Below are 57,671 nucleotides of genomic sequence, written 5' to 3' on the forward strand. Positions count from 1 at the left end.
ACCCGCCCAACCCGCTGGGGCTTTACGATATGGCAGGGAATGGCTATGAGTGGATGCAGGACTGGTATGACCCGGACTATTACCAGCACTCCCCGGCAGTTAACCCCCGGGGGCCGGAAAAACCGATCTATAAGCGTTTAGTAGAAATTGATGATACGGAGCCTCAGTATACCAAAGTACTCCGCGGGGCGGGTTTCTCTGGTCCATTTGAAGGGTTAACCATTGTCCGGTCTAATCAAAGTCCGGGAACAAAACTGATAGATGATAAAACCGTTCGTTGTGTGGTCAACAGCCCGAATCCCGTAAAACCGTAACGGAGTCAATAATGAACAAAAGGACTTTTCTGCTGCTATTGGTATGCAATAACTAATTGGTGGCTTTTGTAGGCTATTTATATTGGTGTGCGCTGTGTTTTAAATAAGTGTGGTTGCACGCTTATTATTTTCTGTTTGATATTTTATTTAACCAGGTAGCCAGATGGTATTTGTTTTTCGCTATTTGGCTGGTTTTTTTAACAGTATTGCATCCGAATATTCAACAAAGCTAAGAGGGCTTTATTATGCCTGGTGTTATTCGCATTGGTGACACGACATCCAGTGGTGGGAAGGTTTTGCAAGGCAGTACAGGTGTTATATTTCAGGGGAGGGCTATTTCCTGTAAAGGAGACAAAGTGTTATGCCCTGTACACGGAGAAACCGCTATTGCAGAAGGTGATGAAGGTTCCAAAATTAAAGGAAAACCCATAGCGCTTCATGGGCACCGTTGTGGCTGTGGTTGTACGTTAATTACCTCATTGCCTGTTGCTGGTCGGCGGTAGCTTATGCCTATTGATCTTAATAGCATTCCTGACAAACAAGCCGCACCTGAGCACCCGAAAATATTGCGATGGACGCTGGTTATTATTCTGTTTACCTGCGTGGGTGCGATGTTTTCGCTTTATTTATGGCCTGGCGGTATGGCAACTCACTCAGCATGGTTCTGGTTTTGTACCCTTGTCATACCTTTTACTACCGGTTTTGCCTGTTATGGTATTCGGCTACGAATTTATGAAAATTCGCGTGACAGTATTGCTTATTGGAATAATCTCCACCAGGAGCAATATGACAGACTGGTGAATACGGGGCAACGTTTCGCAGGGTTGGTGGGAAAAGCTTATATTACCCCAATAGCATGTAACAAGCTGGCCTCTGCTCTTGTGAAATTTGGTAGCCAGTTACAGGCACACTACTTTGTGGACCTTCAACGCGTTCAGACGGTTGCCTGCCTGGATAAGCCTTCAAATACAAGTTACAAGTCGAGGCTGTCAGGATACCTGTCTCAGTTACTCCGTATGCTGGAGCCAGATTTGTTAATGATCCCTGGTGGTGATTTTTCTGTGCGTATTCACCATGACGGAGCGCTGGATAATAAAGTGATTGAAGATATTTGGCAGGGTATGTTTCCAGACAAGTATCACACAAACTCGCTTATTGTTGAGACAGAGTGCGATGGTTTAATCTGGCTTGATCCCTGGCTGGATCATGGTGAAGCCTGGGTGACACTCTCTGTTGAAATCAACCTGTTCAGTATGCCTCTGGATTATCAGGCGGAATCTGTATCTGCTCTGTTACTGGCTTCACCTGAATGGCTTGCTCAATATGATATTAAACCTGAAGTAGCAATCCACCGCCCGGTTGTGTCAACGGAAGATATTTCTACCACCAGAGATATGCTGCTTTGGGGGGGGGTGTCTGCAAAAGAGCCCTATGGAATTTGGCGGGTTCAGGTGAACCAGAACACACTCAGCCGGGTTATCAAACAGGTTGAAAGTATGGGGTACTCACCAGGGAAACGTGAGGAATATAGTTTGGATGATTTATTCGGCAACCCCGGAGCAGCAACAGGGAATATTAGCTTAATTTGCGCCAGTGAACATGCTGTTACATCCGCCATGCCCCAGTGGATAATGGCAGAAAATAAAACAATGCATCAGCTAATTGTACGCAAAGTCGATTATTGAAGGAAAATGGCGTGGCAAAGAATAAACGCATTAGCACATGGATTATTATTGCGATAATTTTATTGATAAGTGCCGGGCTGATTTGGCTGAATAATCCATTTTTAAAAATTATTCATCAGGAAAAGAAACTGTTTGTATCACTTATTGTGGTTGTGGTTTGCCTGGTGATTCTGCTGTTTGATGAAATATTTGTACGGCTACTGGAATGGCTGGTTTCCTCTCATTTTATTCAGAAGTATATATTGCTTACAGGCAAAAGACCGCAGGCAGATCTGGGCGAGCAGAAAAACGACAGAAGCTGCGTTAAAGCAAAACAAATCCGTGAGTATCTTCACCACCTCCACGGCCGTTTCTGGCAGCATAAAATCCGTATCCTGCTGGTAACCGGGACGGTTTCTGATGTGGAGCAACTGGCACCGGGCCTCACCCGTGAATTCTGGCTGGAAGATGGCGGTACCCTGCTGTTGTGGGGCGGTGACCCGTCTGAGCCTGCCGACAACACCTGGCTGGCGGCGCTGGGGAAGCTGCGTTACCGCCCGGCAGATGGCCTGGTGTGGGTGACTTCCGCTTTCGACCAGCTTGCCACGATCAACCCGGCGCCCCCGCACCCGCTACCTTCTGGCAGTGACATGAACGCGCTGGTGCATGCCCTGCGTGAACGCATGGCAGTGGCGGGCTGGAAACTGCCGGTGTATGCCTGGTCCCTGCACCCGCGGGCCGGGAAACCGGCGGGCCGCACCGTGCAGGCCACGGGTTGCCTGCTGCCTGCCAGGTGTGATGCGGACACACTGGCGCAGACACTGGCGTCAATGGTGCCGGAACTGGTTTCCCGGGGCGTGCAGCAGGTATGTTGCCGGGAGCCGCACCCCTTTCTGCTGGCGCTGGCCGACCAGCTGACACGCCAGCCTGCCAGTATCACCGGGCCGCTGTCAGCCATGACAGGCCCTCACCGCCCGTTCCCCCTGGCCGGAGTGGTCTTCAGCCAGCCCTTCGCCACAACGCAGCCATCCGGACAACACCGCTGGGTTATGGACAACTGCTGGGAAGTGTTACCGGTACATGTCCGGGCATTACCGCCACCGTTGCGCCCCCGGAAATCAGGGGTACCCTGGCAAAAAGTGTTATCCCCCATGGCATTCGTACTGCTGCTGGCATCAGTGGCATGGATATGTGTGGCGTATACCAGTAACCGCAGCCATATTACCGGTGCCCGTGAACGGGTGGTTGCGGGCGCACAACAAAACCAGCCGCTGGCTGCCCGCCTGCAGGCCCTTGCTGAATTGCAGAAAACACTGGCCCGTTTACAGTACCGGGCTGCACAGGGTGCCCCCTGGTATACACGCGCCGGCCTCAGCCAGAATGAGGCGCTGCTGGCCGCGCTGATGCCCCATTACCAGGCCAGTGCACATGCCCTGTTGCGTGATGCCGCGGCGGACCACCTGCACTCGCAGCTTCAGGCGTTTACCGCGCTGCCGCCAGGCAGCCCACTGCGTGAACAGCAGGCAAAAACCATCTATGACCAGTTAAAACTCTACCTGATGCTGGCACGCCCGCAGCATATGGATGCAGACTGGTTTGCACGCACTTTGTTGCAGGGCTGGCCAGCGCGTGATGGCGTTAACGACACGGTCTGGCAGGGCCTGGCACCGTCACTGTTATCGTTTTATGGCGCACAACTCCCCACTCACCCGGAAGGGGCTTTACCAGAGGATAAACAACGGGTCAGGCAGGTGCGCGCCCTGCTTATTCGCCTGATGGGGCAGCGCAACAGCGAAGCCACCCTGTACCAGAATATGCTGGCGCAGGTGGCGCACCTGTACGCTGATATGCACCTGGAAGACATGACCGGCGATACGGATGTGTCCCGGCTGTTCACGACCGGCGAAACCGTACCGGGCGTGTTCACCCGCCAGGCCTGGGAGCAGGCAGTACAGCCCGCGATTGAGCGTGTGGTGGCAGCACGCCGTGATGAACTCGACTGGGTGCTGACAGACAGCCAGCAGTCCGCGTCGTTGCAGGAGACCATTACGCCTGAAGCGCTGAAACAACAGCTCACGGAGCGCTATTTTGCGGATTTCAGCGGTGCATGGCTGGCATTTCTTAACAGCCTGCGGCTTCAGCGTGCAGCCACGCTTTCAGATACCATTGACCAGTTAACGCTGATGGCGGATGTGCGCCAGTCGCCGCTGGTCGCCCTGATGAACACTCTGAATGTGCAGGGCCGCACCGGGCAGGCCCGGGAAGCCATCTCTGATTCGCTGGTGAAATCGGCGCGAAACCTGCTGGGCAGTGGCAGCCAGGGGGTTATTGACCAGAGCACAGGGGTTACCGGTCCGCTGGACAACACCTTCGGCCCGTTACTGGCGCTGACGGATACCACCCGCACCGGGCAGCAGGAACACAGCCTGCAGGCGTATCTGACCCGGGCAACCCAGGTGCGCCTGCGCCTGCAACAGGTGACCCATGCGGCCGACCCGCAGGCAATGGCGCAGAGCCTTGCGCAGACTGTTTTTCAGGGCAAAACCGTGGACCTCACCCAAACCCGCGACTACGGCAGCCTGCTGGCCGCAGGCCTGGGGCAGGAGTGGCGTGGGTTTGGGGAAACCCTGTTTGTCAGCCCGATGGAGCAGGCCTGGCAGCAGGTACTGGCACCTGCTGCAGACAGCCTCAATGCACAGTGGCAGCAGGCGGTAGTCAGTGAATGGAACCGTGCGTTTGGCGGCCGCTATCCGTTTAACAATACCGGCAGCGATGTGTCATTGCCATTGCTGGCAAAATACCTGAACAGCGATACCGGGCGCATCACTCAGTTTCTGCAAACCCGCCTGCAGGGTGTCCTGAACCGCGAGGGCAACCAGTGGGTGGCGGACAGCACCCATTCACAGGGTCTGGTTTTCAACCCGGCTTTCCTCCGGGCTGTTAATACCCTGAGCCATATCGCCGATGTGGCCTTTACTGAAGGGGAGGCAGGCATGCATTTTGAGCTGCGCCCGGGCACAGCAGGGGGCGTGATGCAAACCGACATGGTTATCGACAACCAGGCGCTGGTGTATATGAACCAGATGCCGGCCTGGAAACGTTTCACCTGGCCTGCGGATACAGAAGCCGCCGGTGCCCGTTTAAGCTGGATGAGCACCACAGCCGGAACCCGCCAGTATGCGGATATCCCCGGGGCCTGGGGCTGGATACGCCTGCTGGATAAAGCAACGGTGAGTGCGTACCCGGGAGTAGGCAGCAGCTACAGCCTGAGCTGGCAGGCTCAGGACGGGCGGGCGCTGAACTACACCCTGCGAACCGAAGCCGGAGAGGGCCCGCTGGCGCTGCTGAAACTGCGTGGCTTCCGGTTGCCGGAGACAATTTTTATTACAGGTGCGGAAACATCGGGGCGGGCTGTAGAGCACGGCAGTGAAACTGCCCTGGAGTTTTGATGAGCAAACATTCCTGGAAATCGGGTGGTGAGAAGAGCCTGGCTGTTCAGGGAACTTAAGGTACGGCTGAAATATTCTAGCGATATTTTTTTAATATATTGAAATTAAATGTTTTTTATTAGGTGTGGTGGCGTTTTTCCTCCACAGTAAATGAACTTTCAGGATTCAGTTTGTTATGGATGATTTAACCCTGCGGTATTACGAAGCCGAAATGCGCTACCTGCGTGAAGCCGCAAAAGAATTTGCACAAGCGCATCCCGACAGAGCTGCCATGCTTGATTTAGATAAAGCAGGTACGCCCGACCCTTATGTTGAACGCCTGTTTGAAGGGTTCGCTTTTTCAATGGGGCGTTTGCGTGAAAAGATTGATGATGACTTACCAGAGCTGACTGAAGGGCTGGTCAGTATGCTCTGGCCCCACTATTTGCGTACCATTCCCTCTCTCGCCATTGTGGCATTCACACCAGATGTGCATACCGTGAAAATGGCTGAGAATGTACCGGCGGGGCTGGCAATTTATTCCCGCCCGGTGGGGCCGAAGAATACAGTCTGCCGCTATCGCACCACCCGGGATATGATGCTCAACCCACTGAGTATATCTGCGGTGACTATGGCAACTGAGGCTGATGGCCGCTCTGTACTACGCATGCGTTTTACCTGCAGCCAGCAGGCAGACTGGTCAAATGCCGATCTCAGCCAGCTAAGCCTTTACCTGGGGGCAGATGCGCCTGTGAGCAGCCATTTGCACCTGATGCTCACAAAACGCCAGGCTGTTATGTATATGCGCCTGTCTGGCCAACAAGAACGTAAAGAACTGGATGGCTATTTTTCGCCAGGTGGTTTTCGCGCAGAAGACAGCCTGCTGCCGAAAACAGATACCGCATTCAGCGGCTACCAGTTACTGCTGGAGTATTTCGCTTTTCGTGACAAGTTTATGTTTGTCCATCTCCATGGCCTTGACTCTCAGCCTCTCCCGGAGGGAACTGAATATATTGATATCGAGGTGGTATTCAGTAGCCTCTGGCCAGCAGATCTGCCCGTCACCCATGAGGCGGTTCGCCTCCATTGTGTACCGGTGGTTAATTTGTTCACACTGGAAGCTGACCCGCTCACTGTCTCCGGGCTGGAGCAAGAATACCTGCTGCGCCCCAAACGCCTGCAGGATGGGCATACAGAGATCTATTCTGTTGACCAGGTAACCGGCTCAAGCCGAACCAACCAGGCAGAGTATGTGCCATTCTCTAGTTTTCGCCATAAAGGCGGCATGATGCGGCGTCACGCCCCACCACGTTATTACCACACTCGTGTGAAACGCAGCGTGACGGGGCTGTATGATACCTGGCTGATCCTTGGCGGGCATCAGTTGCAGGGCGAACAGCGCATAGAGTATGAGACAATATCACTGCAAATCACCGGCACTAACGGCCAGCTACCGCGCCGGGCGCTGCAAAGCACGCTGCTTGAGCGTTGTGAGCAGGTGGTTCAAACACCATTGCCGGTAATCAACCTGTGCAAACCTACACTACCCGTTTATCCCCCTGTTGAAGACCGGTTTCACTGGCGAGTAATGAGCCATCTGGGAACCGGTTTTCTCAATATGATGAATAGCGCAGAGGTGCTGCGTGGCGCTCTGGCGCTCTATAACTGGCAGGAAGATGAATGCAATACTCGCCGCCTGGAGGCTATTCAGCATGTGGCGTATCACCGCCTGCAGCGTTTTGAGCAGGGCTATCTGCTGCGCGGAGTGGATATCGAAGTGACCCTCGACAGCAACGGTTTTACCGGGGAAGGAGACATCCATTTGTTTGGGGAATTACTTAACCGTTTCTTCGCGCTCTATGCCGATATGAATCAGTTTAACCAGCTTACCCTCATTGTTCAGCCAGAAGGAAAGTGCATCCGGTGGAAAGAGAATCACAATCCGCGCCTGCCAGGTTGATAAACAGCCTCGGTGACAGGTTACCTTTAGTTAATTTTTATCGCCTTTGCCAGTTACTGGAACAAAGCCAGCCAGATAACCCGGTGATGGGTAGTACCTGGCAGGTTCGCCAGGAGCCAGTGCGTTTTCGCCCTCACCCGGGAATGGGGTTTCCTGCCTCAGAGATAAAAGCTTATGAACCGGCGGAGCTGCCGCATTTACCTGTAACAGTTCGCATCACTTTTATGGGGTTGTACGGGGTGACTTCTCCGTTGCCAACACACTATGTCAACGACATCGCCCAGCAGCGGGAAGGGTATGAAGTAACCGCTGACTTTCTTGATATATTCAACCACCGGCTGATTACGCAGTACTACCGGATATGGCGTAAATACAGCTATCCGGCCACCTTTGAAGCGGGCGGGAAAGACAAAACATCGCAGTACCTTCTAGGCCTTATTGGGCTGGGAGGTGATGGCTGCATGGCAAGTGCAACTGCGCCGTTATCGCGCTTTTTGGCGCTGTTACCGGTGATGTTGCTGCCGGGAAGAACTGCCGAAGGTATGGCTTCTCTGGTGAACCTGCTGGCACCGGGTACACAGGCAAAGATTTGGCACCATGACAAAAAACGTGTGCGTCTCAGTTCGCCTCTGGCCCTGAGTACCCGCCACCCCGTTACACTGGTAAACCGCCCGGTGATGGGAAACTATGCCACGGATGTGAACAGCCAGGTGCTGATGCAGCTCAGCACGTCGGGTTTTGATGAAGTGCAGGGCTGGCTTCCGGGCGGTGAGCTTTACGCGGATTTAATGGCGTTGCTGCACGTTTATTTAGGCTCACGCCTTGATGTGCGGTTGCAACTGTGTGTGAACAGTAATCTTCTTCCACAGGCGGTGATGAGCTGTAAACCCACCCCCGGGGCAGGGCAACTCGGACGTACTGCTGTGATGCGCTTTCGTAACCCGCTACCAGGGCAACAGCCAAAAAAAATGACCATCAATCTGGGGCGTTATGCGGGCCTTCAGGAGAATATGCAGCGTAAGGAGAGCGGCGAATATGGCGGTTATCGTGAGTAAGATTCCCCAGTTTGTACTGGTAGCCGGTATGTCGATATTACTGGCCGGTTGTGGTGTGACACAGAAAGTGGCCGAGAGCTCGGCCGCTGTGACCAAATCTGTTTTTTATAAGCAGGTTAAAACTCTGCACCTTGATCTTCGTGCCCGTGAAGCAGTGAACACTAATGACAGTGGCGTGGCATTGTCCACTGTGGTGCGCGTCTACCAACTTAAGGACCGCAAAGCGTTTGACCGCACAGACTATGCGTTATTGTTCACCGGTGGCGCTCAGGTACTTAAAGCTGATTTGTTGGCAGAGAAGGAAGTGCGCCTGCAACCGGGAAGCACCCTAATGGTTGATATGCCAATGAATGAAAGCACCCGGTATGTGGCTGTCGCCGGGATGTTTATCTCGCCCGATCAGGGGAATAATACCTGGCGAGTTGTGCTAAGCCGTGATGAACTCCATCCTGATAAACCCCGGGTTATTGAAGCAGGTAATAACCAGTTGGTCCTGAAGGGCCTGTGCGGTGAGTGATAAGTAGCGTCAGTGTGGAATAAATGAGTCCCGGGCTGTTTGGCTTGTGGCCCGGGAATGTGTATTGCCTGGTGCTATAAATCGCTGCCAAAGGAGCCTGGTACCCGGCGGCAGGCGTATTCTAACGGTTTGAAATTATTACGATGATGTGTAAATAAACAGGTTAAAACTAACCTTTTCCCCATTTTGATGAAGACTGCAACTATGCTGTTTTCTCCCGCCTTGTCTTATTCCCTTTTGCGCTTGAAAATCACGAAACGGTATATAAAACCGTTATAACTTTTGACTCGCTTCTCAATACACTGGAGTTCTATTTCATAAGGTCTGAGTGAAGGTGCAAAATGGCGGGTAAGTCAGTAAAACGTGTCTTGAGTGCAATGGCGCTGTCTCTGGTCCTGGCGGGCAGTGCGCATGCGACGGAGCTGCTGAACAGCTCCTATGATGTCGCGCGCGAGTTGTTCGCGTCATTGAACCCGCCATTTGAGAAACAATGGGCTCAGGATAACAACGGCGACAAACTGACTATCAAGCAATCCCATGCCGGTTCATCACGCCAGGCGCTGGCTATTTTGCAAGGCCTGAAAGCCGACGTTGTCACCTACAACCAGGTAACCGATGTTCAGATCCTGCATGACAAAGGCAATCTGATCCCGGCAGACTGGCAAAGCCGCCTGCCAAACCACAGCTCACCGTTTTACTCCACCATGGCCTTCCTGGTGCGTAAAGGTAACCCGAAAAACATTCACAACTGGAGCGACCTGGCCCGTAGTGATGTAAAACTGGTGTTCCCGAACCCGAAAACCTCAGGCAATGGCCGTTACACCTATCTTGCCGCCTGGGGCGCAGCCGACCAGGCTGACGGTGGCGATGAAGCCAAAACCAAAGCTTTCATGACCCAGTTTCTGAAAAACGTCCAGGTATTTGATACCGGAGGCCGTGGGGCGACCACTTCATTTGCTGAACGTGGCCTTGGCGACGTGCTGATTAGCTTTGAATCTGAAGTGAACAATATCCGTAAACAGTACCCGAACGAGCAGTTCGAAGTTGTGGTACCCAAAGTGGATATTCTTGCTGAATTCCCGGTGACCTGGGTTGATCGTAACGTGAAAGCCAATGGCACCGAAAAAGCCGCCAAAGCGTACCTGAATTACCTCTATAGCCCACAAGCACAGGAAATTATTACCAGCTATTACTACCGGGTAAATAACCCTGAGCTAATGGGCAAAATGAAAGACAAATTCCCGGAAACCAAACTGTTTCGCGTAGAAGACAAATTTGGTTCGTGGAAAGACGCCATGAGCAAGCATTTTGCCAGTGGCGGTGAACTGGATCAGTTGTTAGCAGCAGGGCGTAGCTAATGTTTGCCATCTCTTCCCGGCGTGTTTTGCCGGGTTTTACACTCAGTATGGGCACCAGCCTGCTTTTTATCTGCCTGGTGTTGTTATTACCGCTGAGTGCACTTGTGATGCAGTTAAGCCAGATGACACTGGCGCAGTACTGGCAGGTTATTTCAAACCCGCAGATGGTTGCCGCATATAAAGTGACAGTGCTGTCTGCTGGTGTGGCCGCCCTGTTTAACGGTGTGTTTGGCTTGTTGATGGCCTGGGTGTTAACCCGCTACCAGTTTCCCGGGCGCAGCCTGCTGGATGCCTTAATGGATTTACCTTTTGCATTACCCACGGCGGTTGCGGGGTTAACGCTGGCATCGTTGTTTTCGGTCAATGGTCTTTATGGCGAATGGCTGGGCCATTTTGGCATCAAAGTTACCTATACCTGGTTGGGTATTGCGGTTGCCATGGCTTTTACCAGTATTCCTTTTGTAGTGCGAACTGTGCAGCCAGTGCTGGAAGAGTTAGGGCCGGAATATGAAGAAGCGGCAGAAACCCTGGGTGCCACCCGCTGGCAGACTTTCCGCCGCGTAGTGATGCCTGAATTATCACCGGCGTTAATTGCGGGTATCGCATTATCATTCACTCGCAGTCTGGGTGAATTTGGCGCAGTCATTTTTATTGCTGGCAACATTGCCTGGAAAACAGAAGTGACATCATTAATGATTTTTGTGCGCTTACAAGAGTTCGATTACCCGGCAGCCAGTGCAATTGCCTCAGTTATTCTGGCGGCATCACTGATTTTGCTGTTTGGGATTAATACGTTACAGAGTCGCTTTGGTCGGCGTGTGGTAGGGCATTAATGGCAAATATTTCACAATTGCGCCCCCGGCGTGAACCCATCAACTGGGGTAAATGGTCGCTGATTGGCCTGGGTGTGGTGATCTCAGCCTTTATTCTTGTTGTGCCAATGGCATCGATTTTCGCCATCGCCTTTTCTAAAGGCATTATGCCGGTGCTGCAAAACCTGGTTGACCCTGATATGCGTACTGCTATCTGGTTAACGTTGCTGATTGCTGTTATCACAGTTCCGGTCAATCTGGTGTTCGGTACATTGCTTGCCTGGCTGGTCACCCGTTTTACCTTCCCTGGCCGCCAGTTAATGCTGACACTGCTGGATATCCCCTTTGCGGTATCACCAGTCGTTGCGGGCCTGGTTTACTTGCTGTTCTACGGCGCTAACGGTATTGCAGGCAGCTGGCTTGAGGCACATAACCTGCAACTGATGTTCGCCTGGCCGGGTATGATTATGGTGACCGTGTTTGTTACCTGCCCGTTCGTGGTGCGTGAGCTGGTGCCCGTGATGATGAGCCAGGGCAGCCAGGAAGATGAAGCCGCAATTCTGTTAGGTGCATCCGGCTGGCAAATGTTCCGCCGGGTAACATTGCCAAACATCCGCTGGGCCTTGCTGTACGGCGTGGTATTGACCAATGCGCGTGCGATTGGCGAGTTTGGCGCGGTATCGGTGGTTTCCGGGTCTATTCGTGGTGAAACGCTGTCTTTGCCACTGCAAATAGAGATGCTGGAACAGGATTACAATACGGTGGGGGCATTTACTGCCGCCGCATTACTGACATTAATTGCAATTTTGACTCTGTTTTTGAAAAGTGCAGTGCAGTGGCGCCTGAACAGCCAGGAAAAACACCTGCAACAGGAAGGTAATAGTGAGCATTGAGATAAACAACATCAAAAAATCTTTTGGCCGGACTCAGGTGCTGAATGATATCTCGCTGGATATTCCCGGCGGGCAAATGGTGGCGCTGCTTGGCCCTTCTGGTTCCGGGAAAACCACACTGTTGCGGATAATTGCAGGCCTTGAACACCAGTCCAGTGGTCGTATCAGCTTTCATGGTAATGATGTCAGTAAGCTGCATGCGCGTGACCGGCGGGTTGGTTTTGTGTTCCAGCACTATGCGCTGTTTCGCCATATGACCGTGTTCGACAACATCGCTTTCGGCTTATCGGTGTTGCCACGCCGTGAGCGCCCGTCTGCAGCGGTTATCAAACAGAAAGTGGCTAATTTACTGGAAATGGTCCAGCTTTCTCACCTGGCTGACCGTTTCCCTGCTCAGCTTTCCGGTGGGCAAAAACAACGTGTTGCTCTGGCTCGCGCACTGGCGGTAGAGCCACAAATTCTGCTGCTCGATGAACCTTTCGGTGCACTGGATGCCCAGGTGCGTATGGAATTGCGCCGCTGGTTGCGTCAGTTACATGAAGAGCTGCAATTTACCAGTGTCTTTGTTACTCACGACCAGGAAGAAGCGATGGAAATTGCAGACCGGGTTGTCGTGATGAGCCAGGGGAATATTGAACAAGCTGACGCACCTCAGCAAGTCTGGCGTGAACCTGCAACTCGCTTTGTTCTTGAGTTCCTTGGCGAAGTGAATCGGTTAAAAGGATCTGTGCAGGGTAGCCAGTTCCACGTTGGCGCTCACCGCTGGCCTCTCGGTTTTACCCCAGGTTACCAGGGCCCGGTAGACTTGTTCCTGCGCCCCTGGGAAGTGGATGTAAGCCGCCGAACCAGCCTGGATTCTCCGTTACCTGTTCAGGTACTGGAAGTCAGTCCGAAAGGGCACTATATGCAGCTGGTTGTGCAGCCGGTTGGCTGGTACACAGACCCTCTGACCGTTGTCATGCGTGATGACGTGGTGCCGCAACGCGGTGAACGCTTATTCGTGGGCCTGCAACATGCGCGCATCTATCACGGCGATTTGCGCATTGAGAGCCTTGCTCTGGCGCAGTCAGCCTGATAATTTTATAAGCATACCTTTAAGCGGCCGCAAGGCCGTTTTTTTATTGGGAAAAATCGCGCAATGATACTTGAACAGACCATTGGCCATACGCCGTTGGTGCGTTTGCAGCACACCGGGCTGAATAACGGCAGTGAAATTTGGGTAAAACTGGAAGGCAATAACCCGGCTGGCTCAGTAAAAGACCGTGCCGCGTTATTTATGATCACTCAGGCTGAAAAACGCGGTGATATCGCACCTGGCGATACACTAATTGAAGCAACCAGTGGCAATACGGGTATTGCACTGGCGATGATTGCAGCCATGAAAGGCTACAAAATGAAGCTGCTGATGCCGGCCAATATGAGCCAGGAACGCAAAGCAGCTATGCAGGCCTATGGCGCAGAGCTGATTCTGGTGAGCCGGGAGCAGGGCATGGAAGGTGCGCGGGAGCTGGCTCAGAACATGGCAGACAATGGCGAGGGTAAGATTCTCGACCAGTTTAATAACCCGGATAACCCGCTGGCACATTTCACCACTACCGGGCCGGAGATCTGGCAACAGACAGAAGGGAAAATTACCCACTTTGTTTCCAGCATGGGTACCACCGGTACTATTACAGGCACGGCCCGTTATTTAAAAAGCCAGTCTGGTACTGTGCGTATTGTTGGCCTGCAACCGGAAGAAGGGAGCAGCATTCCCGGTATTCGCCGCTGGCCAGCAGAGTGGATGCCAGGTATTTTTGATGCGTCTTTGGTTGACCAGGTGCTGGATATAAACCAGATTGACGCGGAAAACACCATGCGCAAACTTGCTGCAACAGAAGGGCTGTTCTGTGGGGTAAGTTCTGGCGGGGCGGTGACAGGGGCATTGCGGGTTGCCAGTGAGAACCCAAATGCGCTGGTGGTGGCTATTATTTGTGACCGCGGTGACCGTTATCTGTCCACCGGTGTGTTTAGTGAAGAGCACTACACACAAGGTGCCGGGATTTGAGTTTCCCCTTTGGGCATAAAAAAACGGCACCCATGAGGTGCCGTTTTTACAGAACAGGCCTGGTTATTTTTTGATGCGGATAACCGGGGTTTCGCCCACAGTTACAGAACCAGTCAGTTTCACCAACTCTTTGATTTCATCCATATTAGAGATGACAACCGGAGTCAGTGTAGATTTCGCTTTTTCTTCCAACAGCGGCAGATCGAATTCGATGACAGTGTCACCGGCTTTCACGCGCTGACCTTCTTCAGCAATACGTTTGAAACCTTCGCCTTTCAGTTCGACAGTATCGATACCGAAGTGGACAAACAGTTCGATGCCAGAGTCAGATTCAATAGAGAAGGCATGGTTAGTTTCAAAAATTTTGCCGATAGTGCCGTCAACCGGAGCAACCATTTTGTTACCATTCGGTTTGATAGCAATACCATCACCCACAATTTTTTCAGCAAACACCACATCCGGTACATCTTCGATGTTAACGATTTCACCAGACAGCGGAGCAATAATCTCAATAGTTCCGGTATCTTTTTTATCATCGGAAACCAGAGATTTCAGTTTATCAAACAAACCCATGATCTTCTCCTAAGCAGTAATTGGGCCGCATCTCGTGGATTAGCAGATAGTTTTTTCTTCAATGAACTTGTTAACCAGCTTCATTAACTCGTCCGTAGTCGGTTGAGCAAGAGCCTGCTCTGCTAAAACCTTGGCATCTTCGAAGTTCGTGTTACGAATAATCTTCTTGATGCGCGGGATAGAAATGGAACTCATACTGAATTCGTCGAGGCCCATCCCCAGCAACAGAAGTGTAGCACGTTCATCGCCAGCAAGCTCGCCACACATACCTGTCCACTTACCTTCTGCATGAGATGCATCAATAACTTGCTTGATCAGGTTCAGTACAGACGGTGACATCGGCTGGTAAAGATGTGAAATCATATCATTACCACGGTCAACCGCCAGAGTATACTGCGTTAAATCGTTGGTACCGATACTAAAGAAATCGACTTCTTTCGCCAGATGGCGGGCAATGGTTGCCGCAGCAGGTGTTTCCACCATTACGCCGATTTCAATATTTTCATTAAATGCTTTGTCTTCAGCACGCAGCTCGTCTTTGTAAGACTCCAGAGCGGCACGCAGTTCGCGCACTTCCTCAACGGAAATAATCATTGGGAACATGATGCGCAGTTTGCCGAAAGCAGAAGCACGCAGAATGGCACGCAACTGGTCATGCAGAATTTCGCGACGATCCAGAGCGATACGTACTGCACGCCACCCAAGGAACGGGTTCTCTTCTTTCGGGAAGTTCATGTAAGGCAGCTCTTTATCGCCACCGATGTCCATGGTACGGACAATGACAGCCTGGTCGCCACATGCCAGAGCAACGGCTTTATAGGCTTCAAATTGTTCGTCTTCAGTGGGCAGTGCGTCACGGTCCATGAACAGGAATTCAGTACGGTACAGGCCAACACCTTCCGCGCCATTGCGTTCAGCGCCAGCGACATCACGCACAGTACCGATGTTGGCACAGACTTCTACCTGGTGGCCATCAAGAGTGATAGCAGGCAGGTCTTTCAGTTTTGCCAGCTCAGCTTTTTCTTCAGCAACCTGAGCCTGAGCTGCGCGCAACGCTTCGATCTCTTCGTTGTCCGGGTTAACGTAAACTTTGTTGTTTACTGCATCCAGAACCAGATAATCGCCATTTTTAACCTGAGTGGTTACATCGCCAGTACCCACAATGGCAGGCAGTTCCAGAGAACGCGCCATGATAGAAGTATGGGAAGTACGGCCACCTAAATCGGTAATAAAACCGAGGACTTTCTTCAGGTTTAACTGTGCAGTTTCTGACGGAGTCAGATCAGTGGCAACCAGGATAACTTCGTCCTGAATTGAACTTAAATCGATGATAGCCAGGCCCAGAATGTTGCGCAGTAAACGCTTACCGATATCACGAACGTCTGCAGCACGTTCTTTGAGGTATTCGTCGTCCAGCTCTTCCAGGGCGGTAGCCTGACCTTCGATAATTTCGTTAGCTGCTGCATCAGCAGTAACCAGTTTATCTTTAATCAGGGCTATGATTTCCTGCTCCAGCTCCTCATCTTCCAGCAACATAATGTGGCCTTCGAAGATGGCTTCTTTTTCTTCACCAAACGTTTCGCCAGCCTTGATTTTGATGGCTTCTAACTGTGCCGCAGCTTGTGCGCGGCCATTCAGAAAGCGCTCAACTTCCTGGTCGACTTTGTCGGCAGAAATCTTTTTCCGGTCGATGACAATCTCATCTTCTTTCAGAAGCAGCGCTTTACCAAAAGCAATACCCGGGGATGCTAAAATGCCTGAAATCATAACCCTACCTTACTTGTGACTGATATAGAGAATTCGCTCGAATAACAAAAACTTATTCGAGTTCCGCCATCAGTTTAACCAGATGTTCAACTGCTTTTTGTTCGTCGTCGCCTTCAGCAGAGATGGTAACAACGGTGCCCTGAGTCAGACCCAGAGTTTGCAGCTTGAACAGGCTTTTAGCGCTGGCGCTTTTGCCATTGGAAGTCACAGTGATTTCGGCGTTAAAGCTTTTTGCTTCTTTAACAAACTGGGCGGCAGGGCGGGTGTGAAGACCGTTCGGAGCGGTAATAGTAACTTCTTGCTGGAACATTGTTTTTCCCCAACTTATAGGTTTAGTGTCTGGATCTAAAGTAGAGCCGTGTGGCATAACTTTAGCTTGTATCTGTCGCTTGCGCGTAGACAAACCGTGTCAAAAGCAGAAAAGCGCTAAATAGCGCTGGCTGGCTGCCCTGCACATCGCTCGTCTGAAACATTATGTATTATGCCGCTAATGTGTAACCTGTAACAAATCAGTAAATCGATTCAGCAAGCCAGATCACGCATTAGCGATTAATTTCGAGCTTCGAAATAAAGTTGCAGGTTAAATACCAGACCCGGGCAAATGAAGCAATGCCGGGTAGCGTAAAAATTTGAACTGTGCCACAAAAAAGCACCCAGCCGGGTGCTTTTTTGTTCATTTTGCCTGGACTGGCATCACTGTTGCAATTCTTTCTCTGTGAACAAGTCTGCAAACAATGCTGTGCTGAGATAACGCTCGCCGGATGAAGGAAGAATAACAACAATATTCTTGTTGATAAAGGCTTCATCTTCCTGAAGCTTCAACGCAGCCGCAACAGCCGCACCAGAAGAGATACCTGCAAGGATACCTTCTTCTTCCATCAGACGGCGTGCGGTGGAGATAGCTTCGTCGTTAGTGATGGTTACCACTTTATCGACCAATTTCAGGTCGAGATTGCCCGGAATAAAGCCGGCACCAATACCCTGGATTTTATGCGGGCCAGGTTTGATTTCATCGCCAGCCAGCGCCTGGGTGATAACCGGAGAATCAGTTGGCTCTACCGCCACGCTGATAAGGTCTTTCTTGCCTTTGGTGTTTTTGATGTAACGCGTTACACCGGTCAGTGTACCGCCGGTGCCCACACCTGCGATAAACACATCAACCTGGCCGTCGGTATCTTCCCAGATTTCCGGCCCTGTCGTTTTTTCATGAATCTCCGGGTTTGCCGGGTTACTGAACTGCTGCAAAAGCAGGTATTTTTCTGGGTTGCTGGCAACAATTTCTTCTGCTTTCTGAATGGCGCCTTTCATCCCTTTAGGGCCTTCGGTCAGCACCAGGTTTGCGCCCAGCGCTTTGAGCAGCTTACGGCGTTCAATACTCATGCTTTCAGGCATAGTCAGCGTTAACTTGTAACCACGGGCGGCTGCAACGTAAGCCAGAGCAATACCGGTGTTACCGCTGGTAGGCTCAACCAGTTCAACGCCGGGTTTCAGTACACCGCGTTTTTCGGCATCCCAAATCATATTGGCACCGATACGGCATTTCACGCTAAAGCTCGGGTTGCGGGATTCGACTTTAGCCAGAATTTTACCGTTACCGATGCGGTTGAGGCGAACTAACGGCGTATGACCAATCGTCAGTGAGTTGTCTTCATAAATCTTACTCATAGCCAGTCCTTAACTGTATGAAATTTGGGAACCGTCCCAGCATACCTTCTCAGCATCACGGGTGAAGGACGGATTTCGCATATCTATATTCAGATGAGAAATAATAACCAGCAGGATGGAATAAAGGATGGCATAAGTTGCCCTGAGTGCAAACGTGCCGCGCAGGGATTATTGCCGGGCTGAAACTGGCCCACACCATAGTGGGCCACGAAAACCGTTTTATTGCGCTGAAGGCCAGCGGCCATGCTTAGTGCGATACTGATCAACCCACATTGCCGTAGCACCACATACTGCAACCGGCATAATAACCAGGTTAAGCACCGGCACCAGAGTGCACAGGCTGACCAAACCACCAAATTGCATATTCATGACTTTCCGCTTGCGCAGAGCTACTCGCATCTCTTTAAAAGGTACTTTGTGGTTATCAAAAGGGTAGTCACAGTACTGGATTGAAAGCATCCAGGCACTAAACAAAAACCACAATACGGGGGCGACAGTTTGGCCTATTCCCGGAACCAGGTAGAGCAATAACAGGACAATTGCCCGGGGTAAATACCAGGCCAGCTTTTGCCATTCGCGCTTCATGATGCGCGGGACATCTTTGGCGATATCTAACAAGCCTGCATCAGGTGGAGTATTGCCAGTCAGGCGGGCTTCCAGTTGTTCAGCCAGCAATCCATTAAAAGGTGCGGCTATCCAGTTGGCTATAGTTGAAAAAAAGTAGCCAAAAATAAGCAAAATAGAGATGACAGCCAGCGGCCAGAGTAAATAGCTCAGCCATTGTAACCAGTTGGGAACATGGCTCAGAAGGGCAGGTATCCACTGGTCAAGCCGGGTAAACAGCCAACCAAATGCGGCGCCCATCAACACTATATTTACCAGTAAAGGCATAAAAACGAACCGGCGAATGCCTGGTGCAGTGATGAGTTTCCATCCTTGCGAGAAGTAAAAAATGCCGCTACGTGAAGCCGCAGGGGATGATGAAACCATATTGTTCAGTACTCCTTGAGTCATCCGGATTATATCGCCCGTGTATCATAACCCTGAAACCGGCTCAGACTTCAAGCCGTCGAATTCCTAAGGTGATATGGACTAAGCTGAAAAATTTGCGTGCAGGGTAGCAGGATGAATCTGAGAATGGTCGAAAAAACAGCAAAGAACACGTTTTATTTCATCTTTCTGTCTGGAAAAACACGCCTGCACTTGCACTTGTTGTGATGGACAAATACTCTTAGTGAGTAAATGTTTGCCGCTGTGGCAAGGTGTTAGAACAACCGAGAATATAATGATGCAGGATTTGCGTCTGATATTAATCATTGTTGGTGCGATTGCGATTATTGCGTTACTGGTCCATGGGTTGTGGACCAGCCGTAAAGAGCGCTCTTCCGTGTTCCGCGATCGCCCTTTAAAACGGATGAAGTCGTTGCATGACGACGAAGACAGTGAAAATTACGACGACGAGGAAGAAGAAGGTGTCGGCGAGGTTCGTGTTCACCGGGTAACCCCTGAGCACCACAATGAGCCTGTAGCACCACCCACTCCTCAGCATAACTATCAGCCGCCTTATGAGTCGGCACAACCTCGTCGCCAGCCTCCAGCGCAGCAGCCACCTGCGCCTCAGGCAGAGAAAGAACCTGAAATACGCGAGCCAGTCGCGCGTCACGCTCAGCCTGTCACTCATGCTCAGCCAGCGCCGGAGCCCGTGCGCCATCCGCAACCACAGAAACACGTTGATGTGGAAGTGTCGCATTACCGTGAGCCGGCGCCAGTTCATCGTGAACCGGAACAGGCACCTCAGGCAGAACCAGCTCCGCAGCCGGTACAGCAGCAACACTCTGCACCACAGCCTGAAGCTAAATCGCAAACGAAAGAAGCTGTCATTATTATGAACGTGTCTTCCCATACCGGGGGGCAGTTTAATGGTGAGGCATTGCTGAACAGTATTCAGCAGGCGGGCTTCCAGTTTGGCGAAATGAATATTTTCCACCGGCACCTCAGCCCGGATGGTAGTGGCCCTGTTCTGTTCAGCCTGGCAAACATGGTAAAACCCGGCTCATTCAGCCTTGATGAAATGTCCTCGTTCATGACTCCGGGCGTGACTATTTTTATGCAGGTTCCTTCTTACGGCGATGCCTCGCAAAACTTCAAGCTGATGCTTCAGTCTGCGCAACACATTGCAGATGAAATGGGCGGAGTAGTGATGGATGACCAACGCCGGATGATGACGCCACAGAAACTGCGCGAGTATCAGGACCTGATTCGCGAAGTTAAAGAGGCCAACGCGTAACCTTTTCGCTTTTCTTAACAAGGCCCCCGCTAGTCGGGGGTTTTTTATATTGATGGTGTGTTATGGAACCTATCGAACAAAAACTCAATCAACTGCGAACCACTCTTCGCCATCACGAATACCTTTATCACGTTATGGATGCCCCGGAAGTTCCGGATGCCGAATATGATCGGCTGATGCGTGAATTACGTGAACTGGAAAGCGCACACCCTGAAAAAGTAACCCCTGACTCCCCTACCCAGCGGGTTGGAGCTGCGCCGTTAACTGCTTTTACTCAGGTCACTCATGAAGTTCCCATGCTTTCGCTGGACAACGTATTCGATGAAGAGAGCTTCCTGGCTTTCAATAAACGTATCCGCGACCGCCTGAGTGACACCCAGGACGTTGTGTACTGCTGTGAACTGAAACTGGACGGTCTGGCTGTCAGTTTGCTGTATGAAAATGGTGTGCTGGTTCAGGCGGCGACCCGTGGTGATGGTACTACCGGGGAAAATATTACCGCAAATGTCAAAACTATCCGTGCCATTCCGTTGCGCCTGCAGGGCGACAACATTCCTGCACGCGTGGAAGTGCGTGGTGAAGTCTTCTTACCACAGGCTGGTTTCGAGAAAATTAATGATGAAGCGCGTCGCACTGGCGGGAAAGTGTTTGCTAACCCGCGTAATGCTGCAGCCGGTTCATTACGCCAGCTTGATTCCCGTATTACCGCGAAGCGGCCACTTACTTTCTTCTGCTATGGCGTGGGTGTGCTTGAAGGTGGTGAGCTTCCTGCGAGCCATATGGCGCGTTTGCAACAGTTTAAAGCCTGGGGCTTGCCTGTAAGCGACCGCATTCGGTTGTGTGATTCGCCGGAAGCTGTACTGGCGTTTTATCGTCATGTCGAAGAAATTCGCCCCCACCTTGGTTTTGATATCGATGGCGTGGTGATTAAAGTGGATTCTCTTGCGCAGCAAGAACAACTGGGGTTTGTGGCACGAGCTCCACGCTGGGCGGTGGCATTTAAATTCCCGGCTCAGGAACAGATGACGACGGTGCGTGATGTCGAGTTTCAGGTAGGGCGTACAGGGGCAATCACTCCGGTGGCTCGCCTTGAGCCGGTACAGGTTGCCGGGGTGCTGGTCAGCAATGCTACGTTGCACAATGCCGATGAAATTGAACGTCTTGGCCTGAGAATTGGCGACACCGTGGTTATTCGCCGCGCAGGTGATGTAATTCCACAGGTTGTGAACGTAGTGCTCTCAGAACGCCCGGAAGAGACCCGTGAAATTGAGTTCCCGGCGCACTGCCCGGTGTGTGGCTCAGATGTCGAACGGGTTGAAGGCGAAGCTGTAGCGCGTTGTACTGGTGGTCTGATTTGTGCTGCACAACGTAAAGAAGCACTGAAGCATTTTGTCTCGCGTCGTGCACTGGATGTTGATGGCATGGGCGATAAAATTATCGACCAGTTGGTGGAAAAAGAGTACATCGATAACCCGGCTGACCTGTTCACGTTGTCTGCCGGAAAACTTACCGGTCTTGACCGCATGGGGCCGAAATCGGCGCAAAATGTAATTAATGCACTGGAAAAAGCAAAACAAACCACCTTTGCCCGCTTCCTGTATGCGTTGGGGATTCGCGAAGTTGGCGAAGCAACAGCGGCAGGTCTTGCGGCTCATTTTGGCACACTGGAGGCGCTAATGGCGGCTTCGGTTGAGCAGTTGCAGCAAGTCCCGGATGTCGGCATTGTGGTTGCCACTCATGTGCACAACTTTTTCCTGGAACAGCGCAACCGGGATGTCATTGAACAACTGATTCATAAAGCGGGTATTAGCTGGCCAGACCCGGTAGTGGTGAAGCCTGAAGAGATAGACAGCCCCTTCGCCGGGAAAACAGTCGTGCTTACTGGCTCGCTAAGCCAAATGTCCCGTGATGACGCCAAAGCGCGCCTGGCGGCATTGGGGGCTAAAGTCAGTGGTAGTGTTTCGAAGAAAACCGACCTGGTGATTGCCGGTGAAGCAGCAGGTTCCAAGTTGCAGAAAGCACAGGAGCTTGGCATTGAGGTTATTGATGAAGCCGAAATGCTCCGCTTATTGGGTGTATAACAATGGATAAAGCCCAACTGGTTGAGGTTGCCAATACAGTGATGCCGTTTGGCAAATACAAAGGGCGGGTACTGATTGACCTGCCCGAGGAGTATTTGTTGTGGTTTGCCCGCAAGGAAGCTTTTCCTGCCGGGCAACTCGGCGAACTGATGTCGCTGGCACTGTTGATTAAAACCGAAGGGCTGACTTCCCTGGTGCAGCCCTTACGCCGCCCTCGCTAACCTTCCATTACCGGGCGGGCCGTTTTCTGGCTCGCCAGATGGGTTTCCTGCTCAGCTTTGCGTTTATACCGGCGTGCCAGCATAGCGCATGTCATTAGCTGGATCTGGTGAAACAACATCAATGGCAGCACCATGATCCCAACAGTTGCTGCCGGAAACAGAATATTCGCCATGGGAATACCATTTGCCAGGCTCTTTTTCGAACCACAGAACACAATAGTGATTTCATCTGCTTTATTAAACCCGGCACGGCGGGCAACCTGAATATTCACGAAGATAACAATAGCCAGTAATACCAGGCTGCTGCCGATAATAAACAGCAGGCTGCCCAACCCCACCTGGTGCCAGATACCATGGGTTACGGCTTCGCTGAATGCGGTGTAAACCACCAGTAATATGGAAGTCTGGTCTGTTTTGCCAATCCATTTTTTATGGCGGGTAACAAAGCCGGCTGTCAGTGGGCGAGACAAGTGTCCCAGAACAAATGGCAGTAACAATTGCAGCATAATTGAACCCACCTGGTGCAGGGTGGAACCACTTGAGCCGTGTACATTCATCACCAAACCGACCAGTAACGGCGACAGGAATATCCCTAATAGACTGGATGCTGAAGCGGAACAGACTGCCGCAGCAACATTACCGCCAGCCAGCGAAGTAAACGCGATAGCGGATTGGACTGTGGCGGGCAGAATACACAGGTAGAGAAAACCGTTATACAACTCCGGGCTGACTGGAAAGGGAGCCCACCAGGCAAATAACACGCCCAGTATTGGGAATAAGACGAACGTGCTGCACATTACCCACAGGTGCAAACGCCAGTGGCTGCCGCCGGCCATAATCGCTTCGCGGGAAAGCTTGGCACCATGCATAAAAAACAGCAGGGCAATTGCCGCATTAGTCAGCCCATCGAAAAAGCCCACATAAAGCCCTTGTGCAGGCAAAAAGGTGGCTAACAGCACTGTACATACCAGTGTCAGTGTAAAAGGGTCGAGTATGCGCAGTATTTTCATCAGGATAACCTTCTTAATATTTAATGCCTTGCACATAGTGGCAAAGCAATGAGAACGCAAAGCTAACAGTCAGGATTGTGCCGGGTTATCTTTAAGAAATAAAATTGATTGGTTTCATGAATTCATGAGGAAGTTAAATGAATTATACTCTGCGCCAGTTACGTATCTTCGTGGCGGTTGCCCGTACCCAGAGTTTTAGCCGTGCCGGGGAAGAAATTGGCCTGAGCCAGTCGGCTGTCAGCCATAGCGTTAAAGAACTCGAGCTGGCGCTGGAAGTAAAATTGCTGGACCGAACCACCCGCGAAGTGGTCCTGACTGAAGCCGGGCAACAAATGGCGATGCGCCTGTCACGCGTGCTGGATGAGCTGCACAGTGTGTTACTCGACAGCCGTGCTCACAGTTACACCTTAAGCGGCATTGTCAGAGTGGCTGCCAGCCAGACGATTTCAGCACACCTAATGCCGCAGTCTATCGCACAAAGCCAGCGGCAATTTCCCGACATCACCTTCATGCTGCATGACCGCCCGCAACAGTGGGTGCTGGAAAGTGTGCGCCAGGGGGAAGTTGATTTCGGCATTGTGATTGATCCCGGTCCAGTCACTGATTTGCTGTGTACCACAGTGTTATCAGAACCGTTTTTTTTATTGTGCCGCCGTGACAGCGCACTCAACCAGAAAGCCAATATTCTCTGGCAGGATCTGGCAGGGCAGGCTCTGGTTTTGCAGGACTATGCTTCCGGTAGCCGGCCACTCATTGACGCGGCGTTTGCCGGGCAAAATATTGAACCACATATTGTTCAGCAAATAGGGCACCCGGCAACACTTTTTCCAATGGTTGAGGCGGGTATTGGTATCAGTATTTTGCCTGCGCTGGCACTGCCACTTCCGGGTGGAGACTCACTGGTTGTCAGGCAACTCAGTCCGGTTATTGAGCGCAAAATTATGCTGATTCGGCGTAAGAATCGCTCATTATCAGCTGCCGCCGAGGCAATTTGGTCGGTGATAGCAGAACAGGCCTGTCAGCTTGACCAGGCCCGGGAAAACGATCCTTTGTATCAACCAGGATCGGGTTAAACGTAAATATCAATCTTGTTTGTAGCAGAAGGATAATTTACGCCTTCAGCTTTTTTCTCCGCCTGAACCTGATTCTGGGTCTGGTTTTGAGTCTGGCTGTTTGTCGCTTTTTGAGCCTGTTGCTGCTCAAGCTGCGCCAGTTGCGCTTGCAACATTTCGATCTCGGACTGAATAAGCTCCTGTTGCTTCTCTTTCGTATCTGCATCTGCATCAGAGCTGGACAGATCTTTCAGCTGTTGCGTGAGTTGAGTGATCTGCTGACGAATTCGACTGATTTGCCCCGATACATCACTACCGGATGAACCCGATGAACTGTAGCTACTCTGCACAGCTGACGTCACAGACGAGCTGATGGTGGACATTTTTTTCTCCTTTTTTTCGCAATAACCAGAATGAATATCGGCATTCTGCCTCTGAGCTTGAGTTATCTGGTTTCAAAGCTTGCGTGGGGAAGGGGAAAACAACCTGCCACCAGTACGGCTGAGTCGCTTTTACAGCTGCTTATTCCGGGCTTTTTCCATCATGGCCGGGTAAAACTGCCAGAACAAGGTTTCCAGTTGCGGGTAACAGGTATCCAAATCCTGCCAGGAGTCACGCAAACTCGCCAGGCGCGGGCGGCGATTAGCCATCCCATTCAGCACTGAAGCAATAAACCCCATATCACTGTAGCGTTCCAGCCAGCGCTCAGCCCAAAGATACTGGTTAAGGTTAACAAAACGCTCTGGTGAATCTGGCAATACAGGGGTAATGGTTTCCCGTGCGTGATCAATAAAATCAGTCAGTGCAAATTGGGGCGATAGCTGAGCCCAATGGCGGGAAAGAAAGTGATCCCACATGACATCCAGACTGACAGGCGCAACTCGGCGGGTTTGCGGGCGAAACCACGAACAGGCCAGCTTCACTTCAGGCAAGTTATCGGTAAAAACATCAATACGCCGGTGCAGGTGAATACCTGCTGATAATGCAGGCGAATAAATACCATCTGGCTTACCGCGAACAAAATCAGCCATCAAATTACCAGGCAGCGAACTCTCGGCGAGGTGCGCCAGGTGTAAATGTGCAAGAAAATTCATAACACCACTCTGTAACGGATTTGCGGCTGGTGGTTGCAGGGAAACGCCCCTGGCACTAGACTAAGCCGCCTGTTTTTAAGTCTAAGTGAAGAGCCATGCGTGTTGCCGATTTTTCTTTTGAATTACCCGAATCTTTAATTGCCCACTACCCACAAGCCCAGCGCAGTGCCTGCCGGTTACTGTCCCTGGACGGGCCGACGGGTGCTCTCACGCACGGTACTTTCACCGACTTGCTCGATAAACTCAACCCCGGTGATTTACTGGTGTTCAATAACACCCGCGTGATCCCGGCTCGTTTATTTGGCAAAAAAGCCAGTGGCGGCAAAATTGAATTGCTGGTTGAACGGATGCTGGATGAGCACCGTGTGTTGGCACATATTCGGGCATCCAAAGCCCCGAAACCTGGCGCAGAGCTGTTGCTGGGAGATGACGAGAGCATTAAAGCAACCATGGTGGCACGCCATGATGCATTATTCGAAGTGGTATTTGAAGAAAGCCGCCCGGTACTGGATATCTTAAACCAGATTGGGCATATGCCGTTGCCGCCGTATATCGACCGGCCAGATGAAGAAGCAGATAAAGAACTTTATCAGACGGTATACAGTGAGCGCCCGGGGGCAGTTGCGGCACCTACTGCTGGCCTGCATTTTGATGAGCCTCTGCTGGCAGCGTTACGTGAGAAAGGTGTGGAAATGGCCTTTGTGACGTTACATGTGGGGGCGGGGACTTTCCAGCCAGTGCGGGTGGACAGCATCGAAGACCACATTATGCATTCCGAATATGCCGAAGTGCCGCAAGAAGTCGTTGATGCCGTTCTGGCAGCTAAAGCGCGTGGTAACCGGGTGATTGCCGTAGGTACCACCTCTGTGCGCTCACTGGAAAGTGCGGCCACGGCAGCAAAAGAGGCGCTGATTGCGCCTTTCTTCGGCGACACTCAAATCTTTATTTACCCGGGTTACCAGTATCAGGTCATCGATGCGCTGATTACCAACTTCCACTTACCCGAATCCACTCTGATTATGCTGGTTTCTGCTTTTGCGGGTTACCAGCACACCATGCATGCCTACCATGAGGCTGTAAAATCCGAGTATCGCTTTTTTAGCTATGGGGATGCGATGTTTATCACGTACAATCCCGAAGCCATCAATGAACGGCCAGGGAAATAACCTGTAGTAAGGTTCCTGGTGTTTTGCCAGCCAGACGCTTCGCGTAGTGCTATGCGGAGCGTTTTTGTCTCTGGCGGGCCTTGCCTGAAACCAGGCGAAAAATGACAGCCCACAAGCAGCACTACTGCTTGTGGTGGATTAACCATCAGATTGTGTCTCTGATGCGGAGGATATGTGAAATTTGAATTAAAAAACACCGATGGCCGTGCCCGCCGCGGTAAATTGGTGTTCGAACGTGGGGTAGTGGAAACCCCCGCATTTATGCCTGTTGGCACTTATGGCACGGTAAAAGGTATGACACCGGAAGAAGTCGAAGCCACTGGTGCACAAATTATTTTGGGCAATACCTTTCACCTGTGGCTGCGTCCTGGCCAGGAAATTATGAAACTGCATGGCGATTTACATGACTTCATGCAGTGGAAAGGCCCGATCCTGACAGATTCCGGTGGTTTCCAGGTATTCAGCCTCGGCGACATTCGCAAGATAACTGAAGACGGTGTGCATTTCCGTAATCCGATCAACGGCGATCCGATTTTCCTCGATCCAGAAAAATCAATGGAAATTCAGTATGATCTCGGTTCTGATATCGTGATGATCTTTGATGAATGTACGCCTTACCCGGCCGACTGGGATTATGCGAAACGCTCCATGGAAATGTCACTGCGCTGGGCGAAGCGTAGCCGCGACCGTTTTGATTCCCTCGGGAACAAAAACGCGTTATTTGGCATCATTCAGGGCAGTGTTTACGAAGATTTACGAGATATCTCCGTTAAAGGACTGGTAGAGATAGGTTTTGATGGCTACGCTGTCGGCGGCCTGGCAGTGGGTGAGCCAAAAGCAGATATGCACCGTATTCTGGAACATGTTTGCCCACAAATTCCTGCGGATAAACCTCGCTACCTGATGGGTGTAGGGAAACCGGAAGATCTGGTGGAAGGCGTTCGTCGCGGTATTGATATGTTCGACTGTGTCATGCCGACACGTAATGCGCGTAATGGTCACTTGTTTGTGACCAATGGTGTGGTGAAAATCCGCAATGCGAAGTACAAGAGTGATACTGGCCCGCTGGATGAAGAGTGTGATTGCTACACCTGTCGCAATTATTCACGCGCGTACTTGCATCATCTTGACCGTTGCAACGAAATACTGGGTGCTCGTCTCAATACGATTCATAACCTGCGCTACTATCAGCGTTTAATGGCTGGTTTACGGCAGGCTATTGAAGAGGGTAAATTAGAGCACTTCGTTGTGGATTTTTACCAACGTCAGGGTAAGCCCGTTCCACCTTTGAATGTTGATTAATTAAATAAATGAGGGATTTTTAATGAGCTTTTTTATTTCTGATGCGGTAGCGGCAACTGGTGCGCCTGCTCAGGGCAGCCCGATGTCACTGATTCTGATGCTGGTGGTATTCGGCCTGATTTTCTATTTCATGATTCTGCGCCCACAGCAAAAACGTACGAAAGACCATAAAAAACTGATGGACTCTATCGCGAAAGGCGATGAAGTGCTGACTAATGGCGGGCTGGTAGGTCGTGTAAACAAAGTGGGCGAAAATGGCTATATTTCCATTGCGCTGAACGATACCACTGAAGTTGTTATCAAACGTGACTTTGTCGCAGCTGTCCTGCCGAAAGGCACTATGAAGGCGCTGTAATCTTCTGTTTTCCCAAAGGGAACTGCCGTGTTAAACCGTTATCCTTTGTGGAAGTATATTATGCTGGTCGTCGTACTCATCGTCGGCCTGCTGTATGCGCTTCCCAACCTTTATGGCGAGGATCCGGCTGTTCAGATCACTGGTGCGCGCGGTGCCGCCGCCAGTGAGAAAACGCTGGACCAGGTCCTGTCTGAATTTAAAAAAGATAATATCACCGCGAAATCTGTGGCGTTGGAACAAGGGGCGATTCTTGCCCGCTTTGATTCAACAGATACCCAGTTACGCGCCAGGGAAGCACTGGTAAGTGCATTAGGCGATCAATATGTTGTTGCGCTGAACCTTGCGCCAGCCACACCGCGCTGGCTGTCTGCCATTTCTGCAGAGCCGATGAAACTCGGTCTTGATTTACGTGGTGGCGTACACTTCCTGATGGAAGTGGATATGGATACTGCGCTGGGCAAACTGCAGGAACAGAATATTGATACACTGCGTAGTGATTTGCGTACCAAAAATATTCCTTACTCCAGTGTACGCAAAACCGATAACTACGGGCTCAGTATTACCTTCCCTAACTCATCCGCACGCGATGAAGCCATTTCTTACCTCACACCGCGCCACCGTGACTTAGTGATTTCCAGCCAGGGTGACAACGGGTTACGTGCAGTAATGAGCGATGACCGTCTGCGTGAAGCCCGTGAGTACGCCGTACAGCAGAACATCAACATTCTGCGTAACCGTGTAAACCAACTGGGTGTTGCGGAGCCGCTGGTTCAACGCCAGGGTTCAGACCGCATTGTGGTTGAGTTGCCCGGGATTCAGGATACCGCGCGTGCAAAAGAAATTCTGGGTGCAACAGCAACGCTGGAATTCCGTCTGGTGAATACCAGTGTGGATCAGGCTGCTGCGGCTGCCGGGCGTATACCGGGTGATTCAGAAGTGAAATATACCCGTGAAGGCCAGCCAATTGTGCTGTACAAACGCGTGATTCTGACCGGTGACCATATCACTGACTCCACGTCGAGCATGGACGAATACAACCAACCGCAGGTGAATATTTCACTGGATAGCGCGGGCGGGAGCATTATGTCTAATTTCACAAAAGATAACATTGGCCGCCCAATGGCGACGCTGTTTGTGGAATACAAAGACAGTGGTAAGAAAGATGCAAATGGTCGTGCCATTCTGGTGAAACAGGAAGAAGTTATCAACGTGGCGAATATTCAGTCGCGTTTGGGTAACAGTTTCCGTATTACCGGGATAAGCAACCCAACAGAAGCTCGCCAGCTTTCACTGCTGTTGCGTGCCGGTGCGTTGATTGCGCCAATCCAGATTGTTGAAGAAAGAACCATTGGGCCAACCCTTGGGATGCAAAACATCCAGCAGGGTCTGGAAGCGTGCCTGGCTGGTTTGGCTATTTCCATCATCTTTATGATTTTCTTCTACAAGAAATTCGGCCTGATTGCGACATCTGCTCTGCTGGCTAACCTGGTGTTAGTTGTCGGGATTATGTCCTTGTTGCCTGGTGCGACACTGACAATGCCTGGTATTGCGGGGATCGTGTTAACCCTTGCGGTGGCCGTTGATGCGAACGTTTTGATTAACGAACGTATTAAAGAAGAAATGAGTAACGGTCGTACAATACAACAGTCCATTGATGAAGGTTACAAAGGTGCGTTCAGCTCGATTTTCGATGCGAACATTACCACCCTTATCAAGGTCATTATCCTGTACGCCGTGGGCACCGGGGCAATCAAGGGCTTTGCAATTACCACTGGTATTGGTGTGGCAACGTCAATGTTTACCGCAATTGTCGGTACCCGCGCCATCGTGAACCTGCTGTATGGCGGCAAACGCGTCAAAAAGCTGTCTATCTGAGGAGTGCGTTGTGGCACAGGAATATACTGTTGAACAATTGAACCACGGCCGTAAAGTCTGGGACTTTATGCGCTGGGATTACCTGGCCTTCGGCATCTCTGGTTTGCTGCTGGTTATTTCCCTGGTTGTAATGGGGGTTCGTGGGTTTAACTGGGGTCTGGATTTCACCGGTGGTACGGTGATTGAAATTAACCTCGAAAAACCTGCAGATATGGATCTGATGCGCTCTGCTCTGCAAAAAGCGGGTTTTGTTGACCCGTTATTGCAAAACTTTGGTAGCAGCCGCGACATCATGGTTCGTATGCCGCCAGTGCATAACGCTAATGGCAGCCAGGAACTGGGTAATAAAGTGGTTAGTGTAATTAATGAAACCACTCACCAACAGGCAACGGTAAAACGTATTGAGTTTGTTGGCCCAAGCGTAGGTGCTGATTTGGCGCAGAAAGGCGGTATGGCATTGTTTGCTGCGCTTATCTGTATCCTTATCTACGTGGGTTTCCGTTTTGAATGGCGTCTGGCTGCCGGGGTTGTTCTGGCACTGGCGCACGACGTGGTTATCACCATGGGGGTTCTGTCTCTGTTTCACATTGAGATAGACCTGACTATTGTGGCCTCGTTGATGTCGGTTATCGGTTATTCACTGAACGATAGCATCGTGGTTTCTGACCGTATTCGTGAAAACTTCCGCAAGATCCGCCGCGGTACACCTTACGAAATTTTTAACGTGTCACTGACCCAGACGCTGCACCGTACTTTGATTACGTCCGGTACCACTTTGATGGTTATTTTGATGCTGTATCTCTTTGGCGGCCCGGTGCTGAAAGGCTTCTCGCTGACCATGTTGATTGGTGTCACCATCGGTACGGCATCATCTATTTATGTGGCTTCTGCGCTGGCTCTGAAACTGGGCATGCGTCGTGAGCATATGCTGCAACAGAAAGTTGAGAAAGAAGGGGCGGATCAACCGCGCATTCTGCCTTAACCCTGCTTTGTTGTTGGCTGGTAAAAACCACGGTGGTTAAACACCGTGGTTTTTTTTGCCTGTTACACCAGGGTTGGCAAGGGGAATAACAAACAGCTTACGCTTGATGAGTGCTGGCTACGGGGAATAAATCCTTTGGCACAGTCTGGTGGTAAACAGAACAGCAGGTAAAAGAAATGAAGTGAAGAATAAATGCGAATTAAAGCTCAGGAGGAAAATCTCACCCCATGCCCGCCTGGCAGGCACAGGGTGAGGGGGAATCACATTCTGTTATCAGAAGTTATAACCCACAACCAGGTAATAGCCCCAGCCAGTTGATTTCACGTTGAAATCACCTTTACCGAAGTTCAAACCTGCACCATCATCCCATTGGCCGCCGTTATGGAAATAACGGGCAACAACAGAATAATGCCAGTGGTCATAGTTCAGTGCCAGAATGTGGCTGGAAGCAATTGAGTTGCTGGTACGGTTAGGTTCATCACCTAAATCGGAACCCCAGTCAAAGTTGGTGAAACCGATATAAGTCAGCTTACCGCCCCACAGGTCAGTAATCGGAACAAAGTATTTCACTTTGAAGCGATAACCATCCCATTCGTTCTCATTCGCTGCCAGGTAGTTCTGCCATTGGTATTTGGCATAAATGTTCAGAGACAGTCCCATTGGCAGGCCGGTATCGATATCGGTACCTAAACCCATATACCAGGTGCTCTGACGACCAGATTTATTCCGGCCCATATCGTAGATGTAGTTATTGGCAAAATACCACTCTTTGAACGGCCCAAAACTCAGGTCGGTTCCGGTTAGCTTATCGATGGAAAAGCGTGGTTCGATTTCCATAAAAAGCGGGGAGCCGTGGTTCCAGATACCCTGAGAAGTGGAGTTGCCACCAAAGAAGCGGGGTAAATCCACATAGCCATAGAAATCAAAGAAGTCTTTTTTGGCAAAAGCTTCATATTCCAGGTATGTGTCATTACGGAGTTGTGGCCCAAAGCGTGTGTGGTAACTGCCCACCACGTTAACACTCTGATGCCACCAGTCTGAGAGGTATTCACCACTGTTGTCTGCAGCCTGTGCAGATACAGTGTAAGAAAGTGCGACAGCTGCGCCTGCCGCTAAAAGTGTTTTTTTCATGTAGTGACCACTGTTTTAGATGTCGCAAATGCATGGGAAGGCAGTTGCTATTGCCAGATATGTTTGTTTTTTAGCACGTCACAATTCTTATTCTGCCTCACAAATATATGTTTAGTTAATATAACTTGCATAAGCGAAATCGATTGCGTTCACGTTTGTGCTAATAAAACAACGAAATTCTATCTGGTTTAATTTTACAGTCCAATACAAAATACTTTTTGCTGAAGCATTCCTGCAATAAGCTTAAATGTTTGCGTCAAAAATGTGACTTATATCTCGTTTTGGGCTGTAGGGGAGAGTTGCGGGTGGAAAAATTGCAGCCAGCAAGATAACCGGGCTCGTGGCTGCATAAGGCAAAGAGGTTTATTGCGCAGTGCCAGGTGTACCTGTACTGGCGTCAGATGGCCCCAGCCCATGAATACGGATAAAGCCAACATCGCTGAGTTGGGTGTCTGGCAAGTGAATGGCGAGATCAATGTCAACCGGTGCTGACAGCGCGGCAGGTGCCTGAAATTGCAGTGAGTGGGTATTCACTTGCTGGTAATGCTCAAGTGTGCCAGAGAGCTTTCCCCATACCAGATTGCCGTTAAATGCCGGTAAACCTTTATCACCATCCCGGTGGACATGAATATAAACCGTGACACCATTTCCTGTTGGCCCGACACGGGACAGTGTGAAGGTTAATAACCCCAACTGGCTGGTAAGCCGGGCTGGTGTGTTTGCCCCCGGGATTAACCAGGTGCCTTCAGTTGAGCGGGCATTCAGTGCGTTCTGCCAGGCGACATCCCGGGTTTCTGTTTGCAGTGTGCGCATTTCGTGGCTTAACGTTTGTACGTCCTGGTGCACACTGGTGACTTCGGCCTGAGGTGTGCAACCACTTACCATCAATGTGGTGACCAGGATAAATAGCCCTGACTGGTAACAGGTTTTCATAGGAAAATGATCCATAATAACGAGGTTATGTTCAGGGTAGCGGGCGCGTAATGAAAGGCATAGCGCCTTTATCTCAAATCATCCGGGTTTGTCGTCTGAAAACTCCAGGGTAAACTATCCAACTATTGCAACAATCAATCAGGAAGCCTTATGCATTGCCCATTTTGTTCTGCAGTGGATACGAAAGTCATCGACTCGCGTTTGGTGAGTGAAGGCTCATCTGTGCGGCGTAGGCGGCAGTGTCTGGTATGCAATGAACGCTTCACCACCTTTGAGGTGGCGGAGCTGGTTATGCCGCGCGTAGTGAAAAGTGACAATGTGCGTGAGCCCTTCAACGAAGATAAGTTGCGCAGCGGTATGCAAAAAGCGCTGGAAAAACGCCCAGTGAGCTCAGACGACATTGAAATGGCGCTGAATCATATTAAGTCACAACTCCGGGCTACAGGGGAGCGTGAAGTCCCAAGTAAAATGATTGGTAATCTGGTGATGGACCAGTTACGCAAGCTCGATAAAGTCGCTTATATTCGTTTTGCTTCTGTCTACCGCAGCTTTGAAGATATTCGCGAATTTGGCGAAGAGATTGCCCGCTTACAGGATTAAATAATGCACGATGAAGGCTACATGGCCAGGGCGTTAGAGCTGGCGCGCCGTGGTCGTTTTACCACCCATCCTAACCCTAATGTTGGCTGTGTGATTGTGCGAGATGGTGAAATCGTCGGTGAAGGTTTTCACTACCGTGCAGGCGAACCTCATGCCGAAGTGCACGCTTTGCGTATGGCAGGGGATAAAGCTCGTGGCGCAACAGCATATGTTACGCTTGAGCCATGCAGCCATTACGGGCGAACCCCGCCTTGTTGTGAAGCCCTGGTCGCTGCAGGTGTCAGCCGGGTTGTTACGGCTATGCAAGACCCAAACCCGCAAGTCGCCGGGCGCGGGTTGTATCATTTGCAGCAGGCTGGTGTGGATGTCAGCCATGGGTTAATGAATAGCGAAGCTGAAGGTCTTAACCGTGGTTTTTTAAAACGTATGCGTACTGGTTTCCCCTGGATACAGGTGAAACTTGGGGCGTCACTGGACGGGCGCACAGCTATGTCCAGCGGGGAAAGCCAGTGGATTACTTCACCGCAATCACGCCGTGATGTGCAGCGTTTGCGTGCGCAGAGTGCCGCTATTCTTTCCAGCAGCGCGACAGTTCTGGCTGATGACCCTGCGCTGACTGTTCGCTGGCAGGAACTTGGCGCTGATACACAACGTATTTATCCTCAATCGGCTTTGCGCCAGCCTGTCCGGGTGATTATCGACAGCCATAACCGCGTGACTCCGGCTCACCAGCTTATCAGCCAGCCAGGGCAAACCTGGCTTGCCAGAACAACAGCGGACACACAACCATGGCCGGAGGCGGTGGAACAGTTAGTGTTACCTGAACATAAAGGGCATCTGGATTTAGTCGCTTTGATGATGCAACTGGGCCAGCGCCAAATTAATAGTGTGTGGGTGGAAGCCGGCGCACAACTTTCCGGCGCATTATTACAGGCAGGCCTGGTGGATGAGCTGATTGTCTATATGGCGCCAAAACTGCTGGGCAATGATGCTCGTGGGCTGTGCGCATTACCGGGGCTGACCATGCTGGCCGATGCGCCACAGCTGGTTTTCAGCCAGGTTCGCCAGGTTGGGCCAGACCTCTGCCTGCATTTGGTGCCTGATACCAGTCACTGAGTCAGGAATATGCGCTTTGCCAGAATGCCAGCAAAGAGATGGCATTCAGTGCATAAGGCGCATAAAAGTAAGCAGTGCCTGAAAGATTATGATAAAATCCGCCCCCCTGCGGGGGCCACACAAAACTCGTAAGGAAGAGTATGAACATTATTGAAGCTACCGTTGCTACCCCGGACGCTCGCGTCGCCATCACAATCGCGCGTTTTAACAACTTCATCAACGACAGCCTGCTGGACGGTGCCATCGACGCCCTGAAACGTATTGGTCAGGTAAAAGATGAAAATATCACCGTGGTTTGGGTCCCGGGTGCGTATGAGCTGCCTCTGGCTGCTGGCGCACTGGCGAAAACCGGCCGTTATGACGCGGTTGTTGCTCTGGGTACTGTTATCCGTGGCGGTACTGCCCATTTTGAATATGTTGCAGGTGGTGCAAGCACTGGCTTGTCTCATGTCGCGCAGGATAGCGAAATTCCGGTAGCCTTCGGTGTTCTGACTACCGAAAGTATTGAGCAGGCAATTGAGCGTGCTGGTACGAAAGCCGGTAATAAAGGTGCAGAAGCTGCCCTGACCGCGCTCGAAATGATCAATGTATTGAAAGCCATTAAGGCCTGATTTTTTTAGTAAGGGGAATTCCGTGAAACCTGCTGCTCGTCACCGCGCCCGTGAGTGTGCCGTCCAGGCGCTTTACTCCTGGCAGTTGTCCCAGAACGACATCGCAGATGTTGAATACCAGTTCCTGGCGGAACAGGACGTGAAAGATGTCGACGTCATGTACTTCCGTGAACTGCTGGCCGGGGTGGCGAATAACAGCGCATATCTCGACGAGCTTATGAAGCCTGTATTATCTCGCCAGCTCGAAGAGTTGGGTCAGGTGGAAAAAGCGGTACTGCGTATTGCGTTGTTTGAACTGTCTAAACGTGATGATGTCCCATATAAAGTGGCCATCAATGAAGCGATTGAACTGGCTAAAACGTTTGGTGCAGAAGATAGCCATAAGTTTGTTAACGGTGTTCTCGACAAAGTAGCGCCTCAGGTGCGCCCACACCGGAAATAAGTTTGATACATGGCGTGTTGTCTTGTAAGGCAGCACCAGCATTGTTGTCATTGGCCGGGTTTCCCGGCCTTTGTTTTTTTATCTGTTGAGGCTTTTTGTATGGCTTGCGGTGAATTTTCGTTAATAGACCGCTATTTCAATCGTGTCAGCAGTTCGCGGCGGGATGTGGAAACAGGTATTGGCGATGACTGTGCCTTACTGGTTGTTCCTGAACGCCAGACCCTCGCGATCAGCACTGATACGCTGGTGAGTGGTATTCATTTTCTTCCTAATATGGCGCCTGCCGATATTGCCTGTAAAGCACTGGCGGTAAATATTAGTGACCTTGCGGCAATGGGGGCAGACCCTGCCTGGCTTACTCTGGCACTAACCCTGCCAAATGTAGACGAGAGCTGGCTTGCCGCTTTCAGTGACAGTCTGTTCGAGCAACTCAGTTACTATGATATGCAGTTAATCGGTGGGGACACCACGAAAGGCCCTCTGGCGATGACTCTGGGTATTCATGGATTTGTTCCTCATGGCAGAGCGTTGAAGCGCAGTGGCGCACGCCCGGGAGACTGGATTTACGTGACCGGTACACCTGGCGACAGCGCTGCCGGGCTGGCAATTCTTCAGAAACGTTTGCAGGTGGAAGATAAGGTCCATGCTGACTGGCTGGTGAGCCGGCATCTGCGCCCTAAACCGAGGATTCTTCACGGCCAGGCGTTACGGGATCTGGCCAGCAGTGCTATCGATCTTTCCGATGGCCTGATTTCTGACCTGGGTCACATACTGAAAGCCAGTGGCTGTGGTGCCCGCCTGGAGCTGGATAACCTGCCGCTTTCTGACGCACTCAAAGCCAGTACTTCAATGGAGCAGGCGCAGGAGTGGGCGCTGGCCGGAGGGGAAGATTACGAGCTATGCTTTACGGTGCCGGAAGTTAACCGTGGAGCGCTGGACGTGGCAATTGGTCATTTAGGCATTCCCTGGACTTGTGTAGGGCAAATGACCGTTGCCAGCGACGGGCTGATGCTGATGCAACAAGGAAAGCCGGTACAACTGGAGTTACATGGATATGACCACTTTGCAACCATCTGAGAAAGCCGCGGCCAAACGTCGCCTTAGGTTATCCAACCCCTGGCATTTGTTGGCGACCGGTTTTGGCAGTGGTTTAAGCCCGATAGTCCCAGGCACGATGGGGTCCCTTGCATCTATTCCTTTCTGGTATTTGCTGAGCTTCCTGCCCTGGCAACTGTATGTTCTGGTGCTAATGTTAGGGATCTGCATTGGGGTCTATTTATGCCACGTAACGGCTCGTGACATGGGGGTTCATGACCATGGGAGTATTGTGTGGGATGAATTCATCGGCATGTGGATAACCCTGATGGCACTCCCCACCAATGACTGGCGCTGGGTGGCAGTAGGGTTTGTACTGTTCCGTATTTTCGATATGTGGAAACCCTGGCCCATCCGCTGGTTTGACAAAAATGTGCATGGCGGCATGGGCATTATGGTAGATGACATCGTTGCCGGGGTTATCGCTGCTGCAGCACTGTATTTATGTGGCCATTACTGGCCCATTGGTTTACTGAGCTGAGCTCTGAACCAGCCCCTGTAACCGGGGGCTGGTTCATATTGATGAAAAAGAAGGAAAAAGCGTGGTTTTCCTTCTTTTTAGTTGGCAGCTGAAAATCAATGAATTGATTTTCTTGGCTTTTTATTGGGTGACATCCTCTCGTTCTGTGCGGACATGAGGTTGTGCCGATAGTTAACGAAAGCCAACTACATGATGCGGCTGGTAAGGTGTTTCCAGCTCGGCAATATCTTCTTCACTGAGTTTCAAATCTACAGCATTCAGTAAGTCTTCAAGCTGCTCTTTGCGCGATGAGCCAATAATTGGTGCGGCAACCCCTCGTTTACTTAACAACCATGCCAGAGCCACCTGGGCACGGCTGGCTTCTTTGTCGCGGGCGATTGCGGCCACTCTCTGGGCAATTTGTTCGTCATTCGCTTCACTGGACTGATACAGACTTTTACCGAACTCATCAGATACTGAACGGGCTGTATTTTCTCCCCACGGGCGGGTTAAACGCCCGCGAGCCAGTGGGCTCCATGGTATAACGGCAACGCCCTGGTCGTAGCACAATGGCAGCATATCCCGCTCTTCTTCACGCTGAATCAGGTTGTACTGGTCCTGCATGGTAACAAACTCGTTCCAGCCGTGCTGGCGCTGGGTGAACAGTGCTTTAGCAAATTGCCAGGCATGCATGGATGATGCGCCAATAAAGCGCGCTTTGCCGGACTGAACGACATCGTGCAGTGCTTCAAGGGTTTCTTCCAGTGGCGTGTTGTAGTCCCAGCGGTGGATTTGCAACAGGTCTACATACTCCATTCCAAGGCGTTTCAGGCTGTCATCAATAGAACGCATAATTTGCTTGCGTGACAGGCCTTCGGTTAAATCGCCTACAGGGAAGTAGACTTTGGTGGCGACGACGACATCTTCCCGGCGAGCAAAGTCACGCAATGCCCGGCCAACGATTTCTTCACTACTGCCATCGGAGTAGCTGTTGGCAGTGTCGAAAAAGTTAATACCCCGGCCAAGGGCGTACTGAATCAGGTCGCGGCTGCTTTCTTCTGGCAAGGTCCAGGCGTGTCGCCCACGCTCTGGTTCACCAAATGTCATGCAACCAAGACACAAACGGGAAATGCGAAGGTGGGTTTTACCCAGCGTGGTGTATTCCATGACTCCTCTCCTGCAATGAGAAAAAGTTTGCTTTAAGCATAGCAGGAGAGGAAAGGAGAGCAGTAAAAGACAGTTTTATCCGAGCCATGTACGGATGCGTTGTGTAATACCCGGGCCATCAAGACCAAGAGCACTACGGGCTTCATCCTGTGTCGCCTGCGGAATAAAGGTATCTGGCAGCCCCAGGTTCAGAACAGGAACCGGTTGGCGGTGTGCCATCAGAACGTCATTAACCCCACTGCCGGCACCCCCCATCACCGCATTTTCTTCCAGCGTGACCAGTGCAGAATGGCGGCTTGCCAGTTCCAGGATCAGGCTTTCGTCCAGAGGTTTCACAAAGCGCATATCCACCAGGGTGGCATTCAACTCCTGCGCAGCATGCTCAGCCTCTGGCAACAGTGTGCCAAAGTTCAGAATCGCAATATCCTTGCCTTCCTGTAACAGGCGGCCTTTACCCAAAGGCAATACTTCCAGCGGTGTAAGTGGAACACCACGCGCGTTGCCTCGAGGGTAACGCACTGCAGACGGCCCATCTTTGTAGTGATAACCCGTGTGCAGCATCAGGCGGCATTCGTTTTCATCACTCGGTGCCATAATCACCATGCCCGGAATGCAGCGCAGGAAACTCAGGTCAAACGCGCCCTGGTGTGTTGGACCATCGGCACCAACAATACCAGCCCGGTCTATGGCGAACAGCACCGGCAGTTTCTGAATGGCAACATCATGAATCAACTGGTCGTAAGCACGTTGTAAAAATGTTGAATAGATGGCGACGACCGGGTTATAGCCACCAATTGCCAGGCCTGCCGCAAAAGTTACGGCGTGCTGTTCAGCAATGGCGACATCAAAATACTGGTCAGGATACTGGCGGGAGAACTCGACCATGCCGGAACCTTCCCGCATGGCTGGCGTAATCGCCATCAGCTTGTCATCCTGTTTGGCTGTTTCGCATAACCAGTTACCAAAAATTTTCGAATAACTGGGCTGAGTGGCAGTCGCTTTTGGCAGTGTGCCGCTTTGCGGATCGAATTTAGGTACCGCATGAAATGAAATGGGATCTTTTTCAGCCGGAGCGTAACCACGGCCTTTCTTGGTCATAATATGCAGAAATTGTGGCCCTTTCAGGCTGCGCATATTTTTCAGGGTGCTCACTAACCCTGCCACATCATGGCCGTCAACCGGGCCAATATAGTTAAAGCCCAGTTCTTCAAACAAGGTTCCGGGAACCACCATGCCTTTAATATGTTCTTCAGTGCGTTTCAGTAATTCTTTAATAGGTGGTACACCAGAGAACACTTTCTTACCGCCTTCTCGCAGGCTGGAGTAGAGCTTGCCAGACAACAATTGTGCAAGGTGGTTATTCAGCGCGCCCACGTTTTCTGAAATCGACATTTCGTTATCGTTGAGAATAACCAGCATGTCGGATTTGATGTCACCCGCATGGTTCATCGCTTCAAACGCCATACCTGCAGTGATGGCGCCATCGCCAATAACACACACAGTACGGCGGCCTTTGCCTTCTTTTTCTGCGGCAACAGCAACGCCCAGCCCGGCACTAATCGAAGTGGATGAGTGCCCGACGCTTAACACGTCGTATTCACTTTCTTCGCGCCACGGGAAAGGGTGCAGCCCATCTTTCTGACGAATGGTACCAATGTTATCGCGGCGGCCAGTGATAATTTTATGTGGATATGCCTGGTGACCGACATCCCAAATCAACTGGTCAAACGGTGTGTTATAGACATAGTGCAGGGCCACTGTCAGTTCAATGGTGCCCAGGCCCGAAGCAAAGTGCCCACTGGAGCGGCTGACACTGTCCAACAAATAGCGGCGCAGTTCATCACACACTTTAGGCAGACTTTCGCGTGGTAACAGCCGTAACTCTTGCGGGGAGTCAACCAGCGCCAGGGTCGGGTATTTGGCAATATCAAAACTCATCAGAGACTCATATGGTAATAATGGGAAACAGGATACCGCCCGGCGGCATCCTCCCGGTAAGAGACATTATCCCGTATTTAGCATGCGTTTACATCATGCTAACCCGGTGTTTACTTATCCCTTTGAATTATAAAATGTGCAAGTGCTTCCAGCGGCTGTGTATCCAGATGTTGTGCACGTAAACCGGCAAGGGCCTCAAGTGCCTGAGTACACAGTTGATGTGCCCGGGTTTGTGCCTGCTCCAGCCCCAATAAAGCCGGGTAGGTGCTTTTGCCAAGGTGAATATCTGCCCCCTGGCGTTTCCCAAGCGTAGCGGTATCACCGATGACATCCAGAATGTCATCCTGGACCTGGAAAGCAAGCCCGATATTGTCTGAAAACTGGCTCAGTAAAGGTAATGCCGCAGCGCCTTTTTCACCTGCACTCAACGCGCCCAGGCGTACAGCTGCACGAATCAGTGCGCCGGTTTTATGGCGATGAATACGCTCAAGTGCCGCCAAATCAACATGCTTACCTTCAGCTTCAAGATCCAGTGCCTGGCCTGCGCACATTCCTGCAGCACCACTGGCACTGGCTAATTCACGGAGCATTGCCACCCGGGAAGAATCAGAAACACCGGGCATGTCGGTATCACTCAGGATAGAGAAAGCCAGGGTTTGCAGGGCATCGCCTGCGAGAATGGCGGTTGCTTCGCCAAAACGAATATGGCAGGTTGGCTGCCCACGGCGCAGGTCGTCGTCATCCATGGCCGGCAGATCATCATGGATCAATGAGTAAGCGTGGATACATTCAATGGCCGCGGCAGGTGTGTCCAGCACACTGAGTGGCATACCCAACATTTTCCCGGTGGCATAAACCAGAAAAGGACGCAGGCGCTTACCCCCGAGGAGTGCGCCATATTCCATAGCGCCAACCAATGCAGAACCCTGAAAAGGTAATGTATTGATAAAACCGGCTATTGCCGTATTTGCCCGGGCCGCATACACAGTTAATAACTGATTAAAATCCATTGTTATTCGGCATCCGGCTTGAAAGGAGTCAGCGGTGCGTTTTCATTTTCCGACAGCAAAATTTGTACGCGTTGCTCGGCTTGCTGTAATTTTTGCTGGCCCTGGCGAGCCAGTTGTACACCACGTTCAAACTCGTTGAGCGCGTCTTCCAGCGGAAGGTCGCCATTTTCCAGACGGGAAACAATGGTTTCCAGTTCTTGCAGCGCCGTTTCAAAGCTGGCGGGTTGTTCATTTTTCTTCGGCATAGCGAATACAGCTTCCTGATTAAGTCACCTTTACTAAGCCACATGGTAGCGGAGTAAAAATGATAAGCAAATAATGTATCCAGGCCAGGTTATGTGCGCAGTTTCACAATGATGATATACTGTCGCGCTTTCGGATGCTGGCCTTTCGCCAGCAGTTCTTCATTTTCCTGCCCGCTTATGCAGGCTGACCAACGAATCCTTGCCGCCATGAAGTTTATCATTAAATTGTTCCCGGAAATCACCATCAAAAGCCAATCTGTGCGGTTGCGCTTCATTAAGATTCTGACCGGAAACATCCGTAACGTTCTCAAGCATTACGATGAAGACCTTGCTGTTGTCCGCCACTGGGACCACATCATTGTACGCGCGAAAGACGAAACACAACGCGAAACAATTCGTGATGCGCTGACCCGTATTCCTGGTATCCACCATATTCTTGAGGTGGAAGACCTGCCGTTCACTGACATGCACAATATTTTCGAGCAGACGCTGGATCGTTACCGTTCCCAACTGGAAAATAAAACGTTTTGTGTTCGTGTTAAGCGCCGTGGCAAACACTCGTTCAGCTCTATTGAGGTTGAGCGCTATGTTGGCGGTGGCCTGAATCAGCACATCGAGTCAGCTAAAGTGAAGTTGACGAAACCCGATGTGACGGTCAACCTGGAAATTGAAGACGACAGGCTGTTGGTTGTTGAAGGGCGCTATGAAGGGATTGGCGGCTTCCCAATTGGAACCCAGGAAGATGTGTTGTCACTGATTTCTGGTGGTTTTGATTCAGGTGTATCCAGCTATATGCTGATGCGCCGTGGTTGCCGGGTGCATTACTGCTTCTTTAACCTTGGTGGTGCCGCCCATGAAATTGGGGTTCGCCAGGTTGCACACTATTTGTGGAACCGCTTCGGCAGTTCGCACCGTGTACGTTTTGTTGCGATTAACTTTGAGCCCGTTGTGGGTGAAATCCTCGAAAAAGTGGATGACGGCCAGATGGGCGTGGTACTGAAACGTATGATGGTGCGCGCCTCATCCAAAGTTGCAGAGCGTTACGGTGTCCAGGCAATTGTGACAGGTGAAGCGCTGGGGCAGGTATCGAGCCAGACGCTGACTAACTTGCGGCTTATCGACAATGTAAGCGACACGCTGGTACTGCGCCCACTGATCTCCTGGGATAAAGAACACATTATCGATTTGGCGCGTGAAATTGGTACTGAAGATTTTGCCCGTACCATGCCTGAATACTGCGGTGTTATATCCAAAAGCCCGACAGTAAAAGCGGTGAAAGCTAAAATTGAGGCGGAAGAAGCCCATTTTGATTTCAGCATCCTCGACCAGGTGGTAGAGAATGCAGTGAATATGGATATTCGCGATATCGCCACACAAACCGATGAAGTCGTGGTTGAAGTTGAGACCGTAAACGGTTTTGGGCCAAACGATGTATTACTGGATATTCGTTCGGTTGATGAGCAGGAAGACAAACCATTCGCTGTGGATGGAGTGGAGGTGGCGTCACTGCCTTTTTACAAACTGAGCACCAAATTTGGTGACCTCGACCAGAGCAAAAACTATTTGTTGTGGTGTGAGCGTGGCGTAATGAGCCGGTTACAGGCCCTTTACCTGCGTGAGCAAGGGTTTGCCAACGTAAAAGTATACCGCCCGTAATCCCCCATACGTAACCCCCTGAAGCTTTGCTCCAGGGGGATTGTTTTTACTTATAGTTCGGTACGTCATTCAGCAGCATGGCAATACGCTTGCCCCCTTCAGACTGTTCCAGAGCAATTTTCACCACAATAGTTAGTGGCACGGAGAGCAGCATTCCTACGGCTCCCAGTAACCATCCCCAAAAGATCAATGACAAAAAAACCACCAGAGTGGATAAACCCAATCCGCGCCCCATCATACGTGGCTCCAGAATATTACCGATAACCAGGTTAATCACCATATAGCCCGCCATTATTGTCAGCGCATCGTACACACCCCGGAAGACCAGTACCTGCAAAATCGGCGGAATGGCTGCCAGCACCGATCCAATATTGGGAATGAAATTCAGCGCTACCGCCAGCAGGCCCCAAATAAAGGAGAACTGTACACCAAGCACCAGTAGCATTAGCCAGACGATTAACCCGGTTAGCAGGCTGATGGCAGTTTTCAATACCAGGTAACGGGACACACTGTCGATAGCCCGTTGCATAGCTGCCATACCGGCATTGGGACGTGACAAGGTATATTGCAGTTTTGTTGGCAACTGAGGGGCTTCCAGTAACATAAATACCACTGTCAGTAGCAGCAGAAATATACTGGTCATGGCACTGGATAGCTGGGTTAGCAACGTTGAAATAAAGGTCATAGCGGAGTTGGGGTCAATATATTTGATGAGTTCCTCAACAGAGACTTTTATCCCGGCCCGCTGCAACCAGGGCTCAATGGTCTGCAGAGGTATCACTAATGACGTTCGGTACTGGGGCAGGGTGCGCGCCAAATCGTTAAGCGTGGTACCCAAATAAGCCAGTAGCACAACGACCAAGAAAATGGTCAATGAAATCAATGTAAAAATAGCCAGTGCCCGGGGGACGCGTAAGCGCACCATATACTGGATGACGGGGTTAAGAATAACGGAGATAAATATTGCCAGAACGAATGGCACGATTATTTCTGCAGCAATTCTCACACCGGTGAGGATGATAACCATCATTCCCAGCATGATGACAATTTTTAGCCCGTTAAGCGTGATGATGGGTTTACTCATGGTTTTTCCTGACAGACTGAATCCTTTTTATTGATGATAATACGGATTGTGCTGGCAGGAAGATATGGGATGAGTCCGGGGGAAAGGCAGGTTCTCATTCTGCACTTTTTATGCATTTTGGGTGGGTCGTGCAGGATAATTCGGCCGTAGGCCTCACCCTGCGGGCCGTTGCCGTTGGCAACGTTGTCTCGCTTCGCTCGGCTCGAACCTGCAGCAGGTTCTCATTCTGCACTTTTTACGCATAGCAAAAAGGCGCCTTTAGGGCGCCTTTCTACATTGGTGGGTCGTGCAGGATTCGAACCTGCGACCAATTGATTAAAAGTCAACTGCTCTACCAACTGAGCTAACGACCCGAAGTGGTGGGTGATGACGGGATCGAACCGCCGACCCCCTCCTTGTAAGGGAGGTGCTCTCCCAGCTGAGCTAATCACCCACTTCGGTACTGCATTACTTCATTGCAAGAAATCCAGCTGGTGAGATTGGTGGGTGATGACGGGATCGAACCGCCGACCCCCTCCTTGTAAGGGAGGTGCTCTCCCAGCTGAGCTAATCACCCAATCTCAATTTCTTGCTTTACACTGCGGGAACCACATTAAAAGTGGTGGGTGATGACGGGATCGAACCGCCGACCCCCTCCTTGTAAGGGAGGTGCTCTCCCAGCTGAGCTAATCACCCCCGCTGTGTGGAGTCGCATTATAGGGAGAGAACGAAATGAGTCAACGCCTTTTCTAAAGTTTTTATTTGTTCGTCGTAAATTTAGCCATCATGGTGACGAAATGCCCGTTTTTATAAGATTAACCAGCAAAAAGTCACCTTTCTGTTCACACAGACAGACTCAAGATTGAGGAATCAGCATACAGTGGTAGAATATTGCCCACTTTGTTTTCCCGGCATTTGCCGTGTTCCGGCATATTTACGTATTAAGGCCACTTAATGAAAATCAAAACCCGCTTTGCGCCAAGTCCAACTGGTTACCTGCATGTTGGTGGTGCCCGTACTGCCTTATATTCCTGGCTTTATGCCCGTAATCTGGGGGGCGAGTTCGTCCTGCGCATTGAAGATACCGACCTTGAACGCTCCACTCAGCCCGCTATTGATGCAATTATGGATGCAATGAACTGGCTGAGTCTGGATTGGGATGAAGGCCCGTACTACCAGACCAAACGTTTTGACCGTTATAACAAGGTCATTGATGAAATGCTGGAAGAAGGGACAGCATATAAATGCTACTGCTCTAAAGAGCGCCTGGAGAAACTGCGCGAAGACCAGATGGCAAAGGGTGATAAACCACGTTATGACGGGCGCTGCCTCCATGATCACAGCCATCATGACGCAAATGAACCCCATGTTGTGCGTTTTGCTAACCCTCAGGAAGGCTCCGTTATCTTTAATGATAAAATTCGTGGCCCTATTGAGTTCAGCAACCAGGAACTGGATGACCTGATAATCCGCCGTACCGACGGCTCCCCGACCTATAACTTCTGTGTTGTGGTAGATGACTGGGATATGGGGATTACCCACGTTATTCGTGGCGAAGACCATATCAACAATACTCCGCGTCAGATAAACATCCTGAAAGCGTTAAAAGCACCCGTACCGGAATACGCCCATGTTTCTATGATTCTGGGTGATGACGGTAAAAAATTATCTAAACGCCATGGTGCAGTAAGCGTTATGCAGTACCGCGATGAAGGCTATTTGCCAGAAGCGTTGCTGAACTACCTGGTTCGACTGGGCTGGGCACACGGCGATCAGGAAATTTTCACTATTGATGAAATGAAACAATTGTTCACGCTGGAAGCGGTGAGTAAATCTGCCAGTGCTTTCAACACCGACAAATTGTTGTGGCTGAACCACCATTACATTAATACCTTACCGGCTGAATATGTTGCCACGCACTTGCAGTGGCATATTGAACAGCAAAATATTAATACCCAGACAGGCCCTCAACTGGCCGACCTGGTGAAACTGCTGGGCGAGCGTTGCAAAACTCTGAAAGAAATTGCTGAAAGCTGCCGTTACTTCTATGAAGATTTCAGTGAATTTGATGCTGATGCAGCGAAGAAACATCTGCGTCCGGTTGCCCGCCAGCCGCTTGAAGTGGTTAGTGAGAAACTGTCTGCAATTGCTGAATGGACTCCGGAAAACATTCACCACGCTATTCAGTCAACGGCAGATGAACTGGAAGTGGGTATGGGTAAAGTGGGGATGCCTCTGCGTGTAGCGGTTACTGGTGCGGGGCAATCTCCGGCACTGGATGTGACTGTTCATGCTATTGGTAAAACCCGCAGCCTGGCTCGTATTCAGCAGGCGCTGGGCTTTATTGCACAGCGTGAAGCACAGCAGTAAGCTCTGCTACCTGTTTGTGAAAAACCGGCTCAGTGAGCCGGTTTTTTTGTTTTACATGCCTTACTTTGGGCTGCGTTAAGCACTATCCGGTTTTGCAACAACAAGGGAAGCCAGGTAGTTACACGGCTCAGGGCTTTACTCACCATGGGTGGAATTAGCTAATTGCAGGCGTGATAGCATGCCTGAAATACCTTCTCGTGCCAGTAACGCCAGGAGCCCTCGCCTTTCTTCTTCGCTCATTTGAAACAGTACTGACATCAGTTGCGAACTGAAAAAATCATCATCCATCAGTGGGGATTCAACAGAAATAAGTGATAAAGGAATGGCTTCTGGGTGATCTGCCGCCTGGCGCAAATTGCGGGTGCTGAGCATAAAACGGCGTACTTCCTGCGTCATATGTATTGCATGGGCTTTGCCACCTTTCACCCCTTTAATCTGTGACGTTTGCCAGCCATGTTTCTTGATCCATTTATTAATCGTCTGAGGCTTGTAGCCAACAAGTTGTGCCAATTCCGCCGGTGTCATTTTGCTTTTAAATATATTCATTATCTGTTCACCTGCTTACCCGTTGCGGGATGGCACACCACACAGTGAATGGTTTTAAACAAAAAGTTCCGTATCTGCTGGCGTGTTCTTACTAAAATGGCCACGCTTTTTTGCATTGCCTGGTCACCAGGGGAGTGCCAGATACAGGCAGCTACCGATGAATTGATGATGTGGGGGCTAAAGTCAGCCACAGCTGACAGTTTACTTGACGTTATCTGGTCCTTGAGCATCTCAATGTCCTTGTTTTTTCTATTAACCCGGCATTACATGACGATTTTATAGCATCCTTTAACGTGATTTTGTGATTCGAATTCCTGGAACTGGGGGTACCTCGAAAAAAAAGCCTGATTTGCTGGCTTTTTCAGCGTTTGATTCAGGATGCCCCTTTTCATCGTTGACACCAGACAAGGGGTTGCATATCATGCCGCCCGTCAACACGGAAACGTGTTCAGGATTGGGGCTATAGCTCAGCTGGGAGAGCGCTTGCATGGCATGCAAGAGGTCAGCGGTTCGATCCCGCTTAGCTCCACCAACTCATTGTTGGTATTACGCTTTATTTGGCGTAAATAACACAGTCGTTGTTTCCTGAAATCGTGGGGCTATAGCTCAGCTGGGAGAGCGCTTGCATGGCATGCAAGAGGTCAGCGGTTCGATCCCGCTTAGCTCCACCAAAATTCGTTGGCTCTGTGTAACAGGGCAAAAAAGAACACCTGGTCTCTCAGAGATGCAGGTGTTTTTTTTATTCACCAATGGCGGGTAGTTGAGGCTTTGTTGTTCCTTCGCTCTGCCCTGGGTGAGTAAACTATTATCTCACACGTAATACTTCATACTTATTACTGGTTGCGGCGTCATGAGCGGGTTACGGCCACCAGGCGCTACCAGCACCAGGCAGGTGAACGCCCTGGTTATATTCAGCGTTTATATTCAGCGTTTATATTCAGCGTTTATATTCAGCGCCAGATTCCCCTGGTTATGGCTACCGGGTTCTACTTAACGAAAACTGGTCGCAAAGGTAGTAACCAGTGCAACCAGTTTGCTTGAGCACTTTGCTCATGTGAATATTTCTCGTTTTCATTCAAAATCTCTTTATTTGTATTCCTTTGTCTTTTTTTCTCTTCTTTTTTGATGTTTTATTATTTATCAGGGCAATTATGTATTTTGGTGAATGGTTCATTGCCCGAAATTATAAATATAAATAATATATCACGAGCACCAGATATGTCGGTTGTGTTAAACCTGGCTTCGGTGTGTTGGCGGTTCACAAGACGCGTAATTAATCAAATAATTAGCGGTGTACCGGTATAGGGTAATGATAACGGTAAAGGGATTTGTTAATGAAAAGGGATGTTTTTTTTAAGCGGATACAGAGGAAATTGTTTATTTTTATAATAAGCACTGTTCTTATTGCTGTATCCCGCCATTTTTCACCCTCAACCTGGATTGATGGTGAACCAAACTACCTGAGCTGGCTCCCCCTGAGTGTTATTATTTCTGTGTTATTACTCTGGGGGCGCACTGCTGCCATTCCTCTTACTATTGCTACTGTTGCTGTCTATTTATGGCTGTTTTCCGCTGAATCGCCCTGGCTAACCTTGCTGTTTATAGGCTGTGTGCTGGTGCCTGTTATCGCGGTTTGTGGTGCCCTGAGAAGGTGGGCAGGGCGGCGCTGGCGGTACGATATTATGGGGCGTAATGGCACGATACTGATTTGTGCGCTTGGGTTTGCTGCTCCGTGTTTAATAAAAGCGCTAATGTATCTGACAGGCATGTTTGTATCATTTTCTGATGAGTTGTCGCCTTATTTTGGTATGACATCTTATTTGTTCAATGTTATTGATGTGCAAAGTCTTATTATTTCTGCTTTGGTGTTTTCACCCCCTATTTATTATTCTCTGAGGATATTGTTAAGCCCGGCATTCAGACGGGCAATGTGGCTGGTAAGGATTAAACCTTATTTTTCACCGGCAAGCAGAACGAAAACGGTTGTCTGGCTATCAGCCCTGTTTTTTCTCATGTGGATGTTCTGTTCCCCGGTAAGCAGTGAACTGTTTTCTGCATATATGTTGCCATTATTATTTTTTATTTTTACGGTAGGGATCCGCAGCCCGGGAGCGACTTTTATTGCCATTCTGTGGGCGATTTCCGCTTTTGCCCTTATTCAGTGTAATAAGAATTTTGTGCACAGCATTAATTATGGGCCGGTACTGGCATTTACATTATCAATTTTTATCGCATTTACTGTCTGCCTGTATTACATGATACGCATCTATAACCGTGGCGCGCGGTTACAGCGGGTGTGGCACAACCACGCACTGACAGACCCTATGACCTGGTTACCCAACCTGCGAGCACTGGATGCTCATATGAAAACACACCCCGGTGGCATACTTTGTTGTATTCGGCTCAATAACCTGGAGTTCCTCGGCCGCCACTATGGCTTCTTAATGCGGGCTCATTGTAAATCGCTGCTGGACCAGACATTGTCTGTGCACTTGCGCCCGAATGAGCGGGTTTTCCAGTTTATTGGGTGTGAAGTGTTACTGTATTTACATGAAGGAAACCATGAGAAGCGCTTGCGTCAGATGGTAAGTATCCTGAACGCGCGGCGTGTTCCCTGGAAAGAACAGCAACTGACTATTGAGCATATGGCAGCCTGGGGCAGGATAATGCCCGGACCTGGTGAACTGAACCGTTTGTTGGGGCAACTGAGTTATCTGGCGGAACAAACTAACGCTCTTGAGCCAGTGATTGGGCTGGATACACAACCTGAAAGTGTCATGTCAGCAAGATCCGGGCAAGTAGAGCTGTTTCAGAAGATAAAGCAGGCACTGGATAACGGGCAACTGCTGCTGGTCGGGCAACCTATTGTCGGGCGCTCAGGTGAACGGTACGACGAAATTCTCAGCCGTCTGATGGTGGACGGGCGCATCATGATGCCGGATACATTTCTCCCTATAATCACGCAATGTGATCTAAGTGTTCATTTTGACATGCTGGTTATGGCTAAGTTATTGAACTATTTGTCGTCTCCTGTCGTTCGTGGGGAAAAACGGCGTTTTTCGGTCAACCTGATGCCGGTTACACTTATGCAAAATGGCGCAGCTCAGCGTATTGTGCGCCTGTTTACTGAAAGCCAGGTAGATGCCAGCCGCATTGTGATTGAGGTAACTGAAGAACAGGCATTTTCTACTGCAGAACATACCGCGCGTAATATTCAGCTACTCCGCCAGGCCGGGTTTATGATAGCGATTGATGACTTTGGTACAGGTTACTCTAACTATGAGCGCCTGAAACGGTTGGATGCCGATATTATCAAGATTGACGGTTGCTTTATCCGGAATATCACGAGCAGCACTGAGGACGTAATTATTGTCCAGTCTATTTGTGCACTGGCAAAGTATCGCGGGCTGGATGTGGTGGCGGAATTTGTTGAAACAGCAGCGCAGCGTGAATTGCTGTTCAACCTGGGGGTGGATTACCTGCAAGGGTATCTGGTTGGCAAGCCAGAGCTCCTGGCGTGATGGCTGTGATGCAGTACCAGCCTCAGTAACCTGAGGCGGTGCGTTGGTGTAAACAGGGAAAGCACACACTTTCCCTGTTTAAGTCAGCATGAATGGTCAGTTCATACTCTGGTGGGGTTACAGCACCAGCGCAGCAATAGAAGCAGACAAAACGCTGACCAGTGTGGAACCGTATACCAGCTTCAGTCCAAAACGAGATACAACGTTTCCTTGCTCTTCATTCAGGCCTTTAATCGCCCCGGCAATAATCCCAATTGAGGAGAAGTTAGCGAAAGACACTAAGAAGACAGACAGAATGCCTTCTGCTCGCGGTGTCAGTGAACTGGCAATTTTTTGCAGGTCCATCATGGCAACAAACTCGTTGGAGACCAGCTTGGTCGCCATAATACTGCCGACCTGGAGTGCTTCGTTAGACGGCACGCCCATTACCCAGGCTACAGGGTAGAAGATATAACCCAGAATGCCCTGGAACGAGATACCCAGAACAGTTGCAAACAATGCATTCAGCGCAGAAATCAGTGCGATGAAACCAATCAGCATGGCGGCAACAATAATGGCCACTTTAAAGCCAGCCAAAATGTATTCACCTAACATTTCGAAGAAGCTTTGCCCTTCGTGCAAATTAGACATTTGCAGATTTTCTTCACTTTTATCAACGCGGTAAGGGTTGATTAGTGAGAGAACAATGAAAGTGCTGAACATGTTGAGTACCAGTGCGGCAACAACATATTTGGGCTGGAGCATCGTCATATAAGCGCCAACAATTGACATAGACACCGTAGACATTGCAGTTGCTGCCATGGTGTACATGCGATTGCGTGACATTTTGCCGAGGATATCCTTATAAGCGATAAAGTTTTCTGATTGTCCCAGTATCAGCGAGCTTACAGCGTTAAAAGATTCCAGTTTCCCCATTCCGTTTACTTTGGACAGCAAGGTACCCACCAGGCGAATAACCACAGGCAGTACACGAATATGCTGCAAAATCCCGATCAGTGCGGAGATGAACACAATAGGGCACAGAACTTTCAGGAAGAAGAAAGCCAGTCCCTGATCATTCATTTTCCCGAAGACAAAATCGGTACCCTGGTTAGCAAAACTGAGCAATTTTTCGAACAGTTCAGAGAAGCCTTTAACGAAGCCCAGACCTGCTTCTGAATGCAGGAAAAACCAGGCCAGTAAAACTTCAATTACCAGTAACTGAACAATGTATCGAAGCCGGATGCTTTTGCGGTCATGGCTGACCAGCAAAGCCAGTAGCGCGACAATCGCAAGCGCTAAAATAAAGTGCAGAACGCGGGACATGTTTGCTCCAAATTTGAGGCAGGTTAAATTTCCGTGCACATTCTATGCAACAGAAAAGAATAAAACGAGACATAGAGCACATTATTAGGCGCTTGTTTGGTGGTAAGGCGAAATCGTGAGCTGTGATACAGAAATGTTATGTTAGGTAAAGATGATAAAAGTTGCGTATAGCAATCAAAAAATTTACATTGTGTTAACCTGCTCTCACGGTACTATTGGGTAACAGTACACATATAACCTTCCTTTTTTCTATCGTTCCCGGCTATCACAACAATCATGATTATCACTCCAAATGAACTTGATAATCATTATCGTTTTGCTAGCATGAAACATAGCAAAGGCTATATTTAGAGGCGGATTATGACCAACAGCAGCGTACAAACAAAAGGACGGAGTGTGAGAAAGCTCAGGCTCGCCTTGCTGGGGCCTGCCTTTATAGCCGCGATTGGCTATATTGACCCGGGTAACTTTGCCACCAATATTCAGGCGGGGGCCAGTTTTGGCTACCAGTTACTGTGGGTTGTTGTCTGGGCAAACCTGATGGCGATGCTGATTCAGATTCTTTCGGCCAAACTGGGTATCGCGACAGGCAAAAACCTGGCGGAGCATATTCGTGATCATTATCCGCGCCCACTGGTTTGGTTTTGGTGGGTTCAGGCGGAAATCATCGCGATGGCCACTGACCTGGCTGAGTTTATTGGTGCCGCCATTGGCTTTAAATTGATCTTTGGGGTGTCTTTACTACAGGGGGCGGTGCTGACAGGCATTGCGACCTGGCTCATCCTGATGTTACAGCGGCGTGGTCAGAAGCCACTTGAACGTGTTATTGGCGGGTTACTGTTATTCGTTGCTGCTGCATATATAGTGGAACTTATCTTCTCTCAGCCACGCATGGCTGACCTTGCAAAAGGCATGATTATCCCGGCGCTGCCAACCGGTGAGGCAGTATTCCTCGCCGCTGGTGTGTTGGGTGCGACTATCATGCCGCATGTTATTTACCTGCATTCCTCACTGACTCAGTATCTGCATGATGGCAGTAAGCAAGAACGTTACCGTGCAACTAAATGGGATGTCGGTATTGCTATGGCAATTGCCGGGTTTGTTAACCTGGCAATGATGGCAACGGCGGCGGCGGCCTTCCATTTCAATGGGCATGCAGGTGTGGCCGATCTTGAACAGGCATATCTGACACTGCAGCCGTTACTCAGCCATGGAGCGGCCACGGTATTTGGCTTAAGCCTGATTGCCGCCGGGTTATCTTCTACGGTGGTGGGAACACTGGCCGGGCAGGTGGTTATGCAGGGGTTTATCCGCTTCAGCATTCCATTATGGGTGCGGCGTGCAGTCACTATGATCCCGTCATTTGTTGTCATCCTGCTGGGTCTTGAGCCCACCCGGATTTTGGTAATGAGCCAGGTGTTGCTGAGCTTCGGTATTGCGCTGGCGCTGATTCCGTTGTTGGTATTTACCAGTGATTCGCGGCTGATGGGCGAACTGGTTAACAGCCGTAACACCAAACTGCTGGGCTGGGGGATTGTGCTGGTGGTGGTGGCATTGAATATCTGGTTGTTACTGGGCGCATTCCCGGGAATGTAAATCGGCTAAATAAAAAAGCACCCACCAAAGTTTTGCCGGGTGCGTGTCTGGTTGTTTAGCGAAGATCAGTGGCGATGGTGTGGCGGGCCGCGCCGGTCATCGCCGTCATGCCAGCCGTCCCGGTAGCCTTCTTTATAAGCCCGGCCTTTATCCCAACCACGGTGGCGCCCGTTATCATGGTGACGCCAGCGACCATCATGCCATTCATAATTACGGCGCCAGTAATCACGGTCACGCCAGTGGCCGCCATCCCAGTAGTTGCCATAGCTATCGCGGTCGCCAATTTGTAATTTAATCGCCGGCAAAAGCGTAATTTCGGCGGCGCTTGCTGCCAGCGGCACTGCCGTCATAATTGCGGCAGCAAGTATCAGTGACCTTAACATGGTTTACTCCTTCACTATCGTGACCTTCCGGTCTGATAGCTGCATCATGACGGAGATTTCGCCATGAAGGGATCAGAGAAAACCTAATTTTTTGTTTATTTCAGACCATTTCCACCAAGAATAGTCTCAATATCAGCTTTTTCTTCCTCAGAAAAAGTCAGGTTATTCACGATACCCGCCGCATCATCAAGCTGACTGGTCTTACTGGCACCAATCAGCACCGAGGTCACATTTTCATTTCTGAGCACCCATGCCAGCGCCATTTGCGCCAGTTTTTGCCCCCGACGAGCAGCCAGGTCATTCAACTGACCAATAATGGCGAGTTTTTCAGGGGTAAGGTTGTCCGGAGTCAGAAAACGACTGGTGCTGGCAGCACGAGAATCTGCAGGAATGCCATTCAGGTAACGATCAGTCAGTAACCCTCCAGCCAGAGGCGAAAAGGCAATACACCCGACACCTTCTTCCCCCAGTACATCCAGCAGGCCCTGTTCCGGCGTACGTTCAAACATAGAATAACGTGGCTGATGAATAAGGCAGGGGGTTCCCATTTCACGCAACAGCTGGCTGGCTTTACGTGCCAGCTCTGCCGGGTAATTGGAAATACCCACGTACAGTGCTTTACCCTGGCGGACAATACTGTCCAGAGCGCCCATCGTTTCTTCCAGTGGAGTATTTGGGTCAGGGCGGTGGTGGTAAAAAATATCCACATAATCCAGCCCCATCCGTTTCAGGCTCTGATTCAGGCTGGAGATAAGATACTTGCGTGACCCCCAGTCACCATAGGGGCCAGGCCACATGGTATAGCCCGCCTTGGTTGAAATAACCAGTTCATCGCGTAATGCTGCAAAATCACTGTGCAACAGAGCACCGAACTGGGTTTCAGCCGAACCCGGCGGTGGACCATAATTATTCGCTAAATCAAAATGGGTAATACCCAGGTCAAAAGCACGGCGCAGTAAGCGGCGGCAATTCTCAGGCTGGCTGTTTTCTCCAAAGTTATGCCATAACCCCAGTGAAACCAGTGGTAATTGTAAGCCACTACGCCCACAGCGACGCCAGCGCATCGTTTCATAGCGGCCTGGATTCGGTTGGTAAACCATATTGTTCCATCCTTTGTGTATACGTTTACATTCAGAAACCAGCATAACTGAAGTCATTGTAAAGCGCGCGTTCCATGACTTTTTCCGGTTTTATCCTGGACATCGATCACACATCCACAATACTTACTAAAGGTAAATGTTATAAGGATCATTACTATGCAGGGCTCTTACACTGTGGCGGATTACCTCGTTGACAGGCTCAGCGAGTGTGGTATCGCGCATATTTTTGGGGTGCCGGGCGATTATAATTTACAGTTACTTGACCATATTGTGACGCACCCACATTTAAACTGGGTAGGGTGTGCAAATGAATTAAACGCGGCTTATGCCGCAGATGGTTATGCCCGGGCGCGTGGTGCCGCCGCTCTGGTCACAACTTTTGGTGTTGGTGAGTTGAGCGCGCTGAATGGGGTTGCCGGAAGCTGTGCTGAATACTTGCCAGTGATACATATCGTGGGGGCGCCTTGCCTGAAAACGCAACGGGCCGGGGATCTGGTGCACCACACTTTAGGGGATGGTGAGTTTCAGCGCTTTCAGCGTATGTCGGCGGAAATTACCTGTAGCCAGGCGTTACTGACTCCCGAAAATGCCTGTCGGGAAATAGATCGGGTATTGCATGACATGCTCACTCAACGTAAACCCGGTTATTTGCAGTTACCTGCCGATGTTGCAAAAATTTCTGTACAACCTCCTGTAAACGTTATCACTCCAACACTGCCACCTGTACATCCTGACCAGCTTGACGCATTGCGAAATGCACTGCGCGATAAAATTCGTGGCAGTCACCGGGTTGCTTTGCTGGCCGACTTTTTGGCTCAACGCTTCGGCGCGCAACCGGTTTTGCAGGCGTGGATGGATGAGAATCCATTACCTCATGCCAGCCTGATGATGGGTAAAGGCCTGTTCGATGAAACCAACCCCGGCTTTGTTGGGCTGTATTGCGGTAAATCAAGCACTTTACGGGTGTTACATGCCATTGAAGAGGCAGACCTGGTGTTTTGTGTTGGGGTGAAGTTTATTGACACCATTACTTGTGGATTCAGCCAGAACCTTTCACAGGAACAGACCGTGGATGTTCAGCCCGATGCCGTGCGGATTGGCGAACAGTGGTTCCATGGTATTCCCATGAGCACTACTCTGACCCTGCTGCAACAACTTTGCCGCACGGACTTGCCAAGACAACCTGTTATTCCGGCGCCTGAGCCTCGGGTTCCGCGCCAGTTAGGGCTGCTCGACCAGGATGCATTATGGCGGGTGGTGCAGGATGCACTGAAGCCAGGGGATATTATTATTGCCGATCAGGGTACGGCATCATTTGGCGCGGCGTCGTTAGTGCTGCCACATGGCGCCAAAATGGTGGTTCAGCCGTTATGGGGCTCAATTGGGTTTGCCTTACCTGCGGCATATGGTGTGCAAACCGCGTTGCCAGGGAGACGGGTGATAGTCATTATTGGTGATGGCGCGGCGCAACTCACAATTCAGGAGTTGGGTTCCATGCTACGCGATGGCCTGAAGCCCATTATCTTACTGCTCAATAACCGTGGCTATACAGTTGAACGGGCCATTCACGGTGCTGAACAGTCTTATAATGACATTGCGCAATGGAACTGGACGCACCTGCCCCAGGCAATGAGCGAATCCTGCCAGGCGCAGAGTTGGCGGGTGAGTGAAGCTGTGCAGTTGCAAAGCGTACTGGAAACCGCATCCTGTGCCAGCCGGTTATCTTTTATTGAAGTGATGTTGCCGCAAAATGATATACCGGCATTACTCAGTGCCGTTACCACTTCCCTCGAACAACGCAATAATCAGGGTTAATTATTTATTCGCGTTTACGGCGGTCTGCTGTCATTAACGGTCTCCCGGCCAGCATCAACCAGGCCGGGAGTGTAACCACACACAGTAGTG

The 57,671-nt window shown here is 50.5% G+C and carries 53 protein-coding genes, 6 tRNA genes and 1 other RNA gene (1 of these 60 only partly in view); 34 read left to right on the forward strand and 26 right to left on the reverse strand.

What is annotated here, in order from left to right; genetic code table 11:
• From DES37_RS09355 to cysM, 12 genes are all read left to right on the forward strand, one after another.
• Positions 1–314 (forward strand): formylglycine-generating enzyme family protein (locus tag DES37_RS09355; RefSeq protein ID WP_146211507.1); only part of this gene is annotated, 314 nt, incomplete at its 5' end.
• 245 nt (positions 315–559) lie between these two features.
• Positions 560–817, forward strand: coding sequence for a PAAR domain-containing protein (locus DES37_RS09360; RefSeq protein WP_110025636.1), 258 nt, complete (start codon positions 560–562; stop codon positions 815–817).
• A gap of 3 nt (positions 818–820) precedes the next feature.
• Entirely contained in the window at positions 821–1,999 is a 1,179-nt protein-coding gene (locus DES37_RS09365) for a hypothetical protein (protein ID WP_110025637.1), read from the forward strand.
• 11 nt (positions 2,000–2,010) lie between these two features.
• Positions 2,011–5,427, forward strand: coding sequence for an ImcF-related family protein (locus DES37_RS09370; protein ID WP_110025638.1), 3,417 nt, complete (start codon positions 2,011–2,013; stop codon positions 5,425–5,427).
• Between the two features lie 175 nt (positions 5,428–5,602).
• The gene (gene tssF, locus DES37_RS09375) at positions 5,603–7,366 is read left to right on the forward strand and encodes a type VI secretion system baseplate subunit TssF (RefSeq protein WP_110025639.1); all 1,764 of its coding nucleotides are present in this window, start codon (positions 5,603–5,605) and stop codon (positions 7,364–7,366) included.
• Positions 7,330–8,421: a type VI secretion system baseplate subunit TssG gene (tssG, locus tag DES37_RS09380; RefSeq protein WP_211320549.1), complete on the forward strand. Its 1,092-nt coding sequence runs from the start codon at positions 7,330–7,332 to the stop codon at positions 8,419–8,421. The genes tssF and tssG overlap by 37 nt, the downstream gene beginning before the upstream one ends.
• Positions 8,402–8,938, forward strand: coding sequence for a type VI secretion system lipoprotein TssJ (gene tssJ / locus DES37_RS09385; protein ID WP_110025641.1), 537 nt, complete (start codon positions 8,402–8,404; stop codon positions 8,936–8,938). Before tssG ends, tssJ begins: the two co-directional genes overlap by 20 nt.
• A 341-nt stretch (positions 8,939–9,279) precedes the next feature.
• Positions 9,280–10,296 (forward strand): sulfate ABC transporter substrate-binding protein, encoded by a 1,017-nt coding sequence (locus DES37_RS09390; RefSeq protein ID WP_036116245.1) that lies wholly within the window; start codon positions 9,280–9,282, stop codon positions 10,294–10,296.
• Positions 10,296–11,129, forward strand: a complete 834-nt coding sequence (gene cysT, locus DES37_RS09395) for a sulfate/thiosulfate ABC transporter permease CysT (RefSeq protein ID WP_036116244.1) — start codon at positions 10,296–10,298, stop codon at positions 11,127–11,129. The genes DES37_RS09390 and cysT overlap by 1 nt, the downstream gene beginning before the upstream one ends.
• Entirely contained in the window at positions 11,129–12,001 is an 873-nt protein-coding gene (cysW, locus tag DES37_RS09400) for a sulfate/thiosulfate ABC transporter permease CysW (protein WP_036116243.1), read from the forward strand. The genes cysT and cysW overlap by 1 nt, the downstream gene beginning before the upstream one ends.
• Positions 11,991–13,076, forward strand: coding sequence for a sulfate/thiosulfate ABC transporter ATP-binding protein CysA (gene cysA, locus DES37_RS09405; RefSeq protein ID WP_036116241.1), 1,086 nt, complete (start codon positions 11,991–11,993; stop codon positions 13,074–13,076). The genes cysW and cysA overlap by 11 nt, the downstream gene beginning before the upstream one ends.
• A gap of 63 nt (positions 13,077–13,139) precedes the next feature.
• A complete protein-coding gene (cysM, locus tag DES37_RS09410) occupies positions 13,140–14,048 on the forward strand; it encodes a cysteine synthase CysM (RefSeq protein ID WP_110025642.1) in 909 nt (302 codons plus the stop codon).
• 63 nt (positions 14,049–14,111) lie between these two features.
• On the opposite strand, the gene crr is transcribed toward cysM, so the two are convergent.
• The 5 genes from crr to cysZ form a co-directional block, all read right to left on the reverse strand.
• Positions 14,112–14,621 (reverse strand): PTS glucose transporter subunit IIA, encoded by a 510-nt coding sequence (crr, locus tag DES37_RS09415; protein WP_036116237.1) that lies wholly within the window; start codon positions 14,619–14,621, stop codon positions 14,112–14,114.
• A gap of 39 nt (positions 14,622–14,660) precedes the next feature.
• Positions 14,661–16,388 carry a phosphoenolpyruvate-protein phosphotransferase PtsI gene (gene ptsI / locus DES37_RS09420; protein WP_110025643.1) on the reverse strand — a complete coding sequence of 576 codons (1,728 nt, stop codon included), beginning with the start codon at positions 16,386–16,388 and terminating at the stop codon, positions 14,661–14,663.
• A gap of 52 nt (positions 16,389–16,440) precedes the next feature.
• Positions 16,441–16,698, reverse strand: coding sequence for a phosphocarrier protein Hpr (gene ptsH, locus DES37_RS09425; protein WP_036116227.1), 258 nt, complete (start codon positions 16,696–16,698; stop codon positions 16,441–16,443).
• A 383-nt stretch (positions 16,699–17,081) separates the two neighbouring features.
• Positions 17,082–18,053 (reverse strand): cysteine synthase A, encoded by a 972-nt coding sequence (gene cysK, locus DES37_RS09430; protein WP_036116226.1) that lies wholly within the window; start codon positions 18,051–18,053, stop codon positions 17,082–17,084.
• A gap of 219 nt (positions 18,054–18,272) precedes the next feature.
• Positions 18,273–19,043 carry a sulfate transporter CysZ gene (gene cysZ / locus DES37_RS09435; protein ID WP_110025644.1) on the reverse strand — a complete coding sequence of 257 codons (771 nt, stop codon included), beginning with the start codon at positions 19,041–19,043 and terminating at the stop codon, positions 18,273–18,275.
• Between the two features lie 295 nt (positions 19,044–19,338).
• Between cysZ and zipA the strand changes: the two genes are divergently transcribed.
• From zipA to DES37_RS09450, 3 genes are all read left to right on the forward strand, one after another.
• Positions 19,339–20,340 (forward strand): cell division protein ZipA, encoded by a 1,002-nt coding sequence (gene zipA, locus DES37_RS09440; RefSeq protein WP_211320550.1) that lies wholly within the window; start codon positions 19,339–19,341, stop codon positions 20,338–20,340.
• A 62-nt stretch (positions 20,341–20,402) separates the two neighbouring features.
• Complete coding sequence (gene ligA / locus DES37_RS09445; RefSeq protein WP_110025646.1) at positions 20,403–22,421, forward strand: NAD-dependent DNA ligase LigA; 2,019 nt, start codon at positions 20,403–20,405, stop codon at positions 22,419–22,421.
• Positions 22,422–22,423: 2 nt separating this feature from the next.
• Positions 22,424–22,642, forward strand: coding sequence for a DUF3820 family protein (locus DES37_RS09450; RefSeq protein WP_036116220.1), 219 nt, complete (start codon positions 22,424–22,426; stop codon positions 22,640–22,642).
• Here the strand turns inward: DES37_RS09450 and DES37_RS09455 are convergent.
• Positions 22,639–23,652: a bile acid:sodium symporter family protein gene (locus DES37_RS09455; RefSeq protein WP_110025647.1), complete on the reverse strand. Its 1,014-nt coding sequence runs from the start codon at positions 23,650–23,652 to the stop codon at positions 22,639–22,641. The genes DES37_RS09450 and DES37_RS09455 overlap by 4 nt on opposite strands.
• A gap of 137 nt (positions 23,653–23,789) precedes the next feature.
• Here DES37_RS09455 and DES37_RS09460 point away from each other — a divergent pair, with 137 nt between their 5' ends.
• A complete protein-coding gene (locus DES37_RS09460) occupies positions 23,790–24,725 on the forward strand; it encodes a LysR family transcriptional regulator (RefSeq protein WP_110025648.1) in 936 nt (311 codons plus the stop codon).
• On the opposite strand, the gene DES37_RS09465 is transcribed toward DES37_RS09460, so the two are convergent.
• Both DES37_RS09465 and acpH read right to left on the reverse strand, forming a co-directional pair.
• Positions 24,722–25,087: a FlxA-like family protein gene (locus DES37_RS09465; RefSeq protein ID WP_110025649.1), complete on the reverse strand. Its 366-nt coding sequence runs from the start codon at positions 25,085–25,087 to the stop codon at positions 24,722–24,724. The two genes, DES37_RS09460 and DES37_RS09465, sit on opposite strands and share 4 nt — an antisense overlap.
• A gap of 129 nt (positions 25,088–25,216) precedes the next feature.
• On the reverse strand, positions 25,217–25,798 hold the full coding sequence (acpH, locus tag DES37_RS09470) for an ACP phosphodiesterase (protein WP_110025650.1): 582 nt from the start codon (positions 25,796–25,798) through the stop codon (positions 25,217–25,219).
• Positions 25,799–25,893: 95 nt separating this feature from the next.
• On the opposite strand from acpH, the gene queA reads away from it, so the two are divergent.
• The 5 genes from queA (at position 25,894) to secF (ending at position 31,478) form a co-directional block, all read left to right on the forward strand.
• Positions 25,894–26,964, forward strand: coding sequence for a tRNA preQ1(34) S-adenosylmethionine ribosyltransferase-isomerase QueA (gene queA, locus DES37_RS09475; RefSeq protein ID WP_036116207.1), 1,071 nt, complete (start codon positions 25,894–25,896; stop codon positions 26,962–26,964).
• 174 nt (positions 26,965–27,138) lie between these two features.
• Positions 27,139–28,266 (forward strand): tRNA guanosine(34) transglycosylase Tgt, encoded by a 1,128-nt coding sequence (tgt, locus tag DES37_RS09480; RefSeq protein WP_036116196.1) that lies wholly within the window; start codon positions 27,139–27,141, stop codon positions 28,264–28,266.
• Positions 28,267–28,288: 22 nt separating this feature from the next.
• Entirely contained in the window at positions 28,289–28,621 is a 333-nt protein-coding gene (gene yajC / locus DES37_RS09485) for a preprotein translocase subunit YajC (RefSeq protein WP_036116194.1), read from the forward strand.
• Between the two features lie 27 nt (positions 28,622–28,648).
• Positions 28,649–30,496, forward strand: a complete 1,848-nt coding sequence (gene secD, locus DES37_RS09490; protein WP_072007008.1) for a protein translocase subunit SecD — start codon at positions 28,649–28,651, stop codon at positions 30,494–30,496.
• 10 nt (positions 30,497–30,506) lie between these two features.
• Positions 30,507–31,478, forward strand: coding sequence for a protein translocase subunit SecF (secF, locus tag DES37_RS09495; RefSeq protein ID WP_036116190.1), 972 nt, complete (start codon positions 30,507–30,509; stop codon positions 31,476–31,478).
• Positions 31,479–31,751: 273 nt separating this feature from the next.
• Here secF and DES37_RS09500 read toward each other — a convergent pair whose 3' ends face one another.
• Both DES37_RS09500 and DES37_RS09505 read right to left on the reverse strand, forming a co-directional pair.
• Entirely contained in the window at positions 31,752–32,609 is an 858-nt protein-coding gene (locus tag DES37_RS09500; RefSeq protein WP_036116188.1) for a nucleoside-specific channel-forming protein Tsx, read from the reverse strand.
• A 363-nt stretch (positions 32,610–32,972) separates the two neighbouring features.
• Entirely contained in the window at positions 32,973–33,542 is a 570-nt protein-coding gene (locus tag DES37_RS09505; RefSeq protein ID WP_170123752.1) for a DUF3251 domain-containing protein, read from the reverse strand.
• Between the two features lie 150 nt (positions 33,543–33,692).
• Between DES37_RS09505 and nrdR the strand changes: the two genes are divergently transcribed.
• The 6 genes from nrdR to pgpA all read left to right on the forward strand — a co-directional run bounded on the left by nrdR (position 33,693) and on the right by pgpA (position 37,887).
• Entirely contained in the window at positions 33,693–34,142 is a 450-nt protein-coding gene (nrdR, locus tag DES37_RS09510) for a transcriptional regulator NrdR (RefSeq protein ID WP_036116183.1), read from the forward strand.
• A gap of 3 nt (positions 34,143–34,145) precedes the next feature.
• Positions 34,146–35,258 (forward strand): bifunctional diaminohydroxyphosphoribosylaminopyrimidine deaminase/5-amino-6-(5-phosphoribosylamino)uracil reductase RibD, encoded by a 1,113-nt coding sequence (gene ribD, locus DES37_RS09515; protein ID WP_036116181.1) that lies wholly within the window; start codon positions 34,146–34,148, stop codon positions 35,256–35,258.
• Between the two features lie 140 nt (positions 35,259–35,398).
• The gene (gene ribH / locus DES37_RS09520; protein ID WP_036116180.1) at positions 35,399–35,869 is read left to right on the forward strand and encodes a 6,7-dimethyl-8-ribityllumazine synthase; all 471 of its coding nucleotides are present in this window, start codon (positions 35,399–35,401) and stop codon (positions 35,867–35,869) included.
• A gap of 22 nt (positions 35,870–35,891) precedes the next feature.
• Positions 35,892–36,311 carry a transcription antitermination factor NusB gene (gene nusB, locus DES37_RS09525; RefSeq protein ID WP_036116178.1) on the forward strand — a complete coding sequence of 140 codons (420 nt, stop codon included), beginning with the start codon at positions 35,892–35,894 and terminating at the stop codon, positions 36,309–36,311.
• Between the two features lie 99 nt (positions 36,312–36,410).
• A complete protein-coding gene (gene thiL / locus DES37_RS09530) occupies positions 36,411–37,388 on the forward strand; it encodes a thiamine-phosphate kinase (RefSeq protein ID WP_110025652.1) in 978 nt (325 codons plus the stop codon).
• A complete protein-coding gene (gene pgpA / locus DES37_RS09535; RefSeq protein ID WP_036116173.1) occupies positions 37,366–37,887 on the forward strand; it encodes a phosphatidylglycerophosphatase A in 522 nt (173 codons plus the stop codon). Before thiL ends, pgpA begins: the two co-directional genes overlap by 23 nt.
• Positions 37,888–38,058: 171 nt before the next feature.
• Here pgpA and DES37_RS09540 read toward each other — a convergent pair whose 3' ends face one another.
• The 5 genes from DES37_RS09540 to DES37_RS26040 form a co-directional block, all read right to left on the reverse strand.
• Positions 38,059–39,033 (reverse strand): aldo/keto reductase, encoded by a 975-nt coding sequence (locus DES37_RS09540; protein ID WP_036116171.1) that lies wholly within the window; start codon positions 39,031–39,033, stop codon positions 38,059–38,061.
• A 75-nt stretch (positions 39,034–39,108) separates the two neighbouring features.
• A complete protein-coding gene (dxs, locus tag DES37_RS09545) occupies positions 39,109–40,971 on the reverse strand; it encodes a 1-deoxy-D-xylulose-5-phosphate synthase (RefSeq protein ID WP_036116170.1) in 1,863 nt (620 codons plus the stop codon).
• A 110-nt stretch (positions 40,972–41,081) separates the two neighbouring features.
• Positions 41,082–41,981: a (2E,6E)-farnesyl diphosphate synthase gene (ispA, locus tag DES37_RS09550; RefSeq protein WP_110025653.1), complete on the reverse strand. Its 900-nt coding sequence runs from the start codon at positions 41,979–41,981 to the stop codon at positions 41,082–41,084.
• 2 nt (positions 41,982–41,983) lie between these two features.
• Positions 41,984–42,226: an exodeoxyribonuclease VII small subunit gene (gene xseB / locus DES37_RS09555; protein WP_036116168.1), complete on the reverse strand. Its 243-nt coding sequence runs from the start codon at positions 42,224–42,226 to the stop codon at positions 41,984–41,986.
• An 89-nt stretch (positions 42,227–42,315) separates the two neighbouring features.
• Positions 42,316–42,447, reverse strand: a complete 132-nt coding sequence (locus DES37_RS26040) for a hypothetical protein (RefSeq protein WP_281271477.1) — start codon at positions 42,445–42,447, stop codon at positions 42,316–42,318.
• On the opposite strand from DES37_RS26040, the gene thiI reads away from it, so the two are divergent.
• Positions 42,434–43,882: a tRNA uracil 4-sulfurtransferase ThiI gene (gene thiI / locus DES37_RS09560; protein WP_110025654.1), complete on the forward strand. Its 1,449-nt coding sequence runs from the start codon at positions 42,434–42,436 to the stop codon at positions 43,880–43,882. The genes DES37_RS26040 and thiI overlap by 14 nt on opposite strands.
• A 46-nt stretch (positions 43,883–43,928) precedes the next feature.
• Here the strand turns inward: thiI and DES37_RS09565 are convergent, their stop codons facing one another.
• The 6 genes from DES37_RS09565 to DES37_RS09590 form a co-directional block, all read right to left on the reverse strand.
• A complete protein-coding gene (locus DES37_RS09565; RefSeq protein ID WP_036116166.1) occupies positions 43,929–44,966 on the reverse strand; it encodes an AI-2E family transporter in 1,038 nt (345 codons plus the stop codon).
• A gap of 119 nt (positions 44,967–45,085) precedes the next feature.
• Positions 45,086–45,212, reverse strand: a non-coding RNA gene (locus DES37_RS09570) — RtT sRNA.
• A 31-nt stretch (positions 45,213–45,243) separates the two neighbouring features.
• Positions 45,244–45,319, reverse strand: a tRNA-Lys gene (locus tag DES37_RS09575).
• Between the two features lie 4 nt (positions 45,320–45,323).
• Positions 45,324–45,399: transfer RNA gene (locus tag DES37_RS09580), tRNA-Val, on the reverse strand.
• Positions 45,400–45,446: 47 nt separating this feature from the next.
• Positions 45,447–45,522, reverse strand: a tRNA-Val gene (locus DES37_RS09585).
• 43 nt (positions 45,523–45,565) lie between these two features.
• Positions 45,566–45,641: transfer RNA gene (locus DES37_RS09590), tRNA-Val, on the reverse strand.
• Between the two features lie 258 nt (positions 45,642–45,899).
• On the opposite strand from DES37_RS09590, the gene gltX reads away from it, so the two are divergent.
• Positions 45,900–47,315: a glutamate--tRNA ligase gene (gltX, locus tag DES37_RS09595; protein ID WP_036116164.1), complete on the forward strand. Its 1,416-nt coding sequence runs from the start codon at positions 45,900–45,902 to the stop codon at positions 47,313–47,315.
• Between the two features lie 135 nt (positions 47,316–47,450).
• Here gltX and DES37_RS09600 read toward each other — a convergent pair whose 3' ends face one another.
• Positions 47,451–47,861 carry a YfeC-like transcriptional regulator gene (locus tag DES37_RS09600; protein ID WP_110025655.1) on the reverse strand — a complete coding sequence of 137 codons (411 nt, stop codon included), beginning with the start codon at positions 47,859–47,861 and terminating at the stop codon, positions 47,451–47,453.
• A gap of 456 nt (positions 47,862–48,317) precedes the next feature.
• On the opposite strand from DES37_RS09600, the gene DES37_RS09610 reads away from it, so the two are divergent.
• The 3 genes from DES37_RS09610 to DES37_RS09625 all read left to right on the forward strand — a co-directional run bounded on the left by DES37_RS09610 (position 48,318) and on the right by DES37_RS09625 (position 51,382).
• Positions 48,318–48,393 (forward strand) — tRNA-Ala (locus DES37_RS09610).
• 63 nt (positions 48,394–48,456) lie between these two features.
• Positions 48,457–48,532 (forward strand) — tRNA-Ala (locus DES37_RS09615).
• 702 nt (positions 48,533–49,234) lie between these two features.
• Positions 49,235–51,382: a sensor domain-containing phosphodiesterase gene (locus DES37_RS09625; RefSeq protein ID WP_170123753.1), complete on the forward strand. Its 2,148-nt coding sequence runs from the start codon at positions 49,235–49,237 to the stop codon at positions 51,380–51,382.
• A gap of 117 nt (positions 51,383–51,499) precedes the next feature.
• On the opposite strand, the gene DES37_RS09630 is transcribed toward DES37_RS09625, so the two are convergent.
• A complete protein-coding gene (locus DES37_RS09630; protein ID WP_036116160.1) occupies positions 51,500–52,687 on the reverse strand; it encodes a NupC/NupG family nucleoside CNT transporter in 1,188 nt (395 codons plus the stop codon).
• Positions 52,688–53,047: 360 nt separating this feature from the next.
• On the opposite strand from DES37_RS09630, the gene DES37_RS09635 reads away from it, so the two are divergent.
• Positions 53,048–54,283 (forward strand): Nramp family divalent metal transporter, encoded by a 1,236-nt coding sequence (locus DES37_RS09635; protein WP_036116157.1) that lies wholly within the window; start codon positions 53,048–53,050, stop codon positions 54,281–54,283.
• A 65-nt stretch (positions 54,284–54,348) separates the two neighbouring features.
• Here DES37_RS09635 and DES37_RS09640 read toward each other — a convergent pair whose 3' ends face one another.
• Both DES37_RS09640 and mgrA read right to left on the reverse strand, forming a co-directional pair.
• Positions 54,349–54,666 (reverse strand): DUF2502 domain-containing protein, encoded by a 318-nt coding sequence (locus DES37_RS09640; RefSeq protein ID WP_036116155.1) that lies wholly within the window; start codon positions 54,664–54,666, stop codon positions 54,349–54,351.
• 95 nt (positions 54,667–54,761) lie between these two features.
• Positions 54,762–55,766 carry an L-glyceraldehyde 3-phosphate reductase gene (mgrA, locus tag DES37_RS09645; protein ID WP_036116137.1) on the reverse strand — a complete coding sequence of 335 codons (1,005 nt, stop codon included), beginning with the start codon at positions 55,764–55,766 and terminating at the stop codon, positions 54,762–54,764.
• A gap of 156 nt (positions 55,767–55,922) precedes the next feature.
• On the opposite strand from mgrA, the gene DES37_RS09650 reads away from it, so the two are divergent.
• Entirely contained in the window at positions 55,923–57,581 is a 1,659-nt protein-coding gene (locus tag DES37_RS09650) for an alpha-keto acid decarboxylase family protein (RefSeq protein WP_110025659.1), read from the forward strand.
• Between the two features lie 4 nt (positions 57,582–57,585).
• On the opposite strand, the gene DES37_RS09655 is transcribed toward DES37_RS09650, so the two are convergent.
• On the reverse strand, positions 57,586–57,671 hold the final stretch of the coding sequence (locus DES37_RS09655; RefSeq protein ID WP_110025660.1) for an ion channel protein. Its footprint extends 1,150 nt past the window's final position; the window shows 86 of its 1,236 coding nt (coding positions 1,151–1,236); the start codon falls outside the window, past its right edge — the gene reads right to left on this strand; its stop codon occupies positions 57,586–57,588.

This window comes from Mangrovibacter plantisponsor (assembly GCF_003182475.1).
GTDB lineage: Bacteria > Pseudomonadota > Gammaproteobacteria > Enterobacterales > Enterobacteriaceae > Mangrovibacter > Mangrovibacter plantisponsor.

Excerpts from the sequence above, each read along its gene's own strand:
- DES37_RS09650 (WP_110025659.1), top strand. The coding sequence starts at position 55,923 with ATGCAGGGCTCTTACACTGTGGCGGATTACCTCGTTGACAGGCTCAGC.
- DES37_RS09360 (WP_110025636.1), top strand. The coding sequence starts at position 560 with ATGCCTGGTGTTATTCGCATTGGTGACACGACATCCAGTGGTGGGAAG.
- gltX (WP_036116164.1), top strand. The coding sequence starts at position 45,900 with ATGAAAATCAAAACCCGCTTTGCGCCAAGTCCAACTGGTTACCTGCAT.
- DES37_RS09450 (WP_036116220.1), top strand. The coding sequence starts at position 22,424 with ATGGATAAAGCCCAACTGGTTGAGGTTGCCAATACAGTGATGCCGTTT.
- nrdR (WP_036116183.1), top strand. The coding sequence starts at position 33,693 with ATGCATTGCCCATTTTGTTCTGCAGTGGATACGAAAGTCATCGACTCG.
- mgrA (WP_036116137.1), bottom strand. The coding sequence starts at position 55,766 with ATGGTTTACCAACCGAATCCAGGCCGCTATGAAACGATGCGCTGGCGT.
- DES37_RS09460 (WP_110025648.1), top strand. The coding sequence starts at position 23,790 with ATGAATTATACTCTGCGCCAGTTACGTATCTTCGTGGCGGTTGCCCGT.
- DES37_RS09500 (WP_036116188.1), bottom strand. The coding sequence starts at position 32,609 with ATGAAAAAAACACTTTTAGCGGCAGGCGCAGCTGTCGCACTTTCTTAC.
- DES37_RS09565 (WP_036116166.1), bottom strand. The coding sequence starts at position 44,966 with ATGAGTAAACCCATCATCACGCTTAACGGGCTAAAAATTGTCATCATG.
- thiL (WP_110025652.1), top strand. The coding sequence starts at position 36,411 with ATGGCTTGCGGTGAATTTTCGTTAATAGACCGCTATTTCAATCGTGTC.
- DES37_RS09390 (WP_036116245.1), top strand. The coding sequence starts at position 9,280 with ATGGCGGGTAAGTCAGTAAAACGTGTCTTGAGTGCAATGGCGCTGTCT.
- DES37_RS09640 (WP_036116155.1), bottom strand. The coding sequence starts at position 54,666 with ATGTTAAGGTCACTGATACTTGCTGCCGCAATTATGACGGCAGTGCCG.
- cysK (WP_036116226.1), bottom strand. The coding sequence starts at position 18,053 with ATGAGTAAGATTTATGAAGACAACTCACTGACGATTGGTCATACGCCG.
- xseB (WP_036116168.1), bottom strand. The coding sequence starts at position 42,226 with ATGCCGAAGAAAAATGAACAACCCGCCAGCTTTGAAACGGCGCTGCAA.
- DES37_RS26040 (WP_281271477.1), bottom strand. The coding sequence starts at position 42,447 with ATGATAAACTTCATGGCGGCAAGGATTCGTTGGTCAGCCTGCATAAGC.
- pgpA (WP_036116173.1), top strand. The coding sequence starts at position 37,366 with ATGACCACTTTGCAACCATCTGAGAAAGCCGCGGCCAAACGTCGCCTT.
- queA (WP_036116207.1), top strand. The coding sequence starts at position 25,894 with ATGCGTGTTGCCGATTTTTCTTTTGAATTACCCGAATCTTTAATTGCC.
- DES37_RS09630 (WP_036116160.1), bottom strand. The coding sequence starts at position 52,687 with ATGTCCCGCGTTCTGCACTTTATTTTAGCGCTTGCGATTGTCGCGCTA.
- zipA (WP_211320550.1), top strand. The coding sequence starts at position 19,339 with ATGATGCAGGATTTGCGTCTGATATTAATCATTGTTGGTGCGATTGCG.
- crr (WP_036116237.1), bottom strand. The coding sequence starts at position 14,621 with ATGGGTTTGTTTGATAAACTGAAATCTCTGGTTTCCGATGATAAAAAA.
- DES37_RS09600 (WP_110025655.1), bottom strand. The coding sequence starts at position 47,861 with ATGAATATATTTAAAAGCAAAATGACACCGGCGGAATTGGCACAACTT.
- acpH (WP_110025650.1), bottom strand. The coding sequence starts at position 25,798 with ATGAATTTTCTTGCACATTTACACCTGGCGCACCTCGCCGAGAGTTCG.
- yajC (WP_036116194.1), top strand. The coding sequence starts at position 28,289 with ATGAGCTTTTTTATTTCTGATGCGGTAGCGGCAACTGGTGCGCCTGCT.
- cysT (WP_036116244.1), top strand. The coding sequence starts at position 10,296 with ATGTTTGCCATCTCTTCCCGGCGTGTTTTGCCGGGTTTTACACTCAGT.
- ligA (WP_110025646.1), top strand. The coding sequence starts at position 20,403 with ATGGAACCTATCGAACAAAAACTCAATCAACTGCGAACCACTCTTCGC.
- DES37_RS09635 (WP_036116157.1), top strand. The coding sequence starts at position 53,048 with ATGACCAACAGCAGCGTACAAACAAAAGGACGGAGTGTGAGAAAGCTC.
- tssJ (WP_110025641.1), top strand. The coding sequence starts at position 8,402 with ATGGCGGTTATCGTGAGTAAGATTCCCCAGTTTGTACTGGTAGCCGGT.
- ispA (WP_110025653.1), bottom strand. The coding sequence starts at position 41,981 with ATGGATTTTAATCAGTTATTAACTGTGTATGCGGCCCGGGCAAATACG.
- thiI (WP_110025654.1), top strand. The coding sequence starts at position 42,434 with ATGAAGTTTATCATTAAATTGTTCCCGGAAATCACCATCAAAAGCCAA.
- cysZ (WP_110025644.1), bottom strand. The coding sequence starts at position 19,043 with ATGGTTTCATCATCCCCTGCGGCTTCACGTAGCGGCATTTTTTACTTC.
- ribH (WP_036116180.1), top strand. The coding sequence starts at position 35,399 with ATGAACATTATTGAAGCTACCGTTGCTACCCCGGACGCTCGCGTCGCC.
- tssF (WP_110025639.1), top strand. The coding sequence starts at position 5,603 with ATGGATGATTTAACCCTGCGGTATTACGAAGCCGAAATGCGCTACCTG.
- DES37_RS09505 (WP_170123752.1), bottom strand. The coding sequence starts at position 33,542 with ATGAAAACCTGTTACCAGTCAGGGCTATTTATCCTGGTCACCACATTG.
- DES37_RS09540 (WP_036116171.1), bottom strand. The coding sequence starts at position 39,033 with ATGGAATACACCACGCTGGGTAAAACCCACCTTCGCATTTCCCGTTTG.
- dxs (WP_036116170.1), bottom strand. The coding sequence starts at position 40,971 with ATGAGTTTTGATATTGCCAAATACCCGACCCTGGCGCTGGTTGACTCC.
- ptsH (WP_036116227.1), bottom strand. The coding sequence starts at position 16,698 with ATGTTCCAGCAAGAAGTTACTATTACCGCTCCGAACGGTCTTCACACC.
- ptsI (WP_110025643.1), bottom strand. The coding sequence starts at position 16,388 with ATGATTTCAGGCATTTTAGCATCCCCGGGTATTGCTTTTGGTAAAGCG.
- DES37_RS09365 (WP_110025637.1), top strand. The coding sequence starts at position 821 with ATGCCTATTGATCTTAATAGCATTCCTGACAAACAAGCCGCACCTGAG.
- ribD (WP_036116181.1), top strand. The coding sequence starts at position 34,146 with ATGCACGATGAAGGCTACATGGCCAGGGCGTTAGAGCTGGCGCGCCGT.
- cysM (WP_110025642.1), top strand. The coding sequence starts at position 13,140 with ATGATACTTGAACAGACCATTGGCCATACGCCGTTGGTGCGTTTGCAG.
- cysW (WP_036116243.1), top strand. The coding sequence starts at position 11,129 with ATGGCAAATATTTCACAATTGCGCCCCCGGCGTGAACCCATCAACTGG.
- DES37_RS09465 (WP_110025649.1), bottom strand. The coding sequence starts at position 25,087 with ATGTCCACCATCAGCTCGTCTGTGACGTCAGCTGTGCAGAGTAGCTAC.
- DES37_RS09455 (WP_110025647.1), bottom strand. The coding sequence starts at position 23,652 with ATGAAAATACTGCGCATACTCGACCCTTTTACACTGACACTGGTATGT.